Origin of the sequence: Vulcanisaeta sp. JCM 16159, from assembly GCF_001316265.1 — an archaeon.
Taxonomy (GTDB): domain Archaea; phylum Thermoproteota; class Thermoprotei; order Thermoproteales; family Thermocladiaceae; genus Vulcanisaeta.
Window position 1 is genome coordinate 169,707 of the sequence record NZ_BBDN01000001.1, and the last position, 55,246, is coordinate 224,952.

Annotated in this window: 72 protein-coding genes, 1 tRNA gene and 5 pseudogenes (1 of these 78 running past the window's edge); 42 read left to right on the forward strand and 36 right to left on the reverse strand. The window is 45.1% G+C overall.

Annotated elements, in window-relative coordinates; translation table 11 throughout:
* The first annotated feature begins 13 nt into the window (after positions 1–13).
* The 6 genes from JCM16159_RS13235 (at position 14) to JCM16159_RS13255 (ending at position 4,179) form a co-directional block, all read left to right on the forward strand.
* Positions 14–892 carry a hypothetical protein gene (locus tag JCM16159_RS13235; RefSeq protein WP_243665471.1) on the forward strand — a complete coding sequence of 293 codons (879 nt, stop codon included), beginning with the start codon at positions 14–16 and terminating at the stop codon, positions 890–892.
* The gene (locus JCM16159_RS13240) at positions 889–1,371 is read left to right on the forward strand and encodes an AAA family ATPase (RefSeq protein ID WP_243665472.1); all 483 of its coding nucleotides are present in this window, start codon (positions 889–891) and stop codon (positions 1,369–1,371) included. The genes JCM16159_RS13235 and JCM16159_RS13240 overlap by 4 nt, the downstream gene beginning before the upstream one ends.
* A 62-nt stretch (positions 1,372–1,433) precedes the next feature.
* Positions 1,434–2,120, forward strand: coding sequence for a dihydrodipicolinate synthase family protein (locus tag JCM16159_RS00950; protein ID WP_243665473.1), 687 nt, complete (start codon positions 1,434–1,436; stop codon positions 2,118–2,120).
* Positions 2,102–2,272: a hypothetical protein gene (locus JCM16159_RS13245; protein WP_243665474.1), complete on the forward strand. Its 171-nt coding sequence runs from the start codon at positions 2,102–2,104 to the stop codon at positions 2,270–2,272. The genes JCM16159_RS00950 and JCM16159_RS13245 overlap by 19 nt, the downstream gene beginning before the upstream one ends.
* Positions 2,273–2,372: 100 nt before the next feature.
* Positions 2,373–3,245 carry a hypothetical protein gene (locus JCM16159_RS13250; RefSeq protein WP_243665475.1) on the forward strand — a complete coding sequence of 291 codons (873 nt, stop codon included), beginning with the start codon at positions 2,373–2,375 and terminating at the stop codon, positions 3,243–3,245.
* 334 nt (positions 3,246–3,579) lie between these two features.
* A complete protein-coding gene (locus tag JCM16159_RS13255; protein ID WP_243665476.1) occupies positions 3,580–4,179 on the forward strand; it encodes a hypothetical protein in 600 nt (199 codons plus the stop codon).
* Positions 4,180–4,338: 159 nt separating this feature from the next.
* Here JCM16159_RS13255 and JCM16159_RS13260 read toward each other — a convergent pair whose 3' ends face one another.
* A complete protein-coding gene (locus JCM16159_RS13260) occupies positions 4,339–4,485 on the reverse strand; it encodes a hypothetical protein (protein WP_243665477.1) in 147 nt (48 codons plus the stop codon).
* A gap of 294 nt (positions 4,486–4,779) precedes the next feature.
* Here JCM16159_RS13260 and JCM16159_RS00960 point away from each other — a divergent pair.
* Positions 4,780–5,366 (forward strand): annotated as a pseudogene (locus tag JCM16159_RS00960) (DUF99 family protein).
* Here the strand turns inward: JCM16159_RS00960 and JCM16159_RS00965 are convergent.
* The 9 genes from JCM16159_RS00965 to JCM16159_RS13280 form a co-directional block, all read right to left on the reverse strand.
* On the reverse strand, positions 5,353–5,676 hold the full coding sequence (locus tag JCM16159_RS00965; protein ID WP_054856635.1) for a hypothetical protein: 324 nt from the start codon (positions 5,674–5,676) through the stop codon (positions 5,353–5,355). The pseudogene JCM16159_RS00960 and the gene JCM16159_RS00965 overlap by 14 nt on opposite strands.
* A gap of 119 nt (positions 5,677–5,795) precedes the next feature.
* On the reverse strand, positions 5,796–6,410 hold the full coding sequence (locus JCM16159_RS00970) for a hypothetical protein (protein WP_054856636.1): 615 nt from the start codon (positions 6,408–6,410) through the stop codon (positions 5,796–5,798).
* Between the two features lie 3 nt (positions 6,411–6,413).
* Complete coding sequence (locus JCM16159_RS00975; protein WP_243665522.1) at positions 6,414–6,755, reverse strand: hypothetical protein; 342 nt, start codon at positions 6,753–6,755, stop codon at positions 6,414–6,416.
* Between the two features lie 205 nt (positions 6,756–6,960).
* Positions 6,961–7,884 (reverse strand): DNA double-strand break repair nuclease NurA, encoded by a 924-nt coding sequence (locus tag JCM16159_RS00980; protein ID WP_054856638.1) that lies wholly within the window; start codon positions 7,882–7,884, stop codon positions 6,961–6,963.
* A 1-nt stretch (position 7,885) separates the two neighbouring features.
* A complete protein-coding gene (locus JCM16159_RS00985; RefSeq protein WP_054856716.1) occupies positions 7,886–8,539 on the reverse strand; it encodes a hypothetical protein in 654 nt (217 codons plus the stop codon).
* 10 nt (positions 8,540–8,549) lie between these two features.
* Positions 8,550–9,884 (reverse strand): hypothetical protein, encoded by a 1,335-nt coding sequence (locus JCM16159_RS13265; protein WP_243665478.1) that lies wholly within the window; start codon positions 9,882–9,884, stop codon positions 8,550–8,552.
* Entirely contained in the window at positions 9,881–10,537 is a 657-nt protein-coding gene (locus JCM16159_RS13270) for a hypothetical protein (RefSeq protein ID WP_243665479.1), read from the reverse strand. Before JCM16159_RS13270 ends, JCM16159_RS13265 begins: the two co-directional genes overlap by 4 nt.
* 32 nt (positions 10,538–10,569) lie before the next feature.
* Positions 10,570–11,181 (reverse strand): hypothetical protein, encoded by a 612-nt coding sequence (locus tag JCM16159_RS13275; protein ID WP_243665480.1) that lies wholly within the window; start codon positions 11,179–11,181, stop codon positions 10,570–10,572.
* On the reverse strand, positions 11,153–11,971 hold the full coding sequence (locus tag JCM16159_RS13280) for a hypothetical protein (RefSeq protein ID WP_243665481.1): 819 nt from the start codon (positions 11,969–11,971) through the stop codon (positions 11,153–11,155). Before JCM16159_RS13280 ends, JCM16159_RS13275 begins: the two co-directional genes overlap by 29 nt.
* A 250-nt stretch (positions 11,972–12,221) precedes the next feature.
* Between JCM16159_RS13280 and JCM16159_RS00995 the strand changes: the two genes are divergently transcribed.
* Positions 12,222–13,943 carry a hypothetical protein gene (locus tag JCM16159_RS00995; protein WP_243665482.1) on the forward strand — a complete coding sequence of 574 codons (1,722 nt, stop codon included), beginning with the start codon at positions 12,222–12,224 and terminating at the stop codon, positions 13,941–13,943.
* A gap of 9 nt (positions 13,944–13,952) precedes the next feature.
* Here JCM16159_RS00995 and JCM16159_RS01000 read toward each other — a convergent pair whose 3' ends face one another.
* The 3 genes and pseudogenes from JCM16159_RS01000 to JCM16159_RS01010 all read right to left on the reverse strand — a co-directional run bounded on the left by JCM16159_RS01000 (position 13,953) and on the right by JCM16159_RS01010 (position 16,237).
* Positions 13,953–14,270, reverse strand: coding sequence for a nucleotidyltransferase domain-containing protein (locus JCM16159_RS01000; RefSeq protein WP_243665483.1), 318 nt, complete (start codon positions 14,268–14,270; stop codon positions 13,953–13,955).
* Positions 14,260–14,649, reverse strand: coding sequence for a HEPN domain-containing protein (locus tag JCM16159_RS01005; RefSeq protein WP_054856640.1), 390 nt, complete (start codon positions 14,647–14,649; stop codon positions 14,260–14,262). The genes JCM16159_RS01000 and JCM16159_RS01005 overlap by 11 nt, the downstream gene beginning before the upstream one ends.
* Positions 14,650–14,685: 36 nt before the next feature.
* Positions 14,686–16,237: pseudogene (locus JCM16159_RS01010) on the reverse strand (hydantoinase B/oxoprolinase family protein).
* A 258-nt stretch (positions 16,238–16,495) separates the two neighbouring features.
* Here JCM16159_RS01010 and JCM16159_RS01015 point away from each other — a divergent pair.
* Positions 16,496–16,990, forward strand: coding sequence for a PD-(D/E)XK nuclease family protein (locus JCM16159_RS01015; protein WP_243665484.1), 495 nt, complete (start codon positions 16,496–16,498; stop codon positions 16,988–16,990).
* A gap of 3 nt (positions 16,991–16,993) precedes the next feature.
* Here the strand turns inward: JCM16159_RS01015 and JCM16159_RS01020 are convergent, their stop codons facing one another.
* From JCM16159_RS01020 to JCM16159_RS13285, 9 genes and pseudogenes are all read right to left on the reverse strand, one after another.
* Positions 16,994–18,214, reverse strand: coding sequence for an MFS transporter (locus tag JCM16159_RS01020; protein WP_054856641.1), 1,221 nt, complete (start codon positions 18,212–18,214; stop codon positions 16,994–16,996).
* A 347-nt stretch (positions 18,215–18,561) separates the two neighbouring features.
* Complete coding sequence (locus tag JCM16159_RS01025; protein WP_054856642.1) at positions 18,562–19,185, reverse strand: DUF973 family protein; 624 nt, start codon at positions 19,183–19,185, stop codon at positions 18,562–18,564.
* 15 nt (positions 19,186–19,200) lie between these two features.
* Positions 19,201–19,845, reverse strand: a complete 645-nt coding sequence (locus tag JCM16159_RS01030) for a hypothetical protein (protein WP_054856643.1) — start codon at positions 19,843–19,845, stop codon at positions 19,201–19,203.
* 53 nt (positions 19,846–19,898) lie between these two features.
* Positions 19,899–20,522 (reverse strand): hypothetical protein, encoded by a 624-nt coding sequence (locus JCM16159_RS01035; protein ID WP_054856644.1) that lies wholly within the window; start codon positions 20,520–20,522, stop codon positions 19,899–19,901.
* A gap of 106 nt (positions 20,523–20,628) precedes the next feature.
* Positions 20,629–20,925, reverse strand: coding sequence for a hypothetical protein (locus JCM16159_RS01040; RefSeq protein ID WP_054856645.1), 297 nt, complete (start codon positions 20,923–20,925; stop codon positions 20,629–20,631).
* A 34-nt stretch (positions 20,926–20,959) separates the two neighbouring features.
* Positions 20,960–21,319, reverse strand: coding sequence for a hypothetical protein (locus JCM16159_RS01045; protein ID WP_054856646.1), 360 nt, complete (start codon positions 21,317–21,319; stop codon positions 20,960–20,962).
* A 12-nt stretch (positions 21,320–21,331) separates the two neighbouring features.
* A pseudogene (locus JCM16159_RS01050) lies at positions 21,332–21,756 on the reverse strand (PaREP1 family protein).
* A gap of 110 nt (positions 21,757–21,866) precedes the next feature.
* Positions 21,867–22,421: a hypothetical protein gene (locus JCM16159_RS01055; RefSeq protein WP_054856647.1), complete on the reverse strand. Its 555-nt coding sequence runs from the start codon at positions 22,419–22,421 to the stop codon at positions 21,867–21,869.
* 68 nt (positions 22,422–22,489) lie between these two features.
* Positions 22,490–22,690 (reverse strand): hypothetical protein, encoded by a 201-nt coding sequence (locus JCM16159_RS13285; protein ID WP_243665485.1) that lies wholly within the window; start codon positions 22,688–22,690, stop codon positions 22,490–22,492.
* 121 nt (positions 22,691–22,811) lie between these two features.
* Here JCM16159_RS13285 and JCM16159_RS01065 point away from each other — a divergent pair, with 121 nt between their 5' ends.
* A complete protein-coding gene (locus tag JCM16159_RS01065) occupies positions 22,812–23,210 on the forward strand; it encodes a hypothetical protein (RefSeq protein WP_054856649.1) in 399 nt (132 codons plus the stop codon).
* A gap of 26 nt (positions 23,211–23,236) precedes the next feature.
* Here JCM16159_RS01065 and JCM16159_RS01070 read toward each other — a convergent pair whose 3' ends face one another.
* Together JCM16159_RS01070 and JCM16159_RS01075 are read right to left on the reverse strand one after the other, a co-directional pair.
* Positions 23,237–24,049 carry a hypothetical protein gene (locus tag JCM16159_RS01070; RefSeq protein WP_054856650.1) on the reverse strand — a complete coding sequence of 271 codons (813 nt, stop codon included), beginning with the start codon at positions 24,047–24,049 and terminating at the stop codon, positions 23,237–23,239.
* Positions 24,046–24,423 carry an ATP-binding protein gene (locus JCM16159_RS01075; RefSeq protein WP_054856651.1) on the reverse strand — a complete coding sequence of 126 codons (378 nt, stop codon included), beginning with the start codon at positions 24,421–24,423 and terminating at the stop codon, positions 24,046–24,048. The genes JCM16159_RS01070 and JCM16159_RS01075 overlap by 4 nt, the downstream gene beginning before the upstream one ends.
* 200 nt (positions 24,424–24,623) lie before the next feature.
* Between JCM16159_RS01075 and JCM16159_RS18165 the strand changes: the two genes are divergently transcribed.
* Positions 24,624–24,749 carry a hypothetical protein gene (locus JCM16159_RS18165; RefSeq protein ID WP_367834189.1) on the forward strand — a complete coding sequence of 42 codons (126 nt, stop codon included), beginning with the start codon at positions 24,624–24,626 and terminating at the stop codon, positions 24,747–24,749.
* 274 nt (positions 24,750–25,023) lie between these two features.
* Here JCM16159_RS18165 and JCM16159_RS01080 read toward each other — a convergent pair whose 3' ends face one another.
* Positions 25,024–25,269: a hypothetical protein gene (locus tag JCM16159_RS01080; RefSeq protein ID WP_243665486.1), complete on the reverse strand. Its 246-nt coding sequence runs from the start codon at positions 25,267–25,269 to the stop codon at positions 25,024–25,026.
* Between the two features lie 91 nt (positions 25,270–25,360).
* Here JCM16159_RS01080 and JCM16159_RS01085 point away from each other — a divergent pair, with 91 nt between their 5' ends.
* The 8 genes and pseudogenes from JCM16159_RS01085 to JCM16159_RS01110 all read left to right on the forward strand — a co-directional run.
* Entirely contained in the window at positions 25,361–25,744 is a 384-nt protein-coding gene (locus tag JCM16159_RS01085; protein ID WP_054856653.1) for a hypothetical protein, read from the forward strand.
* Between the two features lie 546 nt (positions 25,745–26,290).
* Positions 26,291–26,647 (forward strand): hypothetical protein, encoded by a 357-nt coding sequence (locus JCM16159_RS01090; protein WP_054856654.1) that lies wholly within the window; start codon positions 26,291–26,293, stop codon positions 26,645–26,647.
* Positions 26,648–27,085: 438 nt separating this feature from the next.
* Positions 27,086–27,847, forward strand: coding sequence for a hypothetical protein (locus JCM16159_RS01095; RefSeq protein ID WP_243665487.1), 762 nt, complete (start codon positions 27,086–27,088; stop codon positions 27,845–27,847).
* Entirely contained in the window at positions 27,826–28,857 is a 1,032-nt protein-coding gene (locus JCM16159_RS01100) for a hypothetical protein (RefSeq protein ID WP_054856656.1), read from the forward strand. Before JCM16159_RS01095 ends, JCM16159_RS01100 begins: the two co-directional genes overlap by 22 nt.
* Positions 28,858–29,614: 757 nt before the next feature.
* Entirely contained in the window at positions 29,615–29,740 is a 126-nt protein-coding gene (locus tag JCM16159_RS18170) for a hypothetical protein (protein WP_367834190.1), read from the forward strand.
* Positions 29,741–30,627: 887 nt separating this feature from the next.
* The gene (locus tag JCM16159_RS01105) at positions 30,628–31,983 is read left to right on the forward strand and encodes a hypothetical protein (protein ID WP_243665488.1); all 1,356 of its coding nucleotides are present in this window, start codon (positions 30,628–30,630) and stop codon (positions 31,981–31,983) included.
* A gap of 5 nt (positions 31,984–31,988) precedes the next feature.
* Complete coding sequence (locus tag JCM16159_RS13290; protein WP_243665489.1) at positions 31,989–32,279, forward strand: hypothetical protein; 291 nt, start codon at positions 31,989–31,991, stop codon at positions 32,277–32,279.
* Positions 32,280–32,479: 200 nt separating this feature from the next.
* Positions 32,480–32,734, forward strand: a pseudogene (locus tag JCM16159_RS01110) (5-formyltetrahydrofolate cyclo-ligase); the annotation flags it as partial.
* A gap of 30 nt (positions 32,735–32,764) precedes the next feature.
* Here JCM16159_RS01110 and JCM16159_RS01115 read toward each other — a convergent pair.
* Positions 32,765–33,334: a hypothetical protein gene (locus JCM16159_RS01115; RefSeq protein ID WP_243665490.1), complete on the reverse strand. Its 570-nt coding sequence runs from the start codon at positions 33,332–33,334 to the stop codon at positions 32,765–32,767.
* 296 nt (positions 33,335–33,630) lie between these two features.
* On the opposite strand from JCM16159_RS01115, the gene JCM16159_RS01120 reads away from it, so the two are divergent.
* Complete coding sequence (locus tag JCM16159_RS01120; RefSeq protein ID WP_243665491.1) at positions 33,631–34,188, forward strand: queuosine precursor transporter; 558 nt, start codon at positions 33,631–33,633, stop codon at positions 34,186–34,188.
* 569 nt (positions 34,189–34,757) lie between these two features.
* On the opposite strand, the gene JCM16159_RS01125 is transcribed toward JCM16159_RS01120, so the two are convergent.
* Positions 34,758–35,153 carry a DUF973 family protein gene (locus JCM16159_RS01125; protein ID WP_054856659.1) on the reverse strand — a complete coding sequence of 132 codons (396 nt, stop codon included), beginning with the start codon at positions 35,151–35,153 and terminating at the stop codon, positions 34,758–34,760.
* A gap of 11 nt (positions 35,154–35,164) precedes the next feature.
* Positions 35,165–35,431, reverse strand: coding sequence for a hypothetical protein (locus JCM16159_RS01130; RefSeq protein WP_054856660.1), 267 nt, complete (start codon positions 35,429–35,431; stop codon positions 35,165–35,167).
* A gap of 520 nt (positions 35,432–35,951) precedes the next feature.
* On the opposite strand from JCM16159_RS01130, the gene JCM16159_RS01135 reads away from it, so the two are divergent.
* Positions 35,952–36,503 (forward strand): hypothetical protein, encoded by a 552-nt coding sequence (locus JCM16159_RS01135; RefSeq protein ID WP_054856661.1) that lies wholly within the window; start codon positions 35,952–35,954, stop codon positions 36,501–36,503.
* 294 nt (positions 36,504–36,797) lie between these two features.
* A tRNA-Phe gene (locus tag JCM16159_RS13295) sits at positions 36,798–36,913 on the forward strand.
* An 823-nt stretch (positions 36,914–37,736) separates the two neighbouring features.
* Here JCM16159_RS13295 and JCM16159_RS01145 read toward each other — a convergent pair.
* Positions 37,737–38,441: a hypothetical protein gene (locus JCM16159_RS01145; RefSeq protein ID WP_054856663.1), complete on the reverse strand. Its 705-nt coding sequence runs from the start codon at positions 38,439–38,441 to the stop codon at positions 37,737–37,739.
* Positions 38,442–38,498: 57 nt separating this feature from the next.
* Here JCM16159_RS01145 and JCM16159_RS01150 point away from each other — a divergent pair, with 57 nt between their 5' ends.
* From JCM16159_RS01150 to JCM16159_RS01200, 14 genes and pseudogenes are all read left to right on the forward strand, one after another.
* Positions 38,499–38,729 carry a helix-turn-helix domain-containing protein gene (locus JCM16159_RS01150; RefSeq protein WP_054856664.1) on the forward strand — a complete coding sequence of 77 codons (231 nt, stop codon included), beginning with the start codon at positions 38,499–38,501 and terminating at the stop codon, positions 38,727–38,729.
* A gap of 81 nt (positions 38,730–38,810) precedes the next feature.
* Positions 38,811–38,951, forward strand: a complete 141-nt coding sequence (locus tag JCM16159_RS13300) for a hypothetical protein (RefSeq protein ID WP_243665492.1) — start codon at positions 38,811–38,813, stop codon at positions 38,949–38,951.
* Between the two features lie 211 nt (positions 38,952–39,162).
* Positions 39,163–40,314, forward strand: coding sequence for a hypothetical protein (locus JCM16159_RS01155; protein ID WP_243665493.1), 1,152 nt, complete (start codon positions 39,163–39,165; stop codon positions 40,312–40,314).
* A 778-nt stretch (positions 40,315–41,092) separates the two neighbouring features.
* The gene (locus JCM16159_RS01160; protein ID WP_054856666.1) at positions 41,093–41,884 is read left to right on the forward strand and encodes a hypothetical protein; all 792 of its coding nucleotides are present in this window, start codon (positions 41,093–41,095) and stop codon (positions 41,882–41,884) included.
* A gap of 225 nt (positions 41,885–42,109) precedes the next feature.
* The gene (locus JCM16159_RS01165) at positions 42,110–42,388 is read left to right on the forward strand and encodes a hypothetical protein (RefSeq protein ID WP_243665494.1); all 279 of its coding nucleotides are present in this window, start codon (positions 42,110–42,112) and stop codon (positions 42,386–42,388) included.
* A gap of 39 nt (positions 42,389–42,427) precedes the next feature.
* Positions 42,428–43,852 carry a hypothetical protein gene (locus JCM16159_RS01170; protein WP_054856668.1) on the forward strand — a complete coding sequence of 475 codons (1,425 nt, stop codon included), beginning with the start codon at positions 42,428–42,430 and terminating at the stop codon, positions 43,850–43,852.
* Between the two features lie 127 nt (positions 43,853–43,979).
* Positions 43,980–44,534 (forward strand): hypothetical protein, encoded by a 555-nt coding sequence (locus JCM16159_RS01175; RefSeq protein ID WP_243665495.1) that lies wholly within the window; start codon positions 43,980–43,982, stop codon positions 44,532–44,534.
* A 55-nt stretch (positions 44,535–44,589) separates the two neighbouring features.
* Entirely contained in the window at positions 44,590–45,435 is an 846-nt protein-coding gene (locus JCM16159_RS01180) for a hypothetical protein (RefSeq protein WP_054856670.1), read from the forward strand.
* Positions 45,432–45,725, forward strand: a complete 294-nt coding sequence (locus JCM16159_RS01185) for a hypothetical protein (RefSeq protein WP_054856671.1) — start codon at positions 45,432–45,434, stop codon at positions 45,723–45,725. The genes JCM16159_RS01180 and JCM16159_RS01185 overlap by 4 nt, the downstream gene beginning before the upstream one ends.
* A 152-nt stretch (positions 45,726–45,877) precedes the next feature.
* Positions 45,878–46,239 (forward strand): annotated as a pseudogene (locus tag JCM16159_RS01190) (heavy metal-binding domain-containing protein).
* A 138-nt stretch (positions 46,240–46,377) separates the two neighbouring features.
* Positions 46,378–46,503, forward strand: a complete 126-nt coding sequence (locus JCM16159_RS18175; RefSeq protein WP_367834191.1) for a hypothetical protein — start codon at positions 46,378–46,380, stop codon at positions 46,501–46,503.
* A 424-nt stretch (positions 46,504–46,927) separates the two neighbouring features.
* The gene (locus tag JCM16159_RS01195; protein ID WP_243665496.1) at positions 46,928–47,323 is read left to right on the forward strand and encodes a hypothetical protein; all 396 of its coding nucleotides are present in this window, start codon (positions 46,928–46,930) and stop codon (positions 47,321–47,323) included.
* A gap of 154 nt (positions 47,324–47,477) precedes the next feature.
* Complete coding sequence (locus JCM16159_RS13305) at positions 47,478–47,627, forward strand: hypothetical protein (RefSeq protein WP_243665497.1); 150 nt, start codon at positions 47,478–47,480, stop codon at positions 47,625–47,627.
* 116 nt (positions 47,628–47,743) lie between these two features.
* A complete protein-coding gene (locus tag JCM16159_RS01200; RefSeq protein ID WP_243665498.1) occupies positions 47,744–49,015 on the forward strand; it encodes a hypothetical protein in 1,272 nt (423 codons plus the stop codon).
* A 40-nt stretch (positions 49,016–49,055) separates the two neighbouring features.
* Here JCM16159_RS01200 and JCM16159_RS01205 read toward each other — a convergent pair whose 3' ends face one another.
* The 3 genes from JCM16159_RS01205 to JCM16159_RS01215 all read right to left on the reverse strand — a co-directional run bounded on the left by JCM16159_RS01205 (position 49,056) and on the right by JCM16159_RS01215 (position 50,675).
* Positions 49,056–49,793, reverse strand: a complete 738-nt coding sequence (locus JCM16159_RS01205) for a creatininase family protein (RefSeq protein ID WP_054856674.1) — start codon at positions 49,791–49,793, stop codon at positions 49,056–49,058.
* A gap of 42 nt (positions 49,794–49,835) precedes the next feature.
* Positions 49,836–50,207: a DUF86 domain-containing protein gene (locus tag JCM16159_RS01210; protein WP_243665499.1), complete on the reverse strand. Its 372-nt coding sequence runs from the start codon at positions 50,205–50,207 to the stop codon at positions 49,836–49,838.
* 120 nt (positions 50,208–50,327) lie between these two features.
* Positions 50,328–50,675: a nucleotidyltransferase family protein gene (locus JCM16159_RS01215; RefSeq protein WP_243665500.1), complete on the reverse strand. Its 348-nt coding sequence runs from the start codon at positions 50,673–50,675 to the stop codon at positions 50,328–50,330.
* Here JCM16159_RS01215 and JCM16159_RS01220 point away from each other — a divergent pair.
* Complete coding sequence (locus JCM16159_RS01220) at positions 50,674–50,943, forward strand: hypothetical protein (RefSeq protein WP_054856675.1); 270 nt, start codon at positions 50,674–50,676, stop codon at positions 50,941–50,943. The genes JCM16159_RS01215 and JCM16159_RS01220 overlap by 2 nt on opposite strands.
* A 277-nt stretch (positions 50,944–51,220) precedes the next feature.
* On the opposite strand, the gene JCM16159_RS01225 is transcribed toward JCM16159_RS01220, so the two are convergent.
* The 3 genes from JCM16159_RS01225 to JCM16159_RS13315 are packed head-to-tail and all read right to left on the reverse strand — an operon-like array spanning position 51,221 to position 52,439.
* A complete protein-coding gene (locus JCM16159_RS01225) occupies positions 51,221–51,859 on the reverse strand; it encodes an MBL fold metallo-hydrolase (RefSeq protein WP_054856676.1) in 639 nt (212 codons plus the stop codon).
* Positions 51,859–52,185, reverse strand: a complete 327-nt coding sequence (locus JCM16159_RS13310) for a hypothetical protein (RefSeq protein ID WP_243665501.1) — start codon at positions 52,183–52,185, stop codon at positions 51,859–51,861. The genes JCM16159_RS01225 and JCM16159_RS13310 overlap by 1 nt, the downstream gene beginning before the upstream one ends.
* Positions 52,176–52,439 (reverse strand): hypothetical protein, encoded by a 264-nt coding sequence (locus JCM16159_RS13315; protein ID WP_243665502.1) that lies wholly within the window; start codon positions 52,437–52,439, stop codon positions 52,176–52,178. The genes JCM16159_RS13310 and JCM16159_RS13315 overlap by 10 nt, the downstream gene beginning before the upstream one ends.
* A 112-nt stretch (positions 52,440–52,551) precedes the next feature.
* On the opposite strand from JCM16159_RS13315, the gene JCM16159_RS01235 reads away from it, so the two are divergent.
* Positions 52,552–53,376 (forward strand): DMT family transporter, encoded by an 825-nt coding sequence (locus JCM16159_RS01235; RefSeq protein WP_054856677.1) that lies wholly within the window; start codon positions 52,552–52,554, stop codon positions 53,374–53,376.
* Between the two features lie 6 nt (positions 53,377–53,382).
* Here JCM16159_RS01235 and JCM16159_RS01240 read toward each other — a convergent pair whose 3' ends face one another.
* Positions 53,383–53,838, reverse strand: a complete 456-nt coding sequence (locus JCM16159_RS01240; RefSeq protein WP_054856678.1) for a hypothetical protein — start codon at positions 53,836–53,838, stop codon at positions 53,383–53,385.
* Between the two features lie 149 nt (positions 53,839–53,987).
* Between JCM16159_RS01240 and JCM16159_RS18180 the strand changes: the two genes are divergently transcribed.
* The 4 genes in view from JCM16159_RS18180 to JCM16159_RS01255 are tightly spaced (at most 53 nt apart) and all read left to right on the forward strand, a layout consistent with a single transcriptional unit that may run on beyond the window.
* Positions 53,988–54,110: a hypothetical protein gene (locus JCM16159_RS18180; protein ID WP_367834192.1), complete on the forward strand. Its 123-nt coding sequence runs from the start codon at positions 53,988–53,990 to the stop codon at positions 54,108–54,110.
* Entirely contained in the window at positions 54,095–54,430 is a 336-nt protein-coding gene (locus tag JCM16159_RS01245) for a hypothetical protein (RefSeq protein ID WP_054856679.1), read from the forward strand. Before JCM16159_RS18180 ends, JCM16159_RS01245 begins: the two co-directional genes overlap by 16 nt.
* 53 nt (positions 54,431–54,483) lie before the next feature.
* Positions 54,484–54,876, forward strand: coding sequence for a hypothetical protein (locus JCM16159_RS01250; protein ID WP_054856680.1), 393 nt, complete (start codon positions 54,484–54,486; stop codon positions 54,874–54,876).
* Between the two features lie 8 nt (positions 54,877–54,884).
* Positions 54,885–55,246, forward strand: partial view of a hypothetical protein gene (locus JCM16159_RS01255; RefSeq protein WP_054856681.1) — the 5' portion only. Its footprint extends 313 nt past the window's final position; the window shows 362 of its 675 coding nt (coding positions 1–362); it begins with the start codon at positions 54,885–54,887; its stop codon lies off the right edge, out of view.

A 55,246-nucleotide genomic window follows, 5' to 3' on the forward strand; every position in this document is an offset into this window, starting at 1 on the left:
ATCACTTAAGGAGTTGGAGGCGAGACTTTCCCAGGAGGAGCCCAGGGTTAGGGAGTATAGGGCGTTGGTTGATAAGTATGGTGAGCCAATTAAGGTTAGGAAGGACATTGAGGAATTGAAGAGTAGGCTTGAGAAGCTTAGTTCCGAGGAGAGCTTTAGGGTATCATTACTAAACGTTTTACAATACATACTGAGTAATCATGAGGGGAGGTGCCCTGTCTGTAATAGGCCGTTGAGTGAGGAGGATTATGAAAAAATTAAGAGGAGGATTGAGGAGTTATCGAGGAGTCGTATTGACGAAAATGAGGAGATGAGGAATAAACTGAATGAGCTGGAGAAGGCCTTAACTAATATGGAGACCTTGTTGCCCATAGTTAATGATTACGAGACCACCGTTGAACGTGCACGTGATGTTAGGTCTAGGTTTGAGGCTGTGGTCTCGAAGCTTGAGACTATTGAGAAGTCCATTAGGGATATTGATAGGAGAATTCAGGTACTTACGAGGTTTATTGACGAGTTTAGGGCTGAAATTGACGATGTTGACAGGGCAATTTCATACCTAAGGAAGTATAGGGAACTTAATTCCCTGAAGCAGCAGGAGGAGGAGTTTAGGCAACAACTCAGTGGTCTTGGTGTTGATACGAGGGCTGTAACGAGTATTGAAGACCAAATTAGGTATATTGATGAGAGGTTGACCCAGGTTAGGGCTAGGTTAAGTGATGACTCGGCGGAGCTAAGTAGGCTTGAGCTTGCACTGTCAAGTCTTGGCTTCGATAAGGAGGACCCCTCAGTGCTCAGGAGGAGACTTGACTTCCTTGAGGAATTCTACAACAGGTTGGTCAGGATTAGGCTGGTATTAGGGAGGTCCAGGCCAGGGTTAGGGATGAAATGATTAGGATTGTTAGGGACAACGTTGGCTCAATATTCAAGCTACTATACCCATACAATGACCTTGAGGGTGCGGGTATTGAGGTTACGGTTAGGGATAGGGGTGTTGTCGGAGTAGTCAGCGAATACACACTCTATGCGATTAGGCCTGGCGGTAGGAAGGTTACAATATCCAGGTTAAGCGATGGACAGAGGCTGACGATAGCCCTCTCATTCCTGCTAAGTGTCTATAGGGCCACTAACCACAATGTTGACTTCCTACTAATGGATGAACCAATACCCTACGTTGACGTGAACATTAGGAGGGCCTTTGCGGCATTATTAACTAGGTTCATTAATGAGGGCTTGGTTGGTCAGGTAATAATCACGACTCAATCAGAGGATTTGGTTAATGACATAGTGAAAGCAGCCAAGGAGGCTAATGTTAAGTATAGTGTTATTAGGCTTGTTAAGGAGGGTAATGAGAGGAGGATTGTCCAGTGAACCAATTAATTATGATTTGTAAGTAAATAGTTTTATTAAGGACTTTATGCCGAATACCTACGATGGAGGGAATATTCGTAGCCTTGGCAATACCCTTTAAAAACGGTAAATTGGATGAGGAGTCTCTTGCGAGGCACGTTGACTCACTAACGAAGGCTGGCGTTGATGGTTTTTACCCATTTGGTACGACTAGCCAGGGACCATACCTAACGCTTGAGGAGAGGAGGGAGGCCTTGGAGGTTATTTCAAGGAATACGAATAAGCAATTGATGGTTCATGTCTTCTCATTTGATTGGCAGGACGTTGTGGAGACGGTGAGGCTTGCCGAGAGGTATGGTGCGGTGGCTATCTCGTCAATACCACCAATCTATTATAGGCCAGATTATGAAACGCTGAAGAGGTACTACGAGAAGCTGTCCCAGTTAACGAAGTTACCAATATTCATCTACAACATACCGCAGAACACGGGCTTCAACGTAACTCCTGACTTAATAGCGAAATTATTAAGCGATGGCGTCAGAATAGCCGGTGTTAAGGATAGTACTGGCGATATAACGCAGATAATGGACCACGTTAGGCTAGGCATAACTGTGCTCAATGGCGCAGACTCCACAATACTGCCGGCGCTCATGGTTGGGGCAAAGGGTTGTATCTCGGCGATGGCCAACGTGCTTCCGGAGGTCATGAGAGAAATGTTCAACGATTTCAGGGCCGGTAGCTTCAGTCGGCCATGGAGAAGCAGGACCTAATAGCCAGGGTTAGGGAGTTGATCAAGGAATACCCAGGCGTTGATGGTTATTACAAGCTAGTCCACTTACTACGTTATGACTTTGGAACCGTTAAGGAACCATACCTAAGGCCACTGAGCGCTCAGAGGTGCAGAGGCTTAGGGATGGATTAATAAGGTTGGGACTAAAGCCCAGGGTGTAATGCCATTAAATTTTAAATATTCATTCAATTCGGCTCGACTATCTTTTAAGAACACCCGAAGTAAAAACTTGGTGATTAATGATTATTTGATGTCCATGGGTATCAATAGGAGGGGTATTGCAATATCAGTGCTGGCTATATCAATTACTGCCATTATCATACTCATTGCATTGAATACATTTGCTCAGTCGCTGAACCCCAAGCCAATACTAATGATCAGTACTAATGCATACCAGGTTTACTACTATAATGCAACAGCAAGGAAACCAATACTTATAGTACATGGATACTTAAGCAATAATCCAGCGCCATTAACCGTAAGCCTATTCGCCCTAGGTGAAGGGCACATTTATACAATAGGTTATTACTATGGAGTCGGCTCAGTAAACATAAGCCTAACGTCAAAGCCAATAATGGACATTGCCAGGGAGACCGTGAAAGATCTCGTCTTAAATGGGAATTCACCAAATGTGGTATGGCCATCTCTGCTTGCATTCATTACGTACTTTAATAAGTCCACAAACGAGACCAGAACTGTAGTAGTGACAATTCCGTATAGCCCAATCTGGATAATAAATAATGAATCAATAGTAATAAACCTATATGTAGACTTCAGCAGGGTAAAGCCAATAAAGGTTGACTATAGCTATGGCACTATAAATACCACTTTATCAATAATGAAATCCTCGGTTGACCCATACGGCTTCGTGGGACCATATAACTGCCTCGGAAGTACTAATGTACTGAATGCCGCTCCACCACCAACATATGCCGGTACAGGAATTATTTATTGGGAACCACGTGCCTGCGCTGGATTTAATGGCTCAATACCCATACTGTGGATTGCTTGGGGCAAGGACGCATGGAGTAACAATATTGGCGGCGAAATAGTACTGAGTATAGGCGGTTACGCTCAAAAGGCTCTGGCTATATGGAGCTGCTAATGTTCCCGGTTCTGGGCTTGAGGTTGTTGGACCAACACTACAGTTCTCAAGTAATCTACCTATTTATGGAGGCTATAACGGCTATAACTATGTTGATAATGTCTATGTACATTTCGCATTTTCGTCAAGTTCCTCGTTATCGTACTCATACCCAAACCTTTATTACTATGTCAATAGGGGACCCGACTTCCTTTACCTAGGTATCAATGGCACCCTAGCCTTAATACAGTTCGAAGGCTACTACGTCGATCAGAACGGCTATACTCATCCACTTGATGAATATGCTAATGCTACGGCAGTTATCAACCTACTACCAGGTGCCATACATAATAATGTGCTGTGGGTATGGCCGGACATTGACCTCGGCAATGGCATTGCGAGCTTCATGATGAGCCAGATAGCGCCTAGGTTCAGTTTAATTAGCCCAAGCTATGTTTATGATTATGTCTTCATTTCGAGGGATAGTAACGGTAATTATCACTATAATGGTTTATGCACGTCAAGCCCCAGTATAACCTGTACATCATCAGGATGCTACCTTTCACTAAGTGTGGCTGCATCAGCATTCAATCCTAACCCATATGGAGTGGCTGCAGAGGCGGGTTTATTCATGGCTGGTTTAATCCTTGCTTACCCAAGTGTTGGTTCAAGCGTAGCCGCGATATTTGGCGGTGATCAGTTCCTGGCAGGTCTAGCCACGTCTGTGGCCCTTGGCATAGCTGGTCTCATGGTTCCACCGCCAGGTTCCTCGTCATTCTTTTACTTCAATACTGTAGTTAACTTAGTCGCTAATTATGGCTCGGCATACTATGTGGCGTTTTACGGAACACCCATGAAGTATAGCTACGGCTCGGTGAGTAGTGAGGCATTCCCCGTGGGTATAATCATTAATTCGACACAGCCCTACCTAGGGAACATATACTGCAATAAGTAGGGTGTGCATCATGTATTGTATCAGTATAACTCCATAATCATTGCATTTTTAGTTTGAAGCGCAATATATCGGATAAAATTAGCTGGTGATTAATGAATACGATGCATAGATTAGGATCTACATTAATGATTGCATTCATAATGACTAAAGCCTCAAACATTAGTGTTCGCAACTTAGCTCTGGGTTCACCGGCATTGCCCTTGGATTAGCCGCTTTAATACCCAATTCTGAGCTTAGATGCATTAAGTACAAAGCCAAATGCGGTAAGCCATAGGCCTGCGATGCATCGATTACTGATAGGTACAAGTTCGTACCAACACCAGCATTAAAGAATTCAATCCACGTGCTTTTGTATCGTTGATGAAGTTAATGGGGGCAACGGCATACTCGCAATACTAAGTATGGCGCTACCCATACTTAATAAGATCTCAGTAATATATACGTGTAAATACGACAAGGTTATTCAAATTACTTAATGATCAAGGTTGTTAATGAGGATAGTTCCTGTAATTCCAGGGATCAATGCCTAGTAAGTATTAATTGAATTAATGTGTTAAGTATTATAACTTAAACTATGGGACATTACATGATTAAAGCAGTATGGGTACTGATTCCCTTGTTAGTAAGTCCGGCGTGAGGGCCCTTGGTATAGCCGAGAGCTTTAGGCTTGACCTTAAGTACTCGATATTGGTTGGTGTTGTCATGAGGAGTGATGGGATTATTGATGGCGTATCACTTAGTAGGACTACGGTAGGTGGTTTAGACGCTACAGATGCCGTAATAAACCTATACAAGTCATTTAATAGGAATGATATTCAGCTGTTGATGATCGATGGCTGTATAATATCTTGGTACAACATAATTGACCTGGAGAGACTAGCGAATGAGTTGGGCCTGCCATAATGTGCCTGACCTTTGAGGAACCTGGGGGTGATGTCGTAAATGCGCTGAGGAAGTTGTTTCTAAGTGATTCAGACGTGAGGGTGAGGCTTTATGAGAAGTTGGGTAAGCCTAAGGAAATGCTATTACCCGGTGGTTTGAGGGTTTACGTGAGGTTTACCGGGATTGACTATAGGACGGCTAGGACGATAATTAGGAAGTTTGTTAAGGAGGGTAAGAGGCCCGAGCCAATTAGAGTCGCAAGGTTGATAGCGAATGCGCTACTTAACTACGTTAGAGTACCTTAACCCTCTCACCGCTTAGGTATGACGCCGCGACCTCGATGTACGCTATGAATACGAGGATTAGAGACGCAGCAATTAATTGTGGGCCAACCAGGTAGTAAATTGCCCTTAATACGGCTGATATGAAGAGGAGCGTTGGTATTTCGAATCCCACAACGCCATAGCGCCTCATTGAGAACCAGAGGATGCCTGGGTTAAGCATTGGTATGCAGAGTGAGGACATTATTACAGCTATGAAGCCTATGAAAAGCGCGTGAACGACATCACCCAGCGGAACTCCAATTAATGCCAGGATTGCGGTGATTATAAGCATTGCCCTACCAAGCGATGAACCGATTGGGTAGGCCCTTGAGTATATAGTCTTAAACGCGGGCCCGAATTTACTGGGTACACCAATGACTATTAACGTGAGTAGCGAAAGTATTGCCAGGCCTATGGGTTATTGAGGTAGTACGTCATCACAGGGAGTAGGACCGCGTATGGTACATCGATGACATAGATAGGCCTTTGCCTACTCTCAACACGCCTCATGAGGCTTACGATCGACGCCACGGGGAATATTACTAGCCTAAAGCCACCTAGGTATAGGGCGATCATTAAGCTAATCAAGCCGCTTAGGAAGAATGTGTTGGGCCAGTAAAGGGGTTTCCTGCCTAAGCCACCCCTAATAATCAATAGTAGCGCGTAGTATAGCGCGAGAATAACGCCCACTATCCAGCTGAACCACATTCCCAATGCGTAAACCACGAACCAGGCAATGGCTAATAAGCCAATTAGTATTGACGCGAGTGGGCTTGGCATAACCCTCGTGAAGCCAGGGTGCTGGCTGAACATTATGCCAATGTAGAATAATACCAAGCCGCCAAGCATTAAATCCCCATGTAGGCGACCATGCCTCAACGCCAAAATGGCCGAACCAATTATGAAGGATGCCATGGAGATTATTATTAACGCCTGGGAAACCCTCATTTGGTAGATGAACCACCTCCTGTAAACGTCCTGTGGCAATTTATCGAAGGCTCCTCCAAAGATTGCCTGCTTAAGCATTAGTCACTCACCGGTGCAGGCGACCTCAGAATTAATCTCCACAGCCTTATTAAGCATGTTCCTCAGTGCATCCCTTACACCCTGCTTTATGTTGAGCTTATCGAGGCAATCAATTATGTACTTGGCCACAGATTCCGAAGGCTCCATACTGCACTGCGAACCAACGCAGAATATACAGTAGAGGAAGCTGCTCTCAACCTGTGTGCATACCTTGGATGCTTCGTTAAGGATCGCATTAGCCTCATCACTACTGAGCCTAACCATCCATGTGCCATATGTCCTGTTAAGATATGCCGAGCACTCAAACTCATCATAGAGGGCTAGGCACCTCCTAAGCTCGTTCATTGCACGCACAATATAAATCAACATCTAACAATCGAATCCCTTAATGCTTTATTTGCTTAATGGTCATTGTAAGTAAAAAGAATTAAATCCCGGATGATGCACCTTACTTGGTGATTAGGTCAAGGACGCTACTGAACATATGATGAATTGAACCCGATGATGCTTCACCTAAGGTATGAAACTCTTAAATGCGTAATTTAATTGATCAATTGCTCTTTACATACTCGTTAAGTCCCATCCTTAAGTACATACCCCTTAACTCGCTCAAGACCTCACCGCCCAACTTCTCCATTATTAACCTAACCATCCCCCTGAAGTCCGAGTTCACCTTGGCAACCCTATCAACAATGTACAGTGGAGCTGGATAACCAAGCCTCGGCATTGTTGACAATGGGGCTATACGTGATACCACGTGCTGAATCATGCCGGGCTCACCCACGTACTCAGTATATATTGGTAACGTCGCTGGTAGGTATTGAACATAAAACCCATAAACCTCCCTATCACTAACCCTACCGACCACGTAAGGCCTAGTGATTAGGGTATTTGTTGACTTATTCCTAGCTCTATACGTCTCCATAACCATATGCATTACCAAGGGCTCCTCCATCACCTGCAAAGCCTTATTGACGTAGTCCCTGAACCCACCATCAACTATCCCCTGCGAATACCTGTTACTCCTAACATCCTTAACATGACCAATCAATGGGACACTAAACTTACTCACGTAATTCCTTCCCATCAACGCACCATCAAGCAGCACCACATCTACTGGAAAGAGCCTTAAGTACTCCAGCGCGTATTGGGCCTCCATATCCAAAGCCATCCTTTCCAACTCCTCACTGGAAACGCCGAGTATAGCGTCAAACCTATTTATTATGTGCCCCTTACCGTCAGTATTCACCAGAAGGGCTATGTTAATGATCGCTATCCTAAAGCCGAGGTACGTTACCTCCGTAAACCCGGAATCAACGGCTATGAACTTAGTAAAATCCCTGCTTGGCACCACCTCGATTACATGGTCGATGAAATTACCTGCATTGTTAAGTAGGTCAAGTGCCCTATCCCTCATTTGGGCTATCCTGGTCTCAATGAGCTCCAGCATGTTTATTACTACGTCATTAAACATCTCAGCTCCTCCTTGGGTATATCCTGGCCTTCACCTCGCTTATTATTCTCTCAATCAATTCCCTATTAACCCTATCACCCTGCACAGCACCAACGCTAGTCAGTAAGTCGAGTATGTATGGCGGCAACCTACCAACATCACCGTCTTGAAGAAACTCCTCCAGGTAAGCCAATGTACGTGAAACCTTCTTACTACGCCTCTCAGAAATTATTAATGACACCAACTCCTTAACAACATCATCAATACTAACACTGGGTGGGGCATTACTAAGCAGGAGCTTCAGCTCGTTAATGAGCGGTTCAGGGTCATGGACTAGGTAGATGAGTAATGGCCTTGCGAAGAGCACGACCTTACCACTCACCGAAATGCCAAATACCTCACCCCTAACACCCTTAATAACGGCGTCACCATCGAGCTCCCCAAGACCTATTAAAGTCCTTAACACGGAATTACCAATTGCAATCTCATCAACCACGCGCCTCTTAACCGGTACGAGAGGTTCAGGGTTCGATGAGACTATTAACTGAGCCTTAACATTCAAGGACCTAAGACCGCCGATTAGGTCGATGATCACAGCCGTATCATTGGTATCTTCGCAACTAAATACTTCATTGGGTATGCAATTCCTCCCTAGCCCGAGAATCGCAATCTTCATGAGCACCACCTCAGGTTACATACTTTCTATCAATTAGACCTGCCCTCCACATACTCTCCAGGTACTTATTAACCGTGGAAGCATCAATATTGAGCTCCCTGGCTATGAACTCCTCATCAATACCCACGTTAGGTCCCAACGATACAACCTTGATGAGTAAGTCCCTGGGTACGTTAAGTTCCTTGCTGATCTCGCTAATTACCTCATCAATGCTCCTAATGGCATCACTGATGTACTTGGCATTGTCGAGTGTAGGTGATGGGCTTGGAATCTCGGGAACACTATCACCTAATAACTTACCAACTAACTTATTGCTTATTCTCTTCTTAAGCCATGCAGTTATCCTAGCGTACTTATCAATCAACGCATTAACATTGCCCAAGACCTCACTAAGCTCCCTGCGCCTTAACTCAACAATGTGTGTTAGTTCGTTTAAGTAATTATTCAATAAGTCCAATGAACCATGCCTTATTAATGGTAATAAGTCGTTTACAAAGTCCTCAATGGTCATTTCAGGGATGCCCTTACCCAATATGACCGACGCGTTTCTTAAGATGCCCGTTAATTCTACGTACTCCTTAATCCTATCCTCAATTCCTCTCAGAATATTCATTAGCTCAATCATGCCATTAACCTCGGAGTTAATCGTCTCGAGTATTGTTGGTAAACTCTCCTTAATATTCTCCAACTCAAGACCATTGAGTTTCAGGATATATGACTTGATCCTCTCGATTAAGTTGTTGATCCTTGAATCAATTTCGTTTGAAAGCCCTGGTAAATACTCATTAATGCCCTTCCTGGCGCTGCCCAATTTGTTCGATAGGTCCTTAATCGTATTATTCAGTGATGATGATAATGCCGATAATTCCTTATTCAATTCCTCAAGTCTCTGATCAACCTCGCCCTCCAACCTATCAATGCATAGCATAAATAATGAGTACCTCTTTAGGAACTCATTTGATGTCTCAGGCACGGCCTTCAACAATGTGAAGGCCCTCTCACAATCACTATCCTGAGCATTAATCCCAGGTTGAACCTCAATACTCATCTTCAACTCATCAATACTTATCGATAATGGCTTACGGAGAGACTCACTAAGTCTCCCCATATGCTCGCTGAGTATGGTTAGTACCTTAGGCACGAGTTCGGGCGAGTATGGGGCATACTCAGTCAGGTCATCATTAACTGGCAATAACAATCCCCTAAGACTTAATAACTTAATTAAATCACCCTCCTTAAACTCCCTCCACAGGTGTGTAGGGTATAACCTCCTTATGAGGTACTCGAGCTCCTTCACCGTGAAGCTCTGCTTACCCAATGACCTTAGGTAATTTATGAAACTCAACTCAACAGGGCTAACCCTAGCCCTACCACCCTCATCCCTAAAGACCTCGGTTGATCCTCAAGGCCTTCACCCTTAACCCAAGCCTCAACGATATGCCTAATCACAGCATCCTTTGACTCCTTAGCGCCACGCCTAATGGCCATCGTGTACTGAAGAACCCTCTGCCTAACCCTATCCCTAAACGCCAACACCTCATCCCTATAGTCATTAAGTCTCTCGAGGAAGATCGAGTACTCCCTAGGAACCCTATCCAACCTCTCAAGCCTGGAACCAATCACTATGGACCTAAGCTCATCAATCCTATCAGAACCAAATATGGAGAAGTACGTAAAGTCAGTCACTGGACCAAGCACGAGCTTCCAGGATAACCTACTGATAGGCTCAACAATGCTCTTCGCGATATCATTGGTAAGTAGGGTCCTCGATACTATAATGACCAATAGCGAGTCGATAACTCTCTCCTGACCATTAACCGTAATTACGCCCTCATTAACCACCTTACTCAGCAATTTAATGAGCTGATTGGGCTCCCCATCCATACTCACAATAACCCCAATCCTAACATCAAGCGGATTCTCAATAACGCCAAACAAAGCACCTGACAGTGGGTAAAGCGTTACTTGCGAACCAAGCGCCGCCCTAACTATCTCCATTGCCAAGTCCTCACGAAACGCATTAACAATGCCTATGGCCTTACCAACCTCCTCCTTAGCCTAATGACCTCCTCAGGCTCCTTACCAAAAACAAGCATCCTATGTAACCGGGGCGATACCTGATATGCCTTAGTTATGCTTGTGAATGATGAAACCTTAGCATCACCTGGAAATACCACATAGATTATGGGCTCACCCTCATACGCCGTGTAATACGAGCCATAGCTTATCGATATGTCCCTAAGGTCACCCTCAATAGGCGCCATGCTTAGCTTAATCAGCTCATTATTGACCTTACTTAATCCATCATTATTAAGCTTAAACCTAGCGACTTGAACCTCCTCAACTAGCCCAGCCTTAACCATCGCATTGATGTATGATGCAACATCAAACCCAAGCTCCGAACTTAAATCGCCAATGCCTCTCGGTATGCCTGACAGAAGCAATGCCTTAAATACCCTGGACCCTCTCTCATCATTAGGTCCCTCATTAATCACGTCAAGGTATGCCTTCAACTCACCACTGAAGACCTCGCCCCTCAGGAACTCCTCGAACACTTCGTAATTAAGCTCCTTACCCCTCTCCACAACCATGTCCAGGAGTTTAGACGTGAACTTAACCAAGGCCCTTGGCGAAGTTACCACCCTCAGTGTTGGCCACCAGCTCATAAAGCGTGGCCAAGTACTCACGCCTCAATGGGTGAAGACCGTTTATTAAGCCCTTCCTAACCAAGTCAAGTCTCTCATCCGTGGAGTAGGCATTGAAGCGCTGCAGTAGCATTGCCTCGTAGAGCCATAGGGGCATCCTCTCATCAAGCACTATCTCCATGTACACCCTACCCCTCGTTATGTCGAACACGTCAGGTACCATGTTCTTGAGTATGTTATAATAAAGCTGCGGTGTGAAGGCTAGGACCATCATGACCTTGCCAAGCCTCTTGGGGTCAACACCAAGAACATCCCTATAATTCCTGGGCTCAATCAAGGCCCTAATCAACGAGCCAAGCCTAATGACCAAGTCCCTAACCTTACCGGCATCGCCCGGGCTAAGTGCATTACTAAGCTCAACAGCCCTACTAACCTCATCAGTCTCGTCAATAAGCAGGAGCAGAGGTTCACTAGAGCTGCTGCGCGCCTTAAGTAATGAATTTATGACAACGTTAATGTCAAGACCGAAGGTAAGCGGTAGCCTAAGAACCCCGAGTCCAAGGCCCTGCGCCACGGCCTCCACAGTATCAAGTAACTCGCTCTTACCCCAACCATACTGCCCAACAATGACAACGGCGATATTATCACTACCCCTAAGGAAGGCATTGATTGCAGCCCTAACCCTCTCAAGCTCACCCTCAAAGCCAACTGGCGAGTACCTACGCTCAATAGGCGGAACTCCACTTGGATTCAACGGCCTATCAATAAACCCAAACCTACTATACATTATCAATGATTGAATTATTATGAGCCATTAATTAAGAAAACAAACAAAATAAACTAGGCTTACCCAAGGACATGCTAATCATGGAGTATGGTTACGATATAAGTCATCATTGGCATAAGAATTACTTTAACCGAGGAATGAAGATCGAATACCATTAATGGTTCGAAATACCGAAGCAACTTGATTTCCTCGACTCACTTTTTAAGAACAGCCAGAGTTAAAAAAAAGTACCGCAAGAAATAAATGTTTGTTGCCCATGAGATTAGGTTCTAAGTATTTGATTACGATTACCTTAATAGTTACTATAATCACCGTGATATTTGTCATGACATTGACGGTTAACGTAGGTCTCGGCCAAAGCTACGTAATACCGTTTAAGACCATTAAGACAAAGTCAGCGTTAATCGAATATTACAGCAGCAGTGCCACTGGGCATCCAACCTTGGTAATTCACGTATACATGGATGGACAGCCCATTGAGGTCACGGTAAGCCTATTCGCCTTCACACTAAGACACATATACGCAGTCAGTTACTATAAAGGCCTAGGCACGGTATCCATAAATCTAGATAACCCATTGGTCGTGAAGATAGCGAGTGACTGGTACGGCAGCTATAGCGATGCGGTATGGCCGTCATTAATAGCCTTTATAACATACGTGAATGGATCATCTGAAGTATACACGAAGGTAATCACCATCCCATACCCACCTAGTTATCTAGCGTTGAGTAAGCCATTAACAATCGTAGTTAATACGAACATAACAAGAAACGACCTCATGACTCCTAAGCCAATTAATAGCATTAAAGACCCATTTATGGTTAAGCCGCAGGTAATAAGTGGCGGTGGCGGTTCGCCACCACCGCCCGAAGGGTTTACATATATAGGTAACTGCAATAGTAATGGTGTAGTTGAGAATAACCCACCAGGACCTGGCGCGTGGATTCTAGCTGATTGCATTGAGTATGAGGGTCCATGGCCCCAATTCTTCATTGGATGGAGCGAGAATGTCCTAACCAAGTCGGGTATTAGCGGCATATCCTTCACGGTAAATGGTTACGTGGAATCGGGTAGCGGCCCTTACGGAGCCCTGAACAGGACAGCCTACTACATCCCAACGGGCACGTGGGGTCCATCATACCTGGAGCTCGTTGGTCCATTATTTGAGTTTAGCAATAATATGAACATTGAGTTATGGAATGGTTATAACTCGATCACTATTGAGCCGGACACATCCTTAACCCCGGGCACGGCTAATGGCGCCTTAGTGGGCAGCACAATACTTTACCAGGTCAATGGACCTGGGTTTGCCTATGCGTATTTCGATAGCTACATCGCCTTTGTCTCGTTCTACTACGACACCGGTAACTACATCTTTTGGGCCAACGGCACGTACATGCTGGGCTTTGGGAGCAACACAATGCCCAGTGGCGACACAAACACATTATACCTAATGCCGGGCGTTGATATGGGTAATGGGCCAATAACGAGTATGTTCGCGAACATTAATTATTTCGGCTATGAACCATCGATCTATGACGGCTATGAAGTAGTTGGGACAAGCGGAACACCACTATGTCAAAACGAACCAAGCATTAATCTAGGACCGGAAGGGGTCTCACTTACGTTAAGCTCATTAATAACCACGTATAATCCAAACCCAGTTGGTATCGCATTTGCGGTAGGCGCATTCGCGTTATCATTATTACCTGATCCCTGGGGTATCGTAGCCAGCCTGGCCATGACATTTGCTGGGCTGTTTGTGCCGCAACCGGTCACGGCGAGTACTTATTACACGCAAACACAAGTAATGATTGGTGCCTCAAATACGCAATTAGGGATAAATCAATTATACTTAACGTTCATAGGCACGAACGGGGCGCAAAACAATGGTAATAACTATTATTGGCCGATGGGCATAATACTCAATTACTCAAGCCCATACATGGGACGAATAACGTGCAATACCTGAAATGGCCGATCATATCCTAATTAACTTACCAAACCTTTCATAATAGACTAACTTATCTGGCGTTCTAACGTGTACCTCGAAGGGAGGTCCAATACCTGCCCTCCACAACCTCTCGAGAACCGTCCCTGGGTCGGCATTGGTTATTACTAATACATCGATATCACTCGATAGTGCGTACCTATTCTCAGCAACAGAACCGAATAGGTAAACCTCAGCATCAGGGTCTATGGACCTAACAACCTCCTTAATGATGTGAAGGTATTTATCAAGATTCTTGAATACGTCCTGACGCATCCTAGCATCCTTAATTAGATAATCATAATTCACTACTCATTATTTCATTAACAACCTTAATTAACCTTTCAGCCTCCTCTCTCGTATACTCCCTTGGCACATACCTAGCACCAATATAGGCGTCCTCAAGTACACCCAGTTCGAATAAATACTTATCCAATAATTCACTCACAACACGCTTCTTATCACTTGGCACAATATCACGTAAAAACTTAAGCAGATAACGTATACTATGCGTACGTGGGTATTGAGCGCCGTACTCAAGGATCTTTGCCTTCAGGAATAATTGAAGGGCTTGTTCAAGGTTAAAAATAGCTAGATCATACATCCCATTCTCCACTTGAAAGCCAGCCGTCCTTAAGAAGTCCCTGGCCCTCCTAATTAATGTATTGATTTCCTCCCTAATACCCATTCGCTCATCACAGTATATTACTGGACCTTAATAAAATCACCTTCTTGAACCATACCCTCCACCGCCTGGTGTTTCTATTATTACCTCATCACCCGGCTCCAGGTCTATTGTTGCCTTACTCGGTAAATTAATGACCTCACCATTACTCCTCCTAACGGTGACTTTACCCGGTGCTCCTTCGTCACCACCCCACAGACCCCAGGGCCTTGTCCTGAACCTCTCTGCCATTATTGAGAGTCTAGCCCTTGTCAGCACCTTGAATGACCTTATAATTCCATCACCACCCCTGTAAAGGCCATCACCGCCACTACCCTCCCTAATCCTATAACCCGTGAACAGTAATGGGTATTGCCTCTCGGCTATCTCAATGGGGGTATTTAACGTGTTGGTCATATTAACATGAACACCACTTACGCCTGGCTTGCCAGGCCTACCGCCAGTCCCGCCACCAATTGTCTCGTAATAAGCCCAATAACCACCACTTGGTAATGAACCACCAATCATTACATTCATCATTGTTCCAGACCCAGCCGCAGGTACGCGATTTGGCAGCGCTTGGCTAATGCCTGAATATCACGTCGGCTATCCTCTGCGTGGTCTCAACATTGCCACCACTCACTGGTGCAGGCTTTCTTGGATTAACGAGTGTGCCCTCGGGCGCCACGACTCTTATAACACTGTAGAACCCCTCGTTAGTTGGTATGTCACTCTGTATTAATGATCTTATTGCAAATGATACTGCGGAGAATGTTACACCATAAACAGCATTTATTGGCGCCTCAACCTGCTCATGAGTGCCGCTGAAGTCCGCTTGATACCGTTTTCGTTAATCTCCACGGAAACCTTAATGGGTAGTAACTCATCACCGAGTTCCATGTAGTCCACCGCATCGTAGCTTCCCCTGGGCCACTTACCAATCTCCATTAGGGTTAACTTCCTGCCGTACTCAATACCCTCCCTCCACGCATTTACAACCTCATCAACACCGTACTTCTCCACCAACTCCCTAACTGGCAACACCAACCCTATTCGCGGCTAATTGAGCCGTTATATCACCAATTGCTGTCTCCGGGGTCTTGAAGTTACTAAGTATTATATTGAGCATGTCACGCTGTAGCTCGCCCTTACTCATTATCCTGACTGGTGGTATGATTAAACCCTCCTCATAGATTGTCCTGGCGCTTGGGTTTATGCTACCTGGCACGGGCCCACCTACGTCTACATGGTGAGCCTTATTAACGACATAACCAATGAGCCTATTATTAACGTAGATCGGCTCCATAACCATGACATCATTTAAGTGCGTACCCGATATGTATGGGTCATTGAGAAGCACTACATCGCCAGAGCCGAGCTCAACACCCTCCCTACCAAGCCAGTTAAGCAGCTTTTAACGCCTACCCTGAACGAGCCAAGGTGCACAGGTATATGCTCTGCCTGGGCCACGATATTACCCTCGGCGTCTGTTATGGCGCAGCTGTGGTCCATACGTTCCCTAATGTTGGGTGAGAAGGCTGACCTACGTAGTGCAACGCCCATCTCCTCGGCAATGAATACTGAAGCTGAATATTAATTCCCACGAGACCATCCTAAGGATGCATTTATAGGCTCTTAATAAAGTATTGCCATGGGTAGGTTTAAATAATTAAGTCATGAACTCATAATAGGGCATGGGTTTTGATCTCAGGAAGGAACTTCTGAGGCTGTTGAAGGAGGATGAGGAGTTTAGGTATGCGGTAATGGCTTATTAGGCATCAGTGATCTTAAGTCCTCAGTTGATAACCTAGTTAAGGCTATTACTGATTTAAAGGATGTCGTTGCTAAACATGGCGAGGAGATAAGTGAAATGAGAAAAGCCGTAGAAGAGCTTAGGAAGGTTATAGAGACATTAAGTGAGGATATTAAGAGGCATGGAGAGGTTATACTCATTATGCATAGTAGTATTGAGAAGCTAACATCATCAGTAACGGCATTGGGTTACCGTTATGGACTGTTCACCGAGGAGGCTTTTAGGGAGTCCATTAAGTACTTAGTCAGTGACCTACTTAGGGTTTACCAGGTTAGGCGTTGGACCTATTATGATGGTGAGGGTTTCGTGTTCGGTCATCCCTTGGTCATTGATGTTGACGTTCTTGTTAGGGATAATGAGCACATACTCGTTGAGTACAAGGCGAGCATTGACCGTGGCGACGTGGCTGAATTATATAGGGAGGGAATCCTATATGAGAGGGTCAATAAGGTGAAGCCAAGACTACTCATCGTTGGTCCAGCGATTAGGAAGAGGGCGCTTGAGTTGGCTAGGGAATTAGGTGTTGAGGTTAGGGCTTCCGAGGTTATTTAGCCATTACTCAATTACAGTTACCCCTCCACGCATTGGCTTTGGGTTGGGGAAGAACCTTCTGTATAGGGCTATGTTTATGACATTCACAATGAAGGCTATGGCGAATGGTACTGGTATTGGTAGGTAATCGAGCATGGGTCCCGCCGCTGTGGTTGCCGTTGCTGATGGTAGTAATCGCGCCGCCTGATTAACGCCAGACACTGTTGACCTGCTGCCTCTGCCCACGAGCTCCATCATCAAGGCCTGCTGTGGAGCTAATGACGATACTCTAAACATTACATAAATCACGTACGTTACCACAGCCAAGTAAAGCGTCGTTGAGAATGGAATGAGAATTAACGCAATCGTAGATATTATCCTCGGAATAATTATGGCGTCCCTAAGCCCAAAGATCCTCGAGAATATTGGCGCCGTGAGCGATGTAAAGGCTGCTGCTAGACCACCTATGAAGAATATATCACCAACAACGCCATTGCTCACGTGAAGGACCATCTTAAATATTATTGGTAAGAATGGCGTTATTAATCCCTGGGCTGTGCCATTCAACGCACCGACTATCGCGAACCTCTTTATGTACGTTAAATCCCTCCTGATCTGCTGGGTCATGGTCCTGGAATTACCATTTGGATCGTCATTAGTTCGATACTTAGGTTTATGTTCCTCCTTAATTGGTAATACCACGAAGAGGCTAATCGCCGATAATGCAAGAGCCGCGTAGAATGCGTCTCGATAGCTAAGGTTGGCTAATAATGCCCCGATTGCCGATGCCGTTCCAGATACTAGGTTGAATACTGCATATACCATGGACCTATCCATGCCCTCGGTCTTATCGGCCAATATAGCCGTTTGGACGGGCGCGGCCACGGCACCAACACTACCACTAGCCAGTGCACCCGCGGTCCCGAAGCCTCCCAATGCAGCTGCAAGTAGGAGCAATGGGTAATACCTGGTGATTAGGAGTATTGCCGTGGCTATCGGCAGGAAGGCAAGCGTCAGTAGTAGGATCACCTTCCTACTGTACTTATCACCCAACCTACCAAAGAGGAGTGAGAGGAGTGGTGCCGTGAATGCGCCAACACCAAAGAAAATGCCAACCTCAGTTAATGATAAATGCAGGTAGTAGTACAGGTAAAGCCCAGTAACTACGCCAAGCGCGCCACCGGCCACGCTCCTCAAGCCCCTGGAGGCAAGAAGCAACCAAACATCCCTATCCCAATTGCACAATCGATATCAAAAACAAATCCATATAAAAACCAAATTCTCTGTACACTTAGCGATACCTAGAAACAACCTTACTTATTGATTGAGCAATTGAATAATTCAAACCAATACCCACCCTAAACAACGAACCAACTAATGAACTCACCAGTGCGATACCAATAAGCAATGCCTAAATAACTACCAGAATAAATATTGCCAGGTACTACTTAGGATCAATACTGTTATGATAATTATTACGAGATGGCCCGTGAAGACCTAAAATGCTCATGTAAATGAGGGATAACTCGTGACTATTCACATTTTAGAGAAACAGCATGCATTCTTACTCTTAATACATCATTATTACATAATTACATACCCTTTATCTTTTCCTCAACAACCCTCTTAACTTCACCAATACCCGTTATCGTCAGGACAACGCCCACAAGCCCTATTATTGCGGCGAGTATGTTCGGCGTTACTAATATAACTGCAGAAACAATAACCAGGATAGCGCCAATCCTTAAATGATCTACATTAAACTCCGAACCTAGCCTATAAAGCGCCACTAGGATTAATACGTATATTACTAACGCCACAACACTATCCACCACACGCAATAGAAGAAATATTGATTGAGAAACGTCTACGAGAATGAAGTATAAGCCCTCCGCCAGGAGCAAGGGACTAATCACGAGTAATAAAATAACCCCTAACCTACCTATCCCATACCTCGCACTATCGGCTTTCGTAAGTTCATTAAATCCCCTATACATGTAGTGATAAAGTACTGGTAAACCAACAGCAACCTCGGCCACCTGGAGTATGCCGTAACCACGTATCATGGCTTCAATAGACATTGAACCAAGTAGGTTTATTACGAGCAACGCTATACCGTATATAATACCAAGCATTACACCGATATTTATACCGGTTTGAATACGGGAAACACCATTATAAATAAATATCAACCTCTGATTAACCTGCCCAGACATTCATAATCACCACAATCAATGACCAGCAATAATCCTCTCAACGCTCTTCTTAACCTCATTAAGGCTTACGAGAATCAGCACAAAGCCAATAAGGCCTATGATGCCCCCTATAATTTCAATCACGGGTATCACTGAAAGTAGGGTGGCAAATAATGAAATAATAATACCGGCGGTTAGGTAGCCCACGCTGAAGTAATCGCCAAGCCTATACAGGGCTATGTACATGAGCAATTCGAATACGAAGCCGACAATAATTGTCACCACACTCAATACCAGGAAGGTTGAGTAGGAGGCCCTTAGCACGAGGAGGAGTGCGTCCTCCGGAATGAGAGCTAGGCTTAGTGCCAATGAACCAATGGCACCGAGTGCGCCAATACCGTACCTATCCTTATCCGCCATCGCCAAGTAGGTAAAGCCCCCGTACATGAAAAAGTAAGTGAAAGGAATGCCTAGAACACCGATTACTATGAAAAATATGCCGAAATTATGTATAAGGGCGGCAACATTATCGTCACTGGCTAGGATAAAGATCGCGAGGATTATGATAAGCAATACACCTAGGCCTATACCAGCTATATAACCATCAAAAATCCTCGAAACACCATGATAAAGATAAATCATCCTCTCCTTATCACCACCCTGCCCTCCACCACTAGCCATTATCGCCCTAAATGATTAGGAATTATTTAAGAATTTTGCAAATCACGACATAATCACAAAATCAGCAGTAACTTGGGCAACCTACACGTTAATATTTCGTAAACTACTGAGCGTAATTCACGGTTAATGACCTTGCCCAGTGACCTGTCGCTGCCCAGCTTGAGTAACTGGATTAATTGGTTAACGAGGTTCCCAAGCATTGCTAACCTCATACTCACATAATCAGCACTTACGAAATCTCTTTTACCCAGGAATAATTCGAGCAATTCCTTAAGAAATTTATGAACCTCCCCACCATCACCGTCATTGATAATTTTGTATGCCTCGTCAAACCTACCAACCCCTATTAGAAGCACGGCCATCAACAACCTAACCTTACCTAGGTTGGCACTATCATTAATTGATGAGTAGTACCTAAGTGAGTCATATAGGCTCCAACCACTTATCGATTCGAGATACCGCGGATAATCAGCACAGTCCGCGTTACCGAGTATTACCGACTTCACGTAATTATGAATAGACGACGCAGTAAATGATTCCTCACCCAGCCTAATAGATTCATTTAAAACATTTAGGAAATGACGGGACGCCTCGGCGTAATTACCCACCATGTAGTTAACAACCCCCAACCTATCCAAGATCTCCAGCGCCGCACGGCGCCTAGTCATTTCATCCATGGCGCACTTACTTAAGGTGTTTAAGCCTCGTTTAGGTCCTTGATTGCTTCCTCATAATTACCCATGCCGGTCAACGCCTGGGCCTTAGTACTCAATAGCCTGACCCTTAGGTAACACGTGACCTCAAGTAGCCACGGCTTACGAAGCCGTCACCAATGTGAAGCATTAACCCAGTGTAATTAATAATGCAGTTTTTGATCAATTCCTTATTAACTGAAATGGCCTGATTAATGAATGGCATTAAACCCAATGGATCAGCCCTCCTCACCGCGTAACTTAATCCATCAATGGCACTGCAGTAATCACCAACCCTAAACCCGATGATGAACGCCCTAACCCCATACTTACGGGCAAGCTCTACAACGTTAGACTCAAAACCAAACCTAGCCAGCCTGAGGCACACCTCGAGAACCTCCTTGGAGATGCCTCCAGGGAAGTTAGGTACTCGGCGTATTTATAGCCGTACTCGGCAATGGCAACATCCCTCTCAAGACTACGCGGCCTAGCCTATAATATTCATAGAGCTTGCCGTACGCCTCAACCTCACAATCAATGCTCAGGGCCTCCTTAAGGCCTGCTTCATTGAGCTTAACGGTATTGCCCTCCATGGTAATCAATTCACTTACGTAGTTCATTATATCATTGATCGAGGCCCCAATAATATCCGCTAACTCTCTGAGGCTTACGGTCTCCAGTATTGAGAGCACCTTGACTATTAACTCCCTTAAGCCGCAGGGCATGGTTAACCAGTCATAAACATGGCTAAGAGCACCAATAAACCTACCATGACTAAACAAACCATTGAGTCATTACCCAAGCCCCAGCCCAAGATCAAGATTTACGTCAATAGAGAACCTCCTCTTAACTTCATCAATTAAGCTTTGTATAATCGGTACTCTAGCTCTGACCTCATCAATGTCAATCCTAACCTCATGAAAACCATTAACATGAAGAAAATATGCAGCATCCCAAGCCCTCCATGTAGCATCTCCCAATCTATGCGCAGCCTTATCCAGTAGCTTACGGTCCACCTGCCTCTGCTTAATGCTTCCCTAGCCTCATCAAGACCCCTGGCAATAGCTAAAGCCTTTACCGCCTTCTCCACAGCCTTATACAACTTCTCACTGGCCTGGACGATATCGCCCTTACCAACAAAACCCAAACCCTCATTAAACATTTCCAGGGCTAACTTGGCATGTCTCCTCGCCTCGGTCTCATTTAATGCTTGGCCCATATTAAATTCGTTAATGCAGGCATGATATAAATCTTCCTTTCTTAAGACCTCAGAAACCGCATTATTAGTGATTAACCACAATGACCAGTTACCGAATGTGCTCAGTCGAATTAATTACCGCACCTAATTAGTAGTTGAAGCCCCGGTGCGTATATGCCGAGAACCTCATGCCCATACTTAATCACGTATATCCAACGCAAGCCCTCAGGTGCGTAAAAGAATACGTTCATGTACCTGCCATTAACAAGGAATAGCCCCATGCCGAGCGGGCCGTAGTAGAAGCCCTCAATCCTCATGGCCTGCGTCACGTTAATAACGCATATATTAGCCGTTGATAAATTCACGATGAACCTGCCCGTGGGCAAATAGAGGGTAAGTGTGTTATTGACTATGGAGTAGCCGTACTTACCAGGGAGCGTGATTAATGGGCTGAACACGTTAATCACAATAACGACGATGAAGATTACCACGGTAATAATCATGACCCTATTAAAGACCCTTAACTTACCCCTGTCCTTAATATGCCTAATACCCAACATCCATATAAGCACTAGTATTACCAACGGCACCACCGCCGGCAATACAGCTATAACAAATAGGGTGCTCCAATTACTCATGACAAGCCTGAATATATCCCAGGAAGTCAGGAAGAAACTCTGCATCATAGTAAGTCACCAATATCCCCCATTACTCAAAAGCGCCTTAAAAAGCTCCTTCTTCCTAGATGACAACTTCACCGGCGAATCCCTAAACCTCCTGAGGAAAACATGTGAAAACCATCAACAGAGATATTCAATTCGTGAAGCCAAAAGCTCTCAACTCGCTTTGAAATTGGCAATAGTGCTATGGCCGACATTGCAGTTAAAGCCTTTAACAACTCTCTACGTGTTATGGCATCCCTAATGTCTCTCTGGAACTTTTCCTCTAGCGGCACATCATCTTTTAAAAAAAAGTTTATAAATCTTACCCAGATTAACTCAGTACTTGTGAGGATTTGTTTTAGTAAAATGGGCTTAATAACTCCCATCTTAATACTTATCATACCTATTAGCATCATGGTACCCTTAAGCACGTATGAATTAATTCCGCCATTAATCACGCTGACCATTGCGTTTTTAGTACTTATTTTAGCGGTCATAATCGGCGTGCTCATGCTATTCCCTAGAGACTGTAGATTACTAGGTGACTATGTCGAGCTTAGTACGTATTTATGTAGGGAGAAATTTAAGGTGGTTGAAGTAATTAATGAGAAGGATAGATTAAGGGATTATTCCGTCATCGTCCCCATCGGCTTTAGGGCTTACCCGTTAATTAATGGCTGGGGCTTTGGCGGTAATATTCCCGGTGGCATCTTCGTATTCTCAACAGGTGATTGCGACTCCAGGTGGAGGTTGATGAAGTTATTGGATGATAATGGTAGGGAGTTTTACGCAATCGTATGTTGTGGTTCGTAGGATATTTACTGCAAAATATGGAGTAATTACTTATGTAGGTATTTCGTTAATTCGTTTACCACCTCCTCGCCCGTGATGTTTATCGACCCCTTATTAATCATGGTCTCGAGGACCCAGTAGTAAGCAGGTAATTGGTAGGCGTAGTCACCGCCCACCCACTCCTCGCTTGGTAGTTGTGAGAGAGACTTTCCTATGATGCGCATTAACACGTTATCCTCAATGAGTGGTTCGTCACTAAGCATTGCGCCGTACATCAAATCGTCAGGCCTTGGTTCACCCACCTTAAACCTAATCCTGGCTATTAATGTCGATACGTCTGGCAAATTGAGGATTAATGCTTCCCTATACATTAAGTTCCTCACGTGATTTATGATACCTTTTAACCAGGTCCCTAGGTCCCAGTTATAATTCGTCGCCAGGTCCATCAACGCCCTAACATTACCACCAAGTAGTTGCCAAAGTAGGCTGTGCTCAATATCAACATTACTCATTAACTGTTTCTTAACATCATGAGCAACATCAAGGAAGGCATCACGCGGTAGGTTCCAGAGGAGCATTGTCATTAAACCTCCCTTACCCCTATACCTCCACGCGAGTTCCGCCGCTGACTGATCGCTTATTGATATGAATACCTTAACGTACTTATCACCCCATGGAGCCTCACCCAAAGGCTTACCCTCAAATTCGCCGGCATACATCGTGATTAGTTCCTGAACAGCACCACGCCCAACGCCTCCAGACATGAACCACCTATCCAGGTCATCATGTATTATTAGAACGTTGTTAACCCCATGCAACTCCCTAATGTAATTCCATAAGACCTTAGCTAACTCAATCACCTGACCAACACCGACCGTAACCCCATTATGGTTGCCGAAAGCCTATTGAGAAGGTCGTTGACCAACCCACCAATGCCTAGTGCACCCGGCATTATAATGTCGGTAACCCTACTCTCGTAATTCACATAAATAACTGCGGTATCACCTACCCCAACAGCCCTGAGAGACTTGGCAAGCAGGTTCAACAGCGTTGTCTTGCCCGCACCAAGTGGTCCATAGATAATCCTGACGCCGCCAATACGTAGGTCATTTAGTAGGTTCGTTATTTCGTTATGCCTATCCTTGAATTTAACGGTAATGTTTGGGGCACCTAGTATTAATTGTTGGGATTGTATCCATTGAATTAAGGCATTAATATCAGCAACATTAATCACGCGTTAATAGATTAGTAAGTTGTTTATTTATATTTCATGGACAATAACGAAGTAGTTTAATGATTAATGGAATTAAGGGCTCAACAATATCATAGAACAACTACCTAACGTGCAGTGCGTCTTTAATAATCACGGCTTAATACTGATTATTAGGTAGAGCAATGCTTATTTTAATCCCTCCGTAAACATGAGTACTAACGATGGAGGTTAAGGGCATTAAACAAGCGATTAGGGAGAGGATTTGGAGGTTGCTTGAGGAGAGGAATGCGGCGTCATTCCCAAGGCTGCCAGGGATTATAACTGGTGCCCGGCTATGCGTAGGATAATTTATGATCATTTTGGCAATATATTGATTTTTGCTCTCCGGCGCCTGGGGTTTGGGAATAAAGATTGAGGGGGTGTGGTTTAATGCCTTGATTTTGAAACGCTTGTTGTTTTAGGCGGTGGTTACGTCTTCGAATGAGTAGTCGCCAGGCGCTTCTTCCCTAACGCGTGCCTTGGCTTAACGCCGTCCTCATTGCCCTCCTCCTCGATTGAGTATGTGATTGCCCCGTCGCCGTCCACCACGCACGTGGTCAGTGTATCCACAGCTTTGCTGGCTCAATCATTGACCCTCATTAACAACTCGATTATGTGCCTCATTGTCCTGCTTAGGGTAATCTCACGCTCGCCGGCTTCGCCTCCACATACGTACCTTACCCTGACTGTTTTCGCCTCACTACCCACTAGGATGTAGGTTGCCCTGTACCTAGGCTTGAGGATGTAGCTGTTCAACACCTTAACATTCTTAAAGACCTCGACATCCATGTCCAGGACTTCTAGGTGGTAATTGCCTTGGCACTCCATGGTTATGGCGTTGCCGATTTGCTGGTTTGGCGGGGCTATGTAGGTTGCGTCCTCGTTAAGCTTTAAGTTGGGTGCTTTTTGTGGCGCCTCAATGAGCCTTGCCAGGCACTTGCTTGCCGGTTTTGTTGGTGCCCTGTTTTTCTTAGCCCTCTACCTGCTCTTTGTTTGGCTTCAGTTCCGCCTGCTCGCCAGCCCAGAGTTCATGCGCGCCCTCGGTTTGTACTCATTGCTCGTGTTTCACATCAATCGCCTAGGCATCGACCTAGTGCCAATAATCATTGATGCCGTTGTTTTAGCCGTACTTGTACTGACAAACCTCGGCTCATTAAATGCGTTGGCTAAGGCTTTGAAAATGACGGCAATCGTCTCCGTAACAATCGCCTCAACAGCCTCGCTCGCCTACTCGCTCATTATTCACGGGTCCATTGAGGTTGAGCGTCGTGAGTGCCTGAATTTCTCGGCTGGGGGCGTTTAGGGAATTCCTAAAAGGAGGTATGTTGGGACTCGTGGGGCGACTCGATGAGACGGGCTCGAGTCACTAAAGCCGTCGGCCAAGCCCATCCACTGGTGGGGCGGATCACACTCCCACAGCCCTTCGGCTGTGGGTATCGACCTTCCTCGGCTTCGCTAGACCCCTCGGCACGAGACACGAGTCAGGCTGAGCATTACGGAACTCACTCACCGCCCTAGCCACCCTTAATTTTAGAAATATAAATCTTAAGTCGTGGCTAGTGGGGCGGAGACCACTCCCACGGCCTTACGGCCGAGGGGTTGTACCGGGGTCTTGTCCCGCTCCGCGTGCGATTAACCGCTAACCCACTGCCTTACCGCCCCAACCCCCCTCACTCATAGAGATATAAGCCTTAAGCCGTGCTGGTGGGGCGGATCGCTCCCACCACCCTGCGGCGGTGGGGTTGTGATACGAACTATTCCCTTTGAACCATCCTTGGCTGTATCCTAGCTTATACCGCCCCAGTCTCCATGCCGAGTCAGGCTTTTAAGCCCTTCCCGGCATGGGCTTATGCTCATCGCCTACACCGACGCCTCCGTGCATGAGGGGCTTGCCGAAATTTGCTGGAGGGTTGAGTGGGGTGGCACTGTCATTAGTGCTGGTTCTAGAGTATTGGGCATTGATTATGATTCACTATACGCCGAGGGGATGGCGCTGGTTCACGTACTCGACATACTCAAGGCAATGGGCATTAGGGGCGAGGTGCTGGTGTGGATCACTGACGCCAAGGTGATAATCGACATCCTAAATGGGAGGGTACGCCCAAGCAAGCCAGCCATGCAGTTCGTGGTACTCAACATTACCTGGAAGGCCCATGAACTAGGCATAAGGATTGAGCCCAAGTACTCAAACGCACTTGACTGCTGACAGCCCCGCCAATTGATAGGCCGATCCACACTAATGCCTGGGCATTAGCCTAACTGGGAATTCATGGCACGGTAGGTTCAAGACAGTAGTCTTTAGGCCTGATGGCCCAAGGTTGATTGAAAGTATAAGGCGTTGCGAACATTCCCAAGTGAGTACAGGATTGAGCATTTACCAAAGACCCTAGCCACGAAGTAATAGCCAATGCAGTACCGCCATTAGCCATTATCAATTAAGTGCTCAAGAATAGGCCTGATGACTATATTGTAAGTCTTAACACGAGCTTCAGGGACTTAATCAACTTGTACCTTAGGGAAAGGCGAGGATGAATGCTTAGTGAATTATGCCCAATATCATGCATAGGTAATTAACGTATTATTTAACTTTATAAATAGAAAGGAGAAAGGTTTAAAAGTTCTGAAAAATACTTAATGATTGGGGGTGAGCATGCTCGCCTCTGATAAACACTTAAGCGAATCATATGCACGAGCAGTGCTTGCCATAGGCGCCTATCAGGAGCTAGGATTGAATCCGGGTTTCGAAGAGATAGCTAGAGCTACCAATAGGAGTCTCTCCAGGGTCAGGTCGCTTATAGCCGAATTATTAAAGAGAAAAGACCTGGACCTAATAAGGAAGGTGCAAGAGAATCCTGTAAGGCTCGAACTTACTGAAAAAGGGTGGAAAGTTTATTGGGAACTTAAGACTGCCCTTCTCGGACCAAGAGTGAACGAGAAAGTAGAACCACACGAGTTAAACAAGCTATTCGATGAGAAGATTTACGCTGATAATGCGAAGATGAAGACTTTGGGTTCAGTTATAGTTGACATTGATATAGCGGTTCCCGCACTTAAATTAAGAGAGCTTATCAATGGATTAAAAGAGACTATCGGTCCGCCATTACTATACGGAATAACGCTTGAGCTGGCTACAGCTGTACAGATGGCTTCTGCATCAGGCATTAGTAGCGTACCTTTCAGCGCACTCTCGAGACAGGTAGTTAACGTTCCTATACGTATTGCGCGCGTTACCGACGTTTCACTTCCACCTCACATTGAGGGTACGATAATACCTTTAGATCGAGCGAAAGAGGCATTAAAGTCACTAGCTGTGTGGCCTCAGAACGTTACTAAGCGCGATATTCTTGCTATGCCAGGGAAGCAGATGCCTTTGGCTTGGTTAAGGTGGTTGACGAGGAATACATAGCGCCACGACTTAATACGGGCATCGATGTGGTTGATAAACTTCTCCATGTTGGATTCGATATGTTAACGGCTATCCCCTCAAGAGCTTGGATACCTGTACTTTCAGTGTACTATGATGTGGTAACACAGTTTCCAACAGTAAATGACCTTTTAAACGGCAATACAAAAGCTCTCCAGGTACTTCGTGACATCGTGGGTCAATACAAGGTTGAAAGATGGGTTAAGCATATGTTAGGCAAGGAGAAAAGTTTGAAGATACCTGCCCTCACGACCGATGCAAGCTATAAGACCTTCGGTGTAGTTAAGATCATAAAGGTAGGAGATGAAGAGTTATTGTTGCCACTAACGGTGGCGAGAAGGATCTTTACTGCAAGATTGAGAAATATAGAGGGTGCCGAACGGTTCGATGTTAAACAAATCTATGAACAAGTTGAGAGGAGTGTTAGGAGGATTTTGGAGAGCTCAGGTATCTATGCCAATGTGCTTAAAGAGTTCATACAGAGGGGCTTCGTTACATCTGACGATGCTAAGCGGTACCCGCAAAACGTTTTGCGAGATCTAGAGAGCTTTGGCTTCATTTATCCTACCGCTGAGGGCTACTATAGCGCTTGGACAATAACTCCTATATTTGGTGAGGAGGACGAGACGTTAAGAACTTTACTTGCATGGTTATCGAAAGAGCTTAGAGGTTTCGGCGAGGAAATATATAACGATGTCATAAGGAAGCTAATCGAAAAAGGACGATTTCACTTAGGGAACCTTGAATCTAAGGAGTTAATTAAAGTGGTTCGAGGACTATCATCACTGGAGAGAATGGGCTTGATAAGCTTCATAAGCGATGAGGAAGTAGAGCTTACTGGTGAAAGAGCTCGTAGCTTATTGATGAGAGCTTATATTGAAAAGAAGCTAGGTGTTGGAATATCATCTATTGAACCTGAAGATCGCAGAAAGGTAGTTGATCTAGGCGAAGTAGTAATTAATGAAATTGGAAAAAAAGAGTTAAAGAATTAATGTTAAAACTTAATCCTTATTTCAAAACATTCTCTAAACTACTATCTGACTCATATTAGCTTAACATTCAATTTGCATTGCTTTAATATTCTTCACGTGACAGTATGATAAGCTAGCGTTAAGCAATACTGGATTACTTGTACTTCGATAGTTTACCTCTTAATAATAAGGAATGAAGAAAATTACTTGATACGTGATGCTTAAGTACATGCCAGCGAATTCTTTAAGCCTAGGGCCTAAGCTTAAATAAGCCCTGTAGGTTAATAGTCTCTTTCCCGCATTTAAGCTTCAAGGCCCATTAAGTTTACGGATTCTGTGATATAGCCGTGCACCCTTAGGATTCTAGTCAGTAGCCTACTGCAAAGCCCTGGTGTTTGCTAGGACATTAACTCACAAGATGGTTCATTAAGGGGTTGAATATTTAATAACCTCATCATCGACTCGCCCTGTGTCAACCTTATAAATAAACGCCTTGATTGAATTCTTAATCACCCTGTTTTCGCCGTAAAAACACTAGGTGGTTAACGACGATCTTGCGCCCGAGGTCGGCATATGCGGTGGATCAGGGCTAAGTAAATGTCCGCATAATGCACTAAGGATTGTTAAGCATGCACGGTGTCGTGCGTGCCCTCGGCGTGGGTAGGCGTTGCTGAGTAGCGAGGATTTTCAACAGAATGTTGAAAGCCATGGGGGTATTCAACATAAATCGCTACTGTGCCCATTGTTGAGGATTTCAATAGAATATTGAAAGTTGGGTATGCTCGTAATCCTTAAACGGGCCCAGGACAGCGGGCATGAGGGAGGATTTCAATGGGGTGTTGAGGGTTGTGGATGTTCGTTGTTGAGGCGCATTGCCGTATTGCCGTGCCCCAACGGTTATTGATCGAGGCTACCCTTATAAATCCAGTCAGTTAGTTAAAATAATAGTGAGGTGTGATGAGCCCTGAGGTATAGCGCCGGGGTTTAGCCCCGGCGAATTCCTCGGGGGTGATCCATGGGCCGTGGGCTGGGTAGAGGGGCTAGCGCGAATACTGCCTAGCCAATCAAGCGCGTGTGCCCTTGCGCCCTCCCCTCACCACCCCTCCTCCCCCACTCCTCTTGAGCAAAGAGCCGGAGGCCCCCTTCGTAGGGGGGCTCCCGGCGGGTGTGGGGGGCTGTTGGGTCACTTGATCCTAAGCCCCAGGATCCGAAGAGCCGAGAGCGCCTCCCTCGGGGTGGCGATTGGGTCATTAGATCCTAAGCCACCACCGAGGAGAGGCGGGAGGGCGGTGAGGGAGGCACAGGGGCAAAAGCCAAAAGAAGTTCAGCAGACCCCAGGCAGAAGAGACCAAAATACCGCGATGAACGGGCAAAACAAAGAACTTTGTTCTAGCAAATGCTAGAACAAGAAATCAATGAGGAAACCAAAAAAAACGTAAAAAAATAAGTAAGCAAACCCCTAGGGGGCTGCAGAACAAAAGGCTAATAAACGCATTGCCGATTGGGAGCAATAGGTATTTAAGGGAGGTAGGTGAAGAGAGGGATGCCCTATACCCGACACCCCCTGTCTTTTACCCCGCGTGGGGTCGAAACCCCACGTGGGGCACCTACCCATACTGGTTGTTTCCTCCTTCCTTGATTTCCTCCTTTTTCCTTCCTGCCAGGTGGGTGGTGATGCCCCACGTGGGGTGTTACCCAGCCAACCCGGGTGTCCGATAGGGGCGTTTAGTCCCGTGTAGGGCTACCGGGCAATGGCTGGGGAGAAACCCCGCGTGGGGTAAAAGACAGGGGGTGTCGGGTATGGGCGAGAATATCAAAACTAGGTCTCCCTATGACCCCGCCTCCCCAGGGGCGGGCGAGGCTCAAAACCAAACATCCTCCTCAGCCCCCGGCACTGCTGGGGGTGTCGGGGGCAATGAGCCAATGGCTAAGCTGCCTAGGTTGCGTGAGCTGCCCGGTGCGGAGAGGGGCCCAGCCACCATCTGCTGGGGCAGGAAGGTAAGGGGCTCCAACCGACTCGAGTGCGGCGAACCCATCGACGACCCAAGGGTCGTTGATGAGGTCATGAGGCTAATCAACGAGTTCCTAGACCGAGTAGAGAAGCACAAAGCCGTGCTGCTCAGCGAATCAGCCACTCCGTTCGATAACGCCATCAATGCCCTAAGCAACTGGCTGCAGGAAATTAAGGTTAAGGTCGGGGAGGGCGGTAGTGAGGGCATCATTAGGTTGAGGAATGCAATGCTCGACATAGGCAGGGCAATGCTAAGGCTGGCCGAGGAGGCACGCGAGGGGTGGTTGAAGAAATATCGAAGGGAGCTCGAGGAGTTGGTTGAGAGGTTGAGGAGTGGAGGGGTGAAGATAATCATAAGCGGTGATCCATTCGATAAGGACGTGAGCTTCACAGTCCACCTATACATGGATGGCTTGGCGATTGTAGTAGATAGGGTTGCCAAGAGGGGGAACATAACGATGTGGGTATCGTTCACCGGTCTCGAGGGCGTTCGTGTGGTTGTGCCTAGGCTTCTTGGCGATGGTAAACTAAGGGCCATGCAATGTGGGCTTTTGCTAACGGATGGCTCGATTCATGTGAGGGGCTACCCAATGATGGATACGGCACAGCTTTGGCAGGTCATTGCTTGGCTAATTGCTTGGCCCGGGAGGAACCACATGTACATACACGGCTTGAACCTTAACGATAGTGGTGTAAGCGTCATGTGGCGATTAATGGCTGTTGATCACAAGGGCGCGTTCAAGAATAAGGCCGAGGTCGCCGAGGAAGCGAGCAAGCTCGGCGATGAGGAATTCCCAACGTTCATGCTGTACGCAATACTCGGCGATGGTAACGTGAACGTTAAGGAGAAGTCGGTTAGGCTCACCATGGGTAAGTCGAAGCTAGAGCTCTGGGGCGGCATAATCGAGAGGCTAAAGAGCCTAGGGTTTAGGAAGAAAAACGATAATGGGTATGCCGTAGCCTACGCAGTTAACTCTTCTAAAGCCATCGAACTGGCTAGGAAAATGCTTAGCGATGAGGCAGTCAAGGCATTGATCGAGAACTTGGCCCAATTGCCAGATGCAGAGAGACTTAGGCGCTTAATAACGTTGGCGGGCATGGAGCCAGGCCATTGGGCCGTTCATCAATCGAGGTAGTTGGCGTGAGGATGAGCGTCCACGTGAACAGTAGCAGTTCTATCGAGCTTAAGACTTGGCGTAAGGAGCTTGAGGACGCCGTGAAGATCCTGGAGAGGCTTAAGAACGCGGGCTACGACGCTGGGCTGAGGCCGTTGAAAGGCGGGTTCGAGGTCTACGTAAGCATGTACGTAATCGAGAAAGACCAAGAACTGGCGAGGAAGGTCTGCGAGGTGTTGAAAAGGATGCACGAGGAGGCAGCAAACAAAGGGAAGGAGAGGAGGGCAAGGGCGATAGCAAGGCGATGGCGAGACTGAGCTGCCCCGCCCAGGGCCCACGGGCCCAATAAAAATAATATCTCACATAGTAGCGTATTTTTAAAATATAATTCTGCAATTATCTTCGCATTTTCATCGGTCTCGAGGACCTTAACGGGTATTACGGTTACGGCCATGCTAATTAAGCATTACTAGGGAGTAATACTTAAGCGGAGACCGCGGGATTACCTATTATAGCTAGCGCCTTGGGTAAGGTCAATGAGAATACGCCGGTCATAACCACAGTCCACGAACTACAGTTAGTGAATGACGAAATACCCAGGGAACCCTTTGACCTACCTGTAGATGTAATAGTCACTCCAGGCAGGGTGATTAGGGTTAAGAGGGTTGACCCAAAGCCACGCGGTATTTACTGGGAATTCGTCACAGACGAAATGCTCAGGGAAATACCGCTACTTAACGAGTTAAAGGCTCGACTCAATGGCGAGAAGTAATTGTGGGTCACAGGAGATGCCGTATTGACGTTATGCATTGCCTACCTGCCTAATTAGGGCCTCGTATATCCTACCCAACAACTCATAAAGCCTATCGATTCTCTCACCCAACACCTTATTGCTGGCATCCATCTTGTCTCTCAACTCGTTTATACGTCTACTTAACTCACTGTATACCGCGTCAATTCTGGTATTTACCAAGTCAATCTTAGCACTCAGGGAGTTACTGCGTGACTCAGCCTTACTATCTACTTCATTAATCTCTCTCATTAATTCAATAACCTTCTCATCTATCTTCTTATCTAATTCATTAATTCTATTATTTAGTACGGCGAATCTTTCATCAATCTTTCTATCAAGTATTGCAAATTTGTCATCTATCTTCTTATCGAGCGTAGCCATCTTCTCATCATACGCATTAAACCTCTCATTAATCTCATTCTCCAGTGCATCAATCCTCTTACTGAGCGCTTCGAATAATGTGTCAACCCTCTTATTCAAATCATCAATCCTCCTGTTGGTCTCCCTGAACATGCCTAACATTAACACCACTAGGTCCTCACTCGTTAACTTCTTACCGCTCTCCACCTTCTTCATCACGGCATCCAAAGCCTATCAATGACCGGACCAACGATAGACTCCATTACTCAGCAGGGAATTACCCTCACCCCGGATATAAAAGCGTTTATATCATCGTTGATTGGCGCAATAGTGGTTATGAGGGATTTAATCAATCAACCCCTAATAAGCTAAATACAGTAATGCGCCTAGCCCAGTGCATTGTGGTATTCCTTTAATACCTGCCACTCAGGAATAACCTGTATGATTCTGAATAACCTGGCAGGCCTGCCTGAACTCTACGCTACGCCCTAGTAACCTACATAGCCGTCGCCGGGGTGCTATGGCTACTGCATAGGCTTGGTAGGGATGACCTGCTGCTCCCTGTGGCCGCAATGAACTACATACTCCTCCTCACAATCAGCCAATACACAGCATCCAAGATTGGCTCCTTCGTTGGGCCCCTGGTGATACCCATGGGTGTCTTCACCTATAGCGCCAGTGTGGCTATGCTTGACTTCCTAACGCTCAGGTATGGTAGGAGGGTTGGTTACTGGGTTGTTAGGATCGCCGCCTACCTCCAGGCACTTATATTCATCATAAACTGGCTGGTCATAGTGTACCCGCCGGCCCCATTCTGGAACCTGCAGAGTGCCTTCACGAGCATAATGGGTCAATCTGCGAGGATCGCCATAGCCTCAATAACCGCCTTCCTCATTTCCGAGACCTACGACGTATTCCTCGTGAGTAGGCTGGGAGGAGGTGTGCTTAGGAGGGTTGGTTACTCGGACCCAGTGGCAATGACCATCGACACCCTGGTATTCATACCAACCGCCTTCTACGGCACTATGCCAAACAACGTGCTACTACTACTGATGCGTCACAGCTCTCCGTAAAGATAAGCCTAGTCCCAATGACAATGCTCGCCGTGTGGATGAACAGGAGGGCATTGCAGTACGGCTACGTAACCAGCAGGGCATGAGAGATCATCTTTGCGAGCCCTCATCACAACACTCAGCACTCGAGATCCAAATCACCAAGTTAATGAGTTAAGGCAAGTATTTAAGGCTTGATGAGGCAATAAACACTGTGGTAAGTCCTGGGCAGCATTTTCGTAGAAAGATGCCGTAACTAGTCACAACCGACATTAAAACCCTTAAATTGAATTCCACATGAACTATGAAGCTGATCCAGCATTAATTCCAAATCCATCCCTAACATTTTTATGAACTCCATAAACCATAGACCACGTTAATTACTAACATGATGACCGAGACTAAAACTCCGTAAACACGACAGCGCCGCAATAAGAGGACTAGAATTGAACTCATATACCCCCTTAAAGGCAACACCGACCTTAATATTGATTATTGACACAAGCATCGTTAATACAATGTTCCTGCCTATTATTACTACTAACTACTAAAAGGGAATACTTGATGGGTAAGTAAGTCAATTATGAATATCAACCCGGCGCTCTACCTAACCTACTCATAATTACCCTTTTAACCTCGTTAAGACCCACGAGCTGTAATATAAAGCCCACAAGGTTGAGAATGCCGCCAACAATACTAATGACCGGTACTACCTGCAAGATCGCACCAATTAAGGATAGGATAACACCAAGAGACAAATAATTAACGCCAAACTCATCACCAAGCCTATAAAGGGCAATTAGCATGAGTACTAAAGGCGCAAGACCAGCCAAGCCTACTATGACGTCAAGCACGACCAACATACCCACGGAAATACTTGTCAAAACAAACCAAAGACCTATACCGAAACTAGCCCCAAGAATTACAAACGATAAAAGCACACCCAATCTACCAACACCATACCTGGCAGAGTCGGCTCTCGCCAAGTAAGTAAAACTTAGAAGAACCTGTAGAGGAGTATGCCGCCAATCACTACTGCAGATATTATGAAGTAGCCAACATCATGAATTACGGACTCGACGGTCGACTCGTTTGATACGCCAAATGGCGATGATTGAATCGAATATATCACGGAGAAGAGCATTGCTAGGAAGAAAACCACGAACAATACGCCAACGATGATGCCCGCGATATAACCATTGAAGATCTCAGTAACACCATTATAAATAAGCCTAAGCCTATCAGCATCACTGGAACTAGACACAATAACCTACCCTTTACGCACCCTAATAAGTCTTATACCGAAGCAGTTATTCCTAAACCCTCATAAGCAATCAAATTAAGTCCCCAGCTTAGCTAGTAAAGCAGAGATGGCTTGCTCACAGCGTGAAATCGCACTTAAGTAGCTAGAGGTTATGGGCACTATAGATATGGGCGAATTAACGAACATATTAAACACATCATTAGTACCTATAGCTCTCACTCGGAGACCTAATCATGATAAGCGATAACGAGATTAAACTCAGCCAGAAGGGCAGGGAAGTTACCTCAGCATCGTTAATTGCGAGAGGAAAGATCTTATATGAGTACTATAGGTCGAGACCGAGGAGCCTAGAGGGATGTTGCCCTAGCTGAGTATGGTAGTAAGTACGTAGAACTTAATGACTATCCAATCGAGGCCAGCAACGAGGCGTTAACCACATGCCTACGACTGGCGCGCTTTGGTGCCAGGCAAACCCACTTGAGTTGGCCCATAGATGTGGCGTTAAAGCATTTCTGATGGCATGAGGATTGAAAATGCCGTGTTCAGTGATGCACTTAAAGAGGCCTTAGAACTTAACGAAATACCCTTCGCAGCCTCGGCAATGCACAACCTAATAAAGGCCAAGGCACTAATGAACAAGGACTGCAGCGACTACCCAGAACTACTAGGGCCAATCCATGGATGGACACTACAGGACTCATTCAACCACTACCTAACCATCAACGACCAGAAGAACCTGAGGAAAGTGAGGATACTACTAACGGTACTACTAATCGGCATTGGGAACTACGATAAAGCAGTGAAATTATTAGGCCAGGGCAATAATGATGATGTCGAGAAATTCCTGAGGGAATTAATAACGATTCTAAAGGGCGAGACTAATGCCATGGCCACGGAATACAAGAGCCCAGTGCTCATAGACCTAGCCACATATATAAACATAGCATTAAGAATAATCAGGTGGCAAAACACAGAAAACAAACTATGGGACCAAACCTCACAGGCATTAAAGGACAAAATAGCACAGATCATGAAATGTCAAATACCAAAACTACTCCTACTATTGCCTTAAATACATTCAGGCTACTATGAAATAAACGATATTTTTGTACTATGACCGTAATAACTACTACCCAGCATTCTCTGCCTCTTATCAATACACCTAATGCATCTTGTCAATAGCATTAAGTGACCCTCATAAAACCTTAACACATCACCAAACATAATCTAAATATTATAAATGAAATATACAGACAAGAGAGCAGACCTTAAGACCAAACACGCCGTTGAAGCGTCAACCTACGCAGCTTCACAAACCCAACCCAGGGCAAAAAAACTTAAATCCCTCAACAAAACATAGAAACTCGCCCCGGTAGCTCAGCCTGGGAGAGCGACCGGCTGAAGACCGGTAGGTCCCGTCAAACCCCACCCGGTCAGGCCGGGTAGGGTTTGGGATAGGGTTCAAGTCCGGCCGGGGCACCACGTTTGTTGAGGATTGAGTTTTGTACGGCGAGTGATGCCTATTCTTATTGGCTGGGTAAACCTAGGGTTTTGGTTTTTAGGTGCTGCGTTAGTTTTGTTTTGCTGAGTCCTGTTCTTCGTGTTTTCATTCCTTGAGCTGGGTGAATTTCGTAATGGGCTTTGTATACGGTATTGCTTTCTTAGTTGGCTTAATTAATGCATAAATTATCGCTTAGTATGGCTTCGTTTTGCCGTTATATATTGCTCCTCCTAATTACGTGTTCCGGCTCTGGCTCATCTTATTGTCATGAATAAAAGTAGTTATTGTGCGATGGGTTACGCCTGTTTAGTTTATAGATGGTTTTTGTGACTATCATGCTGGTTATTATACCTATGATTATGGCCAGTAGTACCATGGTTATGAGTAGTAGGTAATAATTATTACTAGTGAACGCGGGGTATGTCTGAGTTTCGCCTAATATAGAGGTGGGCCCTAATGAGGTTGGCGATGCTAAGGGTGGTGTGCCAATGATATAATTATTACTGGGGCTTACGACAATATAAGTGGGGTAACCAGCGTTAGTGGGGGTGGTATTAATCGTTGGGTAGCACACAAACATGCAAGTATTATTGGCCATAGCATGTCCTATTAATATTGGCCTTATATATACCGTGATTATCACGGAGTTATTGCTGGGCACCACAACCTTTAAGCCATGGATTACTAATGACTGAGGGATCGTTTTATTGACTAATGATTCAATCACCGTGACGTTAACCGAGTATCCATACACATTGATCGTTTTATGGAACACGCTTACCACCGTGGTATTACTACCGAGGTTTACCTCACCCTGATAATATAGAATATAGGCATTGAGAGCAGCCCACTTAAATAAACCACGCCATTATTGACACGGGTGCATAGAGATATGGGCGGAAATGACGTAGTAGGTGTAGTGTTAGGTATGTATTCATATCGAGTCAATACCCACGGACTTACGGGCACCACAGGAACTACGCATAAGACACCACCCTGTACTAATTCGCCGTTTGGCATCTTAATGAGTACATCAACGTTTGATGTTGGGTATTCATTGATGGGCCTTAGCGCGATGTTCTTCCTAATCCATGAGTATGCGTACGTTAAACCCCTGCCCAGGATACTCGATAATTCGTATCCACCCATCTCCGTATAACCTAGGTTAATCGTTTTTGTCCAGGTAATGGCTACTAAGTAGTAATTCATTGACTGATTTACCGGTGATGGCAACCAACTCGTTATTGGGAAGCCTGAACTGGCGTTATAGACCAATACCCCATCAATGCCGTTATTTACGCCAACCAGATACACAATCAATGTATCATTACTTAGCAATATCATTGGGCTAACCATCACTTGATTACCCATGCCCAGTCCCATATCGTCTGGGCATGCCCCGTGAGCCGCATATGCGATTAATACCATTAATACCATTACCATTAATGTCAATGCCTGGGCCTTGCCCATCGGGCCACTTAATGCGTAGGACTTAATTTTTCTAATCATTAGTACGTGATGTTCCAGTCCCTAGAACTTTAAGTACTTAAGAATGGATTGCCGTGAATGCGCAGTGGCAGTAAGGTTAGCCTGAGCGAGACTGCTCTTAGGATATACCTACTGCTGATTAGGGAGGACAAGCCCATGAGCATTAGGGAGATTCAGAGAGCCTTGGGTTTATCAAGCCCTGGGCAGGTTTATCACCACTTGGAGCGGTTGAGGCCCTTGGTCTCGTTGTCAGGGATTCTGATGGATATAGGGCTGTTAGAAGGAATGGGGTTGTTGAGGGTGCAATAATCCTCTGGTCTAGTGTGATCCCCAAAATCAGCCTTCTACCTGGGATTCTCAGCAACCCTAACAATAGCCTACGCAATCACCGTGGTGCTTGGACTAATGAGGCTTGACCCAATGGCTTTGATAGCCCTGGCCTCGCTGCTCACGTTCTCAATAATCGAGTTCAGGGAACAAATCACTAAACTGAAAAGGTTACTCCGAAGTGTTGATGATGGGTCTCTTTAGCAAACTAGAATATTACCTAAACCAATACTAAGAGGAATAGGTAGGTCTTGGTTTAGCGTGATCATTGGATTGAGACTTACTTCCTTTACCTTATGCCCTGGTGAGTTGTGATTCAGTGAAACATACTCTGTGATTTATTAGCTATATTCTAACTTCTAGAACATGCCCTTAACTAAAGCCTAGAAATAATAAAGTGGCTGAACTACCTTTAATGGGGGTAACCATGAGAATAAAGGTCTCTGTATACATCGTTATAGTAATCATATTGGTTATTGTCACTGCCTTCCTGGGCGTAGTAATTGGTAACGAAGAGTCAAAAATTGCCTCGCTGCAGGGTGAGGTTAATACCTTGAGAACAAACTACACAGTATTACAGGAACAATATATTCAATTGATTACGAATTATACGAACCTTGAGGCAGAATACGGGGATTTAGTAATGAATTATACAATGCTTCAATCTCAGTACAATGAATTGAGGGTTAATTATACAAGCCTTGTGGACGCGGTTTATGGATCATTAATTAGGATTAAACCCGTGCTCTACTCCTACACTAATGCTAATGACGACTTCGCGTTGTTCCTAAACATAACGAACCCAACAAATGAACCCATGTGCATAACAATGGCTGTGTATGCTGGACCACCAATATTTAGCGAATTAATACCAAGTCAAACGGTGGTTTTAGTGCCGCCAAGAACCACAGTAATGCTACCATTGGCAATAGCACTATACAACTCAACACGTACCTACTTCGCGGGATACGGCTATCTTGACTTTAAATCATTAAATGGCATTAACTTCACAAGTGAGTTGGTCGGTATGAAGGTATCAATTACAATAATTAACAATAACCTAGCACCAGCTTGGGTTATGTATAACACCTCAATAACCGAGATAATACCGGTAAATAAACCAATGGGCTTCGCAAAATACACCGTAATACCGTACTTATATTGCATTATCTACGGTTGTGGATCCCCAATCAATGCAATTAACTTAGTCCTTGAGAATCCATTACCGAGCAACGTAATTATTAATGGTTATAGCGTATACGCATATAATGGTTCATTATTAACTTCGTGCAAATTAAATAAGTCATTAATAATAAACTCAACGAGCATCATCAACGTATCCCTACTAGCCCAGTCACATCGCTCCACCTCAATGCAATTGAATGTTATAATGCCGCTGAATGTTGTAACATTAACAGGTAATTGGACATCATTATTCACATCATCAATCACCTGCAATGCGAACCACACACTCCCACTCAGTATTGCCCAACTACCCTACGGATATGTCGTATTGAACACAAGCATTGGAAACATAACAATACCATTATTATCAAGCTACAGCTAACGACCCTGTTCAAGCCTTCATATAAAACATCTCCGCACCGGAAGTCACTTCTATAATTTACTAGAAAGAAATGGGCGACCTCATAAGTGCGGGACCCTCCCTACAGCATTGGCAATATAGCAGCATCAAACCGTAATAAAACGATTTAGCCTTTATGTAAAGCGACATATGATGCAGCAGCATGCATATTAATGATGATGGAATAATGCAGCAGCAATCACAAATAAACCATTGATTGATTAGTTATCGTGTCGTACTATGTATTTATCTGATCTAACCTGAGTAGTGGTAATTACGAGAGCGATAATTATATTACTCAAATTATATTACTCATAAACAGGTAACGAGATGCTCAATTACGGTAGTGCGTAGGACTTGAACGATGTGGCCTAAGTAATACCATTCAGGGCGCTAACAATAATTCTAGGAACTCTTATGAACATGCATCCTCTCACGCCACAGCCCTAGCATTAATAAGCTAATTGAACGCTAGGTTACGACAATACCGTTAGCGTGGTGTATAGTTACGTAGACGTAGACCTAGGCGCAAGGCGCATTAAGTAATAAGGGGAACATTGGCTGATAAATAGTGAGTCTCAATTTCACTTAAATTAAGATGATCGCCAATGCATTGTTTTGCCCAATAATGGTCTCTTACGGTCTCATTACTTAGTTGCCGTAATTAATCATGGTTCGTTGCGCACTAGCTCTTAGAACGAGGTTTATTAAAGCCTAGAAATAATTATCACTCAGCTTAAGTAATACAGGGTGACCACGCATGGGCAGGGGTGTAGCGAAACTGGAGTGGTTAGTGGTGGCTATGGTAATTACCGCTGCTGTTATTTTCTTATCTATTAAGGTTGCCTATGAGCTTTCTCATCCTCGTATTTGCCTATGCCCTGCCGCGTTTAGCGCAGACCTCGTTGTTTTTAATGGTAATGAACCCATACTCAATAAATCGCTTATTGTGGGTCCCCCATGCCTGTGCGCCGGCTTTCGCGGTTGGTCCCCACCAAGTGGTCTCCCATTTATAATTGGTTACCAAGTAATTAATATGCAAAGGTGTAGTACGTTGACTAATATTACTGCGCCGCCTGGTATTATCAATTACACGTGCTACGTATTATCTGGTTATGGTAACTCTCCAAGCTTCTTAATCCCAATACGGATATTCACCTCACCAAGCGCAATAAATAACGCCAAGGAATTAATCAATGAGTTCCTGAGGTACAATGGCGCCAACCTAAGCGAGGGGTTCAACGGGACTGTGAGGTTATTGATGGGAATACCCACAGTAAGGGATTACATCGACAGTGGCAGGCTGATTTTGGTCGGTGAGGGCTTCATAACGAATACGACCAAGGTCGGGAACTACCTAGTTATTAATGTGATGGGCATTGAATATACGATGGGCGTAATTACGCAGAATAGAACAGTAATGGGAATAATATACGTAGAGTATATCCCATTCAGGACGCAACAAGGGAGTATAATGATGACGCCATTAAAGATAACGATAAGGTTAATGCGAGTAAGTGCCGCGCAGATAGTAGGTAAGAGTCAGGGTTAACCAATAAATGGAACAATCATTACCACGGGCCAGTAAAAATGCGTTGCTCATTAAAATCGCCATATTAGGTCAAAATCCCAATTGTCAGGCGCCACGTATGTGAGACGCACTAGTAATAAGGACAGGCGACTGGGCGTAATAAAACCATTCAACTCTATTCGAATCACCTTTTATGAATAGGTGAAGTAAAAAAAAGGTCTGGTGAATTAAGTAAAGCTGATGGTTATGGGCCTAAGGACGAGGTGGTTACTCGTAACAGTGCTTGTGATTGTTGCCGTCTACGTCTCATTGCTCGCCTACACCCACATAGGCCGCACTGTCTTTAAGTACGTAGGGGCTGGCTACACGGTTACCTACGTTAGGTACCCCGGACTCCCCTGGCCGTTGCTGGATGTCCGGGCCCCTGACCCGTCGGTTGTCTTTCCCATGGTCACGATTAAGGTGGGTAACCTGCCGAGTAATAGTTGGTACTGTCAGTGTTTACCTGAGTGCGCCAACAATTAATGGCTTCATGAGCTCGGTGAATACTCAGTAAATGAATCATTGAGTAGGCGCTCAGCATCAATAATAATCAACGTGAGCAATTACGTGAAGCCCGCCATCGAATTGATCAGGCAATTGCACAGTAATCCAACTAACTCGGGCCCCTCAATACTCGCCTTCATAACAACCATAGTTAATGAGAGTGGTAGGCTTTATGCCGTGACTGACGTAATAACAATACCGGTGATACCGGGGCTTGCGAGGGGTAGTGTGGTGACTGTTGACGTGAACTTCACACCACAGATAATAAGCCAACTAACCATTAGCGATCAACCGCAATCAACGGCCAGCCAAGACCCAGGCCCGCCAAGCACGATAAGCGGCTCATGCACCTGGTTCTTCCCATTCGAGGTCTGCACTGAGTGGGAGGAGACCAAGGTAATTGCCCAAAGCAGTGATGCGCCGCTCCCGTTAGTCATAACTTACATAGGGCCCAGCAATCAATACCCACACTCGGCAAGCTATACTTATGAGGTTGATGAGTCGGCCGAGGTTGCCATATCTACCTCCACATCCTCATACATAGGCTTCGACATGAGCTTAGCAGTCCCAACAAGCAGTGGCGAGCCATTTATTGAGGTGCCAGGGCCAGGCTATGGCTGGAGCACAAGTACGTCATCAAGCACCATGCTGCTGAATTATCAATGCTTCTTCCATGACTCATTAACCTCCAATGAACCAAGCAGCGTCTGCGGTTATGGAAACCCCACATCCAGTACTACGCAGCAGCAATTACCTGACTTCGGCTCCAACGGTGGTTTAATGTCGATAAACATCTACGGTACCGAGTACATACTTAATTACACGGAGTATGAATGCACCTACTACCTAGGCATAGCACAACTTGGTTGTGAGGCTATTAACTACTCATACTCCGCCTGGTTCGCGCCGAGCACCGCAGGCAATGGGCAGTGGTCGGCGGGGGGCTACATAGACACGAACCCAACGGCCCAAAGTACCTGGCTATCAAAACTAGTATACGCACTAGCCAGTGGTAATTTATTGAAGTACCAACCAATCACAAGCACCTACGGGCCAGCTTCATTTTATAGAATTACATCACTTACATTAGTATCAAGCGGTTCATCAAATGAATACGCGGTGGGTATACCGGCAGCGGCGATATGCTACCTAATGGGAATAGACTGCCCACCACAGGTGGACTACCTAACGGTGGGCATTGATCTAAGCAGTACGAGCTATGTGAACGCGGTCTACAACCTAGTGAGCAGTACCGAAGCGCCATCATCAAATGTTTACTTCTGCGACCCCGGTTATTACGAATTGAACGAGAACGTCTATATCCAGAACCTGCAGGGTTATTACCCAGTTCCCATGATGATTGCCGAACCAAACCCAGCCCCCTTCTGCCTTTCACAACCAATCTACTTCATAAGGCCAATTAATGCCACCAACACTAAGTAGTTTCGCATCAACGCATTGTTAAAACGCATTAACCACGACCTAAGCCCATTCAACCCCGCTCGGCTCACCTTTTATGAATAGGCGAAGTAAAAAAAAGGTGCTGGTGAATTAAGTAAAGCTGATGGTTATGGGCCTAAGGACGAGGTGGTTGGTTGTAGTCGTGCTTGTGTTGGTTTTGGCGTCTGTGCTGACAATCCACTTCGTTGGTAGGTCCGTGAATAAGGCCGTGAACAGGGTTGGTGAGGCTGGCCTTGGCGTGGTTAATGAACCAACCCCAATAGTCATTAACACGCCAATATACGTAGTCGGACCAACAACACTCACGCAGAAACTAATCAGCATCGGCATAAATCAGTCACTGATCAAGCCCATAACCATTAATGAACTACCAAGCCTACCAAACAACAGCATTGTGGTTATTGATTGGTCAGCGATAAGGCCACTGCTTTACTTAATTAATAGAACTATGGTTAATGCCGCTAGTCCTGCTATTAATACCTTAGTAAACTTGTTTAGGCGCGGTGATTTAGTCTTGATAAGCGTCAATAGGAGCTCTTTACCCATTGCCGAGTTGATCTTAGCGTTTTCTCTTGCCAGGGCCGGCGGTGTCGAGGTTAGCGGCTTCACAAGCGTTAATTCATTTCCATACCCAGTTAATCAGTATTTAATTGCATACCAGTAATGCCCATAACGACAAACTACACGTTAATTGCGGGCTTCGTTTATAGCGTGGTGGGGTGACGGCATTGATAGTGGGCCCATTGAGCATGCATGATATGCCCGGCTTAATGATTGCATGGTTAATGTCCACTGGCAGATACGGCATAGCCACAACCCCATTAAGCATTTCGGACCCAGGTTACGAGAATACGGACCCCTGCTACACAACCTGGCTAAGCCTATTAAATTCACCAAGTGGTTCGGAGGGCGTATACGGTGGTGGTAAGTACATATTCATATGGGGTGCCCAGGCATTAGCCAGTGAGGCAACGCAAACCGTTATTTTGAATCATAACCTCGGCATCGCTGCGGTGCAGGACAATTACGGTGACACCTTCTACTATGACTCCTGCATTTTGATCCTCAACACCACGCAGTTTTACACGGATACACCGCCTAACATACCCATTGAGTTAATAGGTGATGTTGCCTACGTGATGACCCCATCAGGCGGTAATTCCTGGGTTGCCAATAGACTCGTCGTGCCAGGGCCTGGGCTACTGAGTAACTTAATTGGTGGCTTTGACCTATATGCCAGTTATGAGGATTACGTAAACGGCTTAACCAACTCGTTTATCATAACCACGAGCAGTGGGTACTCACCCACACCACGGTCGTCATATGGTTCACTATCCTTTGGGTTTAGTATAGGTTATGAGTCCGCTAGCATCTTTGTTGAGTATACACTACCATCAATAGGTGGGGCATCCGAGGGTATTAGCGTAAGTACTTACCACCAGCCTCGGCCTACGGGCTTGATGCAAATAACTATACATGGGACTTTTACTATAGCTTCGGTCCTCTCGACCTATCAAGCAATGCCGACTTCATTAATGGTTTCATTGTCGGTGGTCCAGGCATGATTGGGGAGTTAGCCATGCCCAATTTCTCAATTGGCAATACCTACTGGGTTTATGTGCCATTTAACGCTGAGGTTAAGACGCTGTGTTGGGATGCTTGGGCTAACATGGACTGGATGATAGGAGTTATGCCTGCGTCATCAGGCATGATTGTCAGTCCAAATAATGTGAGCTTTTGGTTCTCGGCATCACAGACAAATGCGCCAAGTGGGTCATGGGTCAATGGAATATCTTACAACTACTCACCGTATTATAACTGCCCCAACGTAATAATGCTAAATGCCCCTAACTAAGTGTAGGTGCGGCATAATGCAGCGGAATCCACATCTCTAAAATCAATACTGCTTGACTTGCTTGTATACTCCCTTACTTGGCCTTTTAGGGATCCGTAATGATTAAACGGGATTACAATAAAGCTTTAATATTTCGTATTGATACACAGGCGATGGCGATTAGGGAAAGTGATGTCATAGTTGTTACTTCACCCTACATTCCTGGGTATAGGATAGTGAGGGTTTTGGGTGTTGCCCTGGCATTACGGTGAGGTCGAGGGGCCTTGGTGGTAGGTTTCTTGCGGGTTTAAGGGCCTTGGCTGGTGGTGAGATTAGGGAATTCACCGAGTTAGCAGAGCAGGCCAGGAGGCAGGCTATTGAGAGGATGATTCAACATGCTAAGTAGCTTGGCGCTAACGCCGTTATTAGCTTCAGGCTCGATAGTAATGAGATCAGTGAGTACATGGATGAAATAATAGCCTACGGCACAGCGGTTATTGTGGAACCTGAACAGGCTCTGGACACGTTATATTAGAATGATTCTAGAACAGAATTAGCTTTAACCTGTTTATCTAATGTTAATGCTGGCATAGTCTCTGAGGAATTTAGCGTCGATTACTTAATCATTACATATGTAAATTACGTGAATTCTACGAAATAGCGTGAAAAGACCGTGTACTGCTATGAAATAGCTAGTAAGGAGACTAGGGAGACAGGGCAGATAATGATCGGGATATGCACGAGTAGCGACGTAACCGAAATAACTATGTCTATTACCCAATGGATTTCCGGCGATTAGCGTATTAAATAAGACAGCAGTAACCGTATTCAATGAAGCCAGGACTATAGTAATTGAGTTATTGAGGTCAAAGCTAATTAATTACGCACTTAATTATTTCGATATGACGGCATTTAATGAGCGAATTATGAAATGAACCATTGAGAAATCATTAATGCAAAATACCTACTTTCCTTTTAGATTTGTGACTAAACATTTTAAATGATTTTTTTAGTTAATACCATATACCAATATGCCTAAATGCCCTGATGTCAATACTCAAGCCGGGCGTTATGAAATCGCACTTCTTGCTGTGCTCATTTTCGCACTGTTCATCTCAATGCTTTATTTGATTATGAATACCGTGAGATCTTTGGTATACTTCTATCCCTCATCATTATTACCTCTAATAATAATGTCTCTCATAACGGTTGGTGTAGGTCTCTTGTTCTATCTCCTATATGATTATTGCTTCATCAATAAGGTTGACAGGATCATCAATAATTATCGTTATTTCACATACTTTATGCTTGTGATGTTATTTTTGAATATTGGCGTGATATTTGCGGTGATTATAGCCGGCCTATATTCAATCCCGTCATACGGCATATATTACATTATCACCATAATCCTACTTGTGGTATTAGCCTTGATCTACATGAACATACTCTTTAGAAGTTCTGTGTTTAGTCAGTACAGGGCTTTCATGCTCAGTATCCTGGTTATTTCAATGGGTGTTACGTTCTTCATAATGAGGTTTAATGTGATGGGTAGTCTCCTCACCGCGTCTGGTTTTATCATTCTTGCATTATCGCTATTAGAATGGAGAAGGTATCCCTGAATTTAGGAATACTAATGTGGGGAGTTATATTCTGCGTTGAGATCGGGCAATACCTATGGACTTGGTTATTGAACTTAACGTATTAGAACATTTATTAACTTAGAGACCATTAATTTAAGCGGTTAGTATGGCTTTACATAGTGTTAATGCTACCATGGTCATACTCAATATGGCAATGATGGCGTTGATACTGGTGATTTTCATGAGCATTGGGATCATTGTAAATAAGCCTATTATGGAGATCTCTGGTTCCAATTACGAAATCAATTATTATAAACTACCCATTAGAGGCCAACCCTATTAATACATGGAACCATCAATGGCATACCCGCATCAATCATCGTAACACTATATGCATACACCCCAACTGAGATCTACCTACTTGGTTATTACCGGGGATTTGGCTCTGTTAGTATTGACTTGGATCGGCATCTTTTCGTTAAGGCGGGAGATAACGGGCTTATTAGTATTGGAGATGTGTGGCTTAGGGATTACGGAGATTCGATTAGACCCTCATTAATTGCCTTCATAACTTATGGCGTCGGCGATATCGTTAGGACAGCCGTAATTGCAATACCGTACAATCCGGCATGGGTAGTAACGGAGAGGCCTGTGGAAATTAATTTGTATGTTAACTTTAACGATGTAAAGTCATTAACGGTAAATACCGTAAATACGAATAAGGATATTTACGTTTGGGTGCTTAAGCAATATCGCATATTTAGTGGTGGCGTACCGTTAATATTTGTTGGTTGGGGTATAAATGCCGTAAAGAATTTATTCCTCGCCTCAATTAGCGTTGGGTCATACATAAGCAATAGCGGGATATATAATATCCTTAATGAAAACGGAAGCCTAATATCCATAGGACCTACTTACTTTATACAAGGCACTTATTACGTACTCTCACCTTCCAGTGGCATCATTATTAGCAACACCATGTTTTCTAAAACCGAAAATGAACCTCCCATAGTGCAGTACTTCGTTCCGCATCAGGGCTTTGTATATTATGGCATACCTTCATACATGGCAAACGTATCCTTTCAGCTATACAGAGTGAATTCATTCGGCATCTCTCAGGTAAATGCTTGGATAAACGGCACCATGGCCTTAGCACCAGCCCTCCTTGATATAAGTTACTCAACGATAAGGCTCAACACCTACCTAGACATCGGTAATGGATCATTAACGCGAATGTTCAGCGAAATATTACGTAATAAGGGGCATTTAATAATAATCAATAGTCTGGGTAAGGGCCTTACTAATAATTGCTCGCAAGCAATTCCGCCCGCCATAGACCTAACATCTATTAGATATTACTTTCCCTGGTGGGTAATGTATACGTCAATGCCTAACCATGTAATTAATCTAGATTCTACAATCCTCTCCTTAGTAATTGGTGTGTATGTCTTAAACGCGTTTGACAATAATCAATACATAACGAATGCTATAAACAATGATGCCGCGACCATGATATCATATGGCTATAACAACCTAGGTGCCCTGATAATTGTTCCTAGGAATACTAATTTTTACATAACAATAATTGGCAATCCACTGCCAATAACTGGCCCACAACCAATACTTATATACCCAATCGGTATAATCATTAATGAATCAAATTATTACCTAGGTGGTGAATGCCAGATGGCTCATCACATTCTATTACCAATATTAAACATGCCTCAATAACATTTAATACCCCTACAGGATGGTCATTCATAGATCGTCCCTACTTAACCTTTGTTATTGGTAGTTTTCCGTTTCTTAAATCATTTATTAGCTGGACGACTTCGTCTATTGCTGCTTCGAGTATTGCCCTGCCCTTTTCCTGGCTTGCCCTTGATGGGTACCCCTGCACGGCCTTCGTGTACTCCTGCGCATAGACCTCCTTCCCGTAAATCCTAAACCTGGCCTCGACCCACTCATCAGCCGAGCCATCCCTGGGTACCCACTTGACTAGGTCTGGGTATGCGGCCCATACCTCGCTGGTCTCGTCCTCGGCGGCATGGCCTTCCGGCGTCTCAAGGACCTTCTTCCTGGCTTCCTTTGCCAGGTCTATCCACCAATTAATGATTATTATGACTAGGTTCGTTTCCTTGGCCACGTCCTTAGCCGCCATGCTTAAGGCGTCTACGTTACCTCCGTGCCCATTGATTACGACTAGGTACCTAACGCCGTTTCTGGCGACTTCCCTGAATATATCCCTGTACAGCATATATAGCGTCTCATTACTTATGGATATTGTTCCTGGGAACTTATCGAGTACGTACGTATTCCCATACCAAACAGTGGGTAGTAGGAGTGCATTTGTCCTCTTGGCGGCCTCCTCGGCTATGTACGTAGCCATTAACGCATCCGTACCAAGCGGTAAGTGTGGACCATGGGCCTCGACAATGCCAGTCGGTAGTAGGGCTACTGTTTTATCCACCTTCTCGAACTCAGGCCAGGTGAGTTCCCACCAACGCATTAATTAGTGATTTGGCAATGCCTTAAATGCAATACCCTGGAGTTAGGGGTCCCAATACTGCCTAGCCCTATCCCTAAGCGCCAGGGCTAGCTCGAGGACCCTCCTATAATCCCTCGACTTGAGTACCTTATCGACCACGTTGAGATCTAACTTGGCGTAACCGTGAACCACCACATTCCTAAAGCCCACCAACGACTTGACCGGGATTTCCTCCTCACCCATCACTAAGCCCATCTCCCTTAACCTCCTGGCAATTCCTGAGTAATCCTCGACCGTAATGCCCATGTTCGACAACAACCGCTGGCACAGGTCAATGAAGGCCTGAACCTGGAGTGCGTGCATTGACGCCAGTTGGTCTCGCCAACTGTTTAGGTCATAGCCACGGTCAACCAGTTCATCGAGCTTCCTAGTCATATCCTCAACTCATTTAGGATCGCCATCTCATCACCAACGCCTTACCCGCATTAACCACTAGGTCCAACTTCCTGACATCAATGAGGAAGTCCTCACAAATAGAGGCCCTCCTATGCATCCTCAACAAGCATCATCACCCGCCATGTACAGTATTACACCATCACTAAAAACCTCATGAATCAGGTAACAATCAGTATTGTCACCAATGGGCACTAGATCCACCTTATCCGTATCCAGGTAATCAAATAGGTCAAAGAGTAACCGTGAATACCTACCTAGGTCAAGGTCTCTCATGAACTCCACCGCAATATCGGCATCCTCACCAAAACCCCTCCTAACTATGGAACCAAAGAGAACAGCATAGTAAATGCCGTAGTTACTCCATGGAAACCTCCTTAACTTATCAAGGGTCTCTAATCTCAACGACGTAGACGCGTAGATACTCGGTGCGGGGCACGAGCTAGGCATGGCGAGGACCAGCACCTATCCAATTGATGATTTAAAGAGGGCATTCAACTACGCAGTCAAGGCATTGGCAATTAGGGAGGGACTACCCGAGGCTCAGGATGCGGTGAGGATAGGCCATTGGACGGACCAGCCAGTGACGAGCGCCATAATGCGATTATCAGATAAGTTACCGACGGTGAAGGAGTTATGGCCAGTCCTAAGCCAGGGCTCAGTAATAAATATCGATGATGTAATAGGTAAGGTTAAGGAATTACTCAGAACGCTTTAATCAAACAATGAACCTACTCAGCGGCGCTCAGCTGACACACAGTAGAGCCAGGCCATGGGTATAGGTAGGGCCGCCATCCTAGACCAGTCTAGACGACGGACCGTATAGACTTAGGCAGAGACTCTACCGCTCCGATGTTACTGTGTTTGGGCTAGGATTGCCAGGGTTATTGAGAGGACTGCCATTGAGAATATTGCCAGGGTGATCATGCGTGCCCTGCCTATTTGCCTGGGCATAGTGGTCCTTCTCATTGCGGGACTTTTTTTACACCGGGTGTTCATATGAATTGCGCCCTGCCCTCACCCAAGCACGCCTCCATGGGTATTACCAGGTTACTGAGCTTCTCTTCGCCAATTGTGGTTGATGGTCCATGGCCTGGGTAGACAATGAAGTTATCGGGTAGTTCCCTGTATAGCCTGCACACGGAATTCCTGAGCCTATTCATGTCGCCTCCCGGTAGGTCGGTCCTACCAACACTACCAGCGAATAATGTGTCTCCGGTGATTACGAAGCCATCGCCAATTATTGAGACTGAGCCAGGCGTATGCCCTGGAGTGTGCATAACCTTTAAGTTAAGCGGTAGTTTTGATCCCTCATCAATGAACACGGGCTCCGGGAGTTCCGGTCTCGTGAATCCCCACTCGGTGGCTAATTCATTGAATATATCCCTTAATTCCCAATCAAGCTTATGAACCATGAATGGGACGCCTAGGCCATTAGTCAATTCTTTAACTGCACCCACGTGGTCGAAGTGAAGATGCGTGGCTATCACGGCTAACATCTTCCTATTGCCTAGGGCGTTTAGTATTGTCTCAGCCTCATCACCAGGGTCAATTATCACGCAGGAACTATCATCACATACAAGGTAGCAGTTGGTTTCAAGGGGTCCAACAATTACTACCTCCACGGTGAGCATTAGGATCCCTGCCTTTGGCTTGGCTTACCCATTATTGACCACACCTCAATTGCACAGGCGAGTATTGATAGTGATTGTATTGCTGCTCCCACGTAATTAATGACCGACCTATTGACGAGTATTAATATTATAGCTGCAATAATCAGCATCGTGCTCACTAACCACATGTACCTTGAAGCCCTATGCGTTGCAATGCTGGTTAGTACGCCGTAACTACCAATCATTAGCGCCAGGGCAATTATTAGGGATATCACTGAGGCTATGAACTGCCTAGTCAATAGTAGGACTAGGCCTATTATCATAGCTGCCGTAAACGCTATGGGCACGTAACCCCTATCAAGCCGCTACGCACAAGCATAACGCCGAGGTACGTGTATAGGCCTAGTATTAACACTAGAGTGATCAGAGCCAGCATTGCTATGTTGCTGGGTATGTAGAGCATGAAGTATGGCAGTGGTATGTCCGTGTATATGGTTAGGTAACTAGTTATGAAAAGCCATAGCAATGACGCAAAATTCACAATAACAAAACCGACATAAAACCAAACAAGCCTACCAAGAGTCTTTGCGTCTATGCCCATACTGCCATATTCTCACTATGTATTTTAAATACCTTATGAACCGTGAATCCCCGCCTTTTATTGAACCGCTAAGTAATCCTTTAATAATCCACGCTATCCTCGTGATTGAGTTATGGACAGTAAATTGCGCGGGTACTTGGCAATGATTGGCGTTTTAATTGTGTGGGGTTCCTCATACTCTATTTCCAAGATGGCAATGCACTACATGTCGCCCTTCGTACTCACAATGTATAGGTTCGTCTTTGGTGGATTGGTACTACTCCTAATTGGCAGGGGATTAACGATAAGTCGTAAGTACGTAATCAACGCATTACTCAACGGAGCTTTATTCGTGGTCTTTCTGAACCTAGCCATTGAGTATAGCCTGAATCCAGCCCTGGTCTCGGTGCTTGTTTATACGCAGCCAATCTTTGTGCTAATACTATCAATAATACTATATGGCGAGAGACCAACAATGTTGCAGGTAATCGGCATCATACTAGCATTCATCGGCTTATTAATAGCAGTTGGTGTCTATAATTTCGATATTGGTGATGCAATTGCAATCCTCGGTGGTTTCATATGGGCTTTAGGCACCCATTACTACAGGAGAAACCTCGCTAAGGAGAATCTCATTAGATTGAATGCGTCAATGGCGGTGATCTCAGCATTAATAGCCTCACCAACGTTACTCATTAATCCATACATGGCATTATCACTAGATGCCATAGCGTGGGGAATACTCGTGGCGCTAGTGGCTCAGGTAGCTGGTTTTCTACTGTGGTTCTTGGGTGTTAAGGACCTTGGCCCCGTGACCGCTAGTTCAATTTCAATACTCGTACCTGCATCTGCATATTTGTTCGCTCTATTAATACTTGGTAAGGCCCCTACGGAGATGGAGGTAATAGGCTCGGCAATAACACTCACCGGCGTCCTAATATCGCAGTTAAGGGCCTAGTGAATCTCATTGACCCTGTAGGTTCAGTGTTTCGTAAAGAACCTGCTGACCGTTTGTGAACACAGCCTCTGCAGTATTTATACCGTAGATCCTCGAATCACCGTTGTAATTCACGGTACAATTCCCAACCCTCAACGCCGCGCCTACGTAATGCGTCCCATTACTAATTATGGTTAATAGCGCTGAGTTCCCAGGCGGTATGGCGCATCTATTGCTTGACACGAAGTCGACATTGTTGATTATGATGTATGCCAGTTCTACGTATTCCGTGCCTGAATTAATGATTATAAATGTCGCGTTATTCTGTGACATGCTTGGGCCCTCAATCATTACCCTAACGCCAAACGACCTTGATGCATTGCCGGCTATCCCAAATACCCAAACCGCTATTGCTATGGTTAATGTTATGGCCACAGCCACGAGTATTATTATCGTTACTGTTTCACTCAACCCCTCACTCATCGTGATTATTAAGTTTCAATTCCCCTTAATAAACATTATTCTTAATTGAAAAATATAGCCACGGTTGACGAGAAAAAAAACGTTAGTAAGGATACAGTCATTAGGAATAAATTTTATATCTTAGGTTTAATCATGAATTGTAAGTTGACATGAGCATTAAGACCTTAACTGTGGTATTCATTGTCGTTGGCACGGTCCTAGTACTAACGTTGATCACCTTACTGAACATACAAAGCGAGCCATTCCCAGCAGGTTCATGGTTGGTGTGGTAATTAACATACCAAGGCAGCAACTCCTCAACCCACTAATCATTGTTAATGGCGAGTTGGTTAATATAACCGTGCAGGACCCACTATACATGTTCCATCACTATGGATTCAGCCCATACACCCTCAACATGGTGGAGACCGTTAATCTTAATGGGAGTAGATACACTGTGTATGCCGTTATAACCGAGGCCGCAATGGCGGTGGTCGGTTATAATCAGACTGGTAAGTATTACCAATTCCCGCAGGTAATAACCTTTGCCCAACATTACCCTTCATTATTAATGTCACGATTCGAATCCCAAACTCAACGAGTACTTTCATGAGGGGTCTCATGATCTCGAAGATTATGAACAGTATAACCAATGAAACGTTGAATATGAGGCTTGGTAGGTTAACGGTGAGCCAATGCCTAAGTAAGATACTGATCTACTACTTCACCGTGATACCCCAGATTAAGAGCTACTTGGGTAATGGTCATGTTAGGCTGGCGTCCTACGGTATTTACTGGTCCGGTCATTTTAAAGGTAATGATTATGTCGCCATTAGTATTGGTTATGAGTTCGTGTTTAATGCACTCTCAGAAAACGGTACGAGAATCGGTATAATAATTGCTAATATCCAGTATCAAAATGGCTCTATCATAATAAGTGTAAGGCTCATACCAAGAACAAAGGTCTTAGCCCTAAACAATATTGAATACACCATTGAGAATGCGTCACTCAGTAACTGGCTGGCTATTCAGTCAGTATTAGTAGTGGTGATGACTTAACTGCGGCTATGGCGTGGTTCACGGTCGCTAATGCCAGTTGCTCATTATCAAGTAGTATAGCCTATTGGGTTGGGCTAGATCCACCCAATGGTTTGTTTTCATCGAACTGGGGGCCATTCAATGTTTACTTCCAGGGCATATATGATCAATGTCTCGACGAGTTGGAATGGGCTGCCTACCCGACTTACCAAGGCCAACCCGTATCTTCCCCCTATTTACCAACACCCTACTCACTACTGTACATATTAGTGTCGTACGAGGGATCAACCTCGGGCGATCAACAGGATTGGTTTGTTGATTTCATTATTAATTACCCTAACGGCACCACCAATGGTTATTCAATCAACGCCTATATTAATAATTACGCCAA

Excerpts from the sequence above, each read along its gene's own strand:
- JCM16159_RS13240 (WP_243665472.1), top strand. The coding sequence starts at position 889 with ATGATTAGGATTGTTAGGGACAACGTTGGCTCAATATTCAAGCTACTA.
- JCM16159_RS00950 (WP_243665473.1), top strand. The coding sequence starts at position 1,434 with ATGGAGGGAATATTCGTAGCCTTGGCAATACCCTTTAAAAACGGTAAA.
- JCM16159_RS13245 (WP_243665474.1), top strand. The coding sequence starts at position 2,102 with ATGGAGAAGCAGGACCTAATAGCCAGGGTTAGGGAGTTGATCAAGGAA.
- JCM16159_RS00965 (WP_054856635.1), bottom strand. The coding sequence starts at position 5,676 with ATGCTTATAATCACCGCAATCCTGGCATTAATTGGAGTTCCGCTGGGT.
- JCM16159_RS00970 (WP_054856636.1), bottom strand. The coding sequence starts at position 6,410 with ATGCTTAAGCAGGCAATCTTTGGAGGAGCCTTCGATAAATTGCCACAG.
- JCM16159_RS00975 (WP_243665522.1), bottom strand. The coding sequence starts at position 6,755 with ATGAACGAGCTTAGGAGGTGCCTAGCCCTCTATGATGAGTTTGAGTGC.
- JCM16159_RS00980 (WP_054856638.1), bottom strand. The coding sequence starts at position 7,884 with ATGTTTAATGACGTAGTAATAAACATGCTGGAGCTCATTGAGACCAGG.
- JCM16159_RS00985 (WP_054856716.1), bottom strand. The coding sequence starts at position 8,539 with ATGAAGATTGCGATTCTCGGGCTAGGGAGGAATTGCATACCCAATGAA.
- JCM16159_RS13270 (WP_243665479.1), bottom strand. The coding sequence starts at position 10,537 with ATGGAGATAGTTAGGGCGGCGCTTGGTTCGCAAGTAACGCTTTACCCA.
- JCM16159_RS13280 (WP_243665481.1), bottom strand. The coding sequence starts at position 11,971 with ATGTATAGTAGGTTTGGGTTTATTGATAGGCCGTTGAATCCAAGTGGA.
- JCM16159_RS01005 (WP_054856640.1), bottom strand. The coding sequence starts at position 14,649 with ATGGGTATTAGGGAGGAAATCAATACATTAATTAGGAGGGCCAGGGAC.
- JCM16159_RS01015 (WP_243665484.1), top strand. The coding sequence starts at position 16,496 with ATGAGAAAAGCCGTAGAAGAGCTTAGGAAGGTTATAGAGACATTAAGT.
- JCM16159_RS01025 (WP_054856642.1), bottom strand. The coding sequence starts at position 19,185 with ATGTCTGGGCAGGTTAATCAGAGGTTGATATTTATTTATAATGGTGTT.
- JCM16159_RS01030 (WP_054856643.1), bottom strand. The coding sequence starts at position 19,845 with ATGGCTAGTGGTGGAGGGCAGGGTGGTGATAAGGAGAGGATGATTTAT.
- JCM16159_RS01035 (WP_054856644.1), bottom strand. The coding sequence starts at position 20,522 with ATGGATGAAATGACTAGGCGCCGTGCGGCGCTGGAGATCTTGGATAGG.
- JCM16159_RS01055 (WP_054856647.1), bottom strand. The coding sequence starts at position 22,421 with ATGATGCAGAGTTTCTTCCTGACTTCCTGGGATATATTCAGGCTTGTC.
- JCM16159_RS01065 (WP_054856649.1), top strand. The coding sequence starts at position 22,812 with ATGGTACCCTTAAGCACGTATGAATTAATTCCGCCATTAATCACGCTG.
- JCM16159_RS18165 (WP_367834189.1), top strand. The coding sequence starts at position 24,624 with ATGGAGGTTAAGGGCATTAAACAAGCGATTAGGGAGAGGATTTGGAGG.
- JCM16159_RS01080 (WP_243665486.1), bottom strand. The coding sequence starts at position 25,269 with ATGGAGTGCCAAGGCAATTACCACCTAGAAGTCCTGGACATGGATGTC.
- JCM16159_RS01085 (WP_054856653.1), top strand. The coding sequence starts at position 25,361 with ATGAGCCTTGCCAGGCACTTGCTTGCCGGTTTTGTTGGTGCCCTGTTT.
- JCM16159_RS01090 (WP_054856654.1), top strand. The coding sequence starts at position 26,291 with ATGCTCATCGCCTACACCGACGCCTCCGTGCATGAGGGGCTTGCCGAA.
- JCM16159_RS18170 (WP_367834190.1), top strand. The coding sequence starts at position 29,615 with ATGCTCGTAATCCTTAAACGGGCCCAGGACAGCGGGCATGAGGGAGGA.
- JCM16159_RS01135 (WP_054856661.1), top strand. The coding sequence starts at position 35,952 with ATGAGGATTGAAAATGCCGTGTTCAGTGATGCACTTAAAGAGGCCTTA.
- JCM16159_RS01145 (WP_054856663.1), bottom strand. The coding sequence starts at position 38,441 with ATGATTAGAAAAATTAAGTCCTACGCATTAAGTGGCCCGATGGGCAAG.
- JCM16159_RS01150 (WP_054856664.1), top strand. The coding sequence starts at position 38,499 with ATGCGCAGTGGCAGTAAGGTTAGCCTGAGCGAGACTGCTCTTAGGATA.
- JCM16159_RS01155 (WP_243665493.1), top strand. The coding sequence starts at position 39,163 with ATGGGGGTAACCATGAGAATAAAGGTCTCTGTATACATCGTTATAGTA.
- JCM16159_RS01160 (WP_054856666.1), top strand. The coding sequence starts at position 41,093 with ATGGGCAGGGGTGTAGCGAAACTGGAGTGGTTAGTGGTGGCTATGGTA.
- JCM16159_RS01165 (WP_243665494.1), top strand. The coding sequence starts at position 42,110 with ATGGGCCTAAGGACGAGGTGGTTACTCGTAACAGTGCTTGTGATTGTT.
- JCM16159_RS01175 (WP_243665495.1), top strand. The coding sequence starts at position 43,980 with ATGGGCCTAAGGACGAGGTGGTTGGTTGTAGTCGTGCTTGTGTTGGTT.
- JCM16159_RS01185 (WP_054856671.1), top strand. The coding sequence starts at position 45,432 with ATGATTGGGGAGTTAGCCATGCCCAATTTCTCAATTGGCAATACCTAC.
- JCM16159_RS13305 (WP_243665497.1), top strand. The coding sequence starts at position 47,478 with ATGGTCATACTCAATATGGCAATGATGGCGTTGATACTGGTGATTTTC.
- JCM16159_RS01205 (WP_054856674.1), bottom strand. The coding sequence starts at position 49,793 with ATGCGTTGGTGGGAACTCACCTGGCCTGAGTTCGAGAAGGTGGATAAA.
- JCM16159_RS01210 (WP_243665499.1), bottom strand. The coding sequence starts at position 50,207 with ATGACTAGGAAGCTCGATGAACTGGTTGACCGTGGCTATGACCTAAAC.
- JCM16159_RS01220 (WP_054856675.1), top strand. The coding sequence starts at position 50,674 with ATGGCGAGGACCAGCACCTATCCAATTGATGATTTAAAGAGGGCATTC.
- JCM16159_RS01215 (WP_243665500.1), bottom strand. The coding sequence starts at position 50,675 with ATGCCTAGCTCGTGCCCCGCACCGAGTATCTACGCGTCTACGTCGTTG.
- JCM16159_RS01225 (WP_054856676.1), bottom strand. The coding sequence starts at position 51,859 with ATGCTCACCGTGGAGGTAGTAATTGTTGGACCCCTTGAAACCAACTGC.
- JCM16159_RS13315 (WP_243665502.1), bottom strand. The coding sequence starts at position 52,439 with ATGGGCATAGACGCAAAGACTCTTGGTAGGCTTGTTTGGTTTTATGTC.
- JCM16159_RS01235 (WP_054856677.1), top strand. The coding sequence starts at position 52,552 with ATGGACAGTAAATTGCGCGGGTACTTGGCAATGATTGGCGTTTTAATT.
- JCM16159_RS01240 (WP_054856678.1), bottom strand. The coding sequence starts at position 53,838 with ATGAGTGAGGGGTTGAGTGAAACAGTAACGATAATAATACTCGTGGCT.
- JCM16159_RS18180 (WP_367834192.1), top strand. The coding sequence starts at position 53,988 with ATGAGCATTAAGACCTTAACTGTGGTATTCATTGTCGTTGGCACGGTC.
- JCM16159_RS01245 (WP_054856679.1), top strand. The coding sequence starts at position 54,095 with ATGGTTGGTGTGGTAATTAACATACCAAGGCAGCAACTCCTCAACCCA.
- JCM16159_RS01250 (WP_054856680.1), top strand. The coding sequence starts at position 54,484 with ATGAGGCTTGGTAGGTTAACGGTGAGCCAATGCCTAAGTAAGATACTG.